Source organism: Methylobacterium sp. A49B, from assembly GCF_053346215.1.
This window is the reverse complement of the sequence record NZ_JBKFBO010000137.1, coordinates 1-56903: the sequence shown is the minus strand read 5'-3', so window position 1 is coordinate 56903 and position 56903 is coordinate 1. Positions and strand designations below refer to the sequence as shown.

At 70.5% G+C, this 56903-nt stretch carries 51 protein-coding genes and 1 tRNA gene (1 of these 52 running past the window's edge); 29 read left to right on the top strand and 23 right to left on the bottom strand.

What is annotated here, in order from left to right:
• Positions 1-2022, bottom strand: the 5' portion of a protein-coding gene (locus ACLBX9_RS28155; RefSeq protein WP_447721204.1) for a vitamin B12-dependent ribonucleotide reductase. Its footprint begins 1710 nt before the window's first position; 2022 of the gene's 3732 nt are visible here — the first part of the coding sequence; the start codon lies at positions 2020-2022; its stop codon lies off the left edge, out of view.
• Between the two features lie 510 nt (positions 2023-2532).
• Between ACLBX9_RS28155 and ACLBX9_RS28150 the strand changes: the two genes are divergently transcribed.
• Positions 2533-2949 (top strand): NADH:ubiquinone oxidoreductase subunit NDUFA12, encoded by a 417-nt coding sequence (locus ACLBX9_RS28150; protein WP_010683411.1) that lies wholly within the window; start codon positions 2533-2535, stop codon positions 2947-2949.
• Between the two features lie 128 nt (positions 2950-3077).
• On the top strand, positions 3078-3734 hold the full coding sequence (locus tag ACLBX9_RS28145; RefSeq protein WP_447721203.1) for a DUF2155 domain-containing protein: 657 nt from the start codon (positions 3078-3080) through the stop codon (positions 3732-3734).
• A 258-nt stretch (positions 3735-3992) separates the two neighbouring features.
• Here the strand turns inward: ACLBX9_RS28145 and aat are convergent, their stop codons facing one another.
• The 4 genes from aat to ACLBX9_RS28125 all read right to left on the bottom strand — a co-directional run bounded on the left by aat (position 3993) and on the right by ACLBX9_RS28125 (position 7596).
• Positions 3993-4670, bottom strand: a complete 678-nt coding sequence (gene aat, locus ACLBX9_RS28140) for a leucyl/phenylalanyl-tRNA--protein transferase (protein WP_010683409.1) — start codon at positions 4668-4670, stop codon at positions 3993-3995.
• 79 nt (positions 4671-4749) lie between these two features.
• Positions 4750-6102 (bottom strand): acetyl-CoA carboxylase biotin carboxylase subunit, encoded by a 1353-nt coding sequence (gene accC, locus ACLBX9_RS28135; RefSeq protein WP_447721202.1) that lies wholly within the window; start codon positions 6100-6102, stop codon positions 4750-4752.
• A 92-nt stretch (positions 6103-6194) separates the two neighbouring features.
• Positions 6195-6665 carry an acetyl-CoA carboxylase biotin carboxyl carrier protein gene (gene accB / locus ACLBX9_RS28130; RefSeq protein WP_010683407.1) on the bottom strand — a complete coding sequence of 157 codons (471 nt, stop codon included), beginning with the start codon at positions 6663-6665 and terminating at the stop codon, positions 6195-6197.
• Between the two features lie 151 nt (positions 6666-6816).
• Positions 6817-7596, bottom strand: a complete 780-nt coding sequence (locus tag ACLBX9_RS28125) for a DsbA family protein (protein WP_447721201.1) — start codon at positions 7594-7596, stop codon at positions 6817-6819.
• A gap of 172 nt (positions 7597-7768) precedes the next feature.
• Between ACLBX9_RS28125 and ACLBX9_RS28120 the strand changes: the two genes are divergently transcribed.
• Positions 7769-8923: a pyridoxal phosphate-dependent aminotransferase gene (locus ACLBX9_RS28120; RefSeq protein WP_447721200.1), complete on the top strand. Its 1155-nt coding sequence runs from the start codon at positions 7769-7771 to the stop codon at positions 8921-8923.
• Between the two features lie 441 nt (positions 8924-9364).
• Here the strand turns inward: ACLBX9_RS28120 and ACLBX9_RS28115 are convergent, their stop codons facing one another.
• Entirely contained in the window at positions 9365-10063 is a 699-nt protein-coding gene (locus tag ACLBX9_RS28115) for a phosphoglycolate phosphatase (protein WP_010683404.1), read from the bottom strand.
• A gap of 174 nt (positions 10064-10237) precedes the next feature.
• Between ACLBX9_RS28115 and ACLBX9_RS28110 the strand changes: the two genes are divergently transcribed.
• The 7 genes from ACLBX9_RS28110 (at position 10238) to ACLBX9_RS28080 (ending at position 16655) form a co-directional block, all read left to right on the top strand.
• Positions 10238-10702, top strand: a complete 465-nt coding sequence (locus ACLBX9_RS28110) for a hypothetical protein (protein WP_447721199.1) — start codon at positions 10238-10240, stop codon at positions 10700-10702.
• 130 nt (positions 10703-10832) lie between these two features.
• Positions 10833-11546, top strand: a complete 714-nt coding sequence (gene rpiA / locus ACLBX9_RS28105; RefSeq protein WP_447721198.1) for a ribose-5-phosphate isomerase RpiA — start codon at positions 10833-10835, stop codon at positions 11544-11546.
• 43 nt (positions 11547-11589) lie between these two features.
• The gene (locus tag ACLBX9_RS28100; RefSeq protein ID WP_447721197.1) at positions 11590-12144 is read left to right on the top strand and encodes a DUF2059 domain-containing protein; all 555 of its coding nucleotides are present in this window, start codon (positions 11590-11592) and stop codon (positions 12142-12144) included.
• Between the two features lie 28 nt (positions 12145-12172).
• Positions 12173-13405 carry an O-antigen ligase family protein gene (locus ACLBX9_RS28095; RefSeq protein WP_447721196.1) on the top strand — a complete coding sequence of 411 codons (1233 nt, stop codon included), beginning with the start codon at positions 12173-12175 and terminating at the stop codon, positions 13403-13405.
• Positions 13402-14784 (top strand): glutathione-disulfide reductase, encoded by a 1383-nt coding sequence (gor, locus tag ACLBX9_RS28090; protein WP_447721195.1) that lies wholly within the window; start codon positions 13402-13404, stop codon positions 14782-14784. The genes ACLBX9_RS28095 and gor overlap by 4 nt, the downstream gene beginning before the upstream one ends.
• Positions 14785-14838: 54 nt before the next feature.
• Positions 14839-15156, top strand: a complete 318-nt coding sequence (locus tag ACLBX9_RS28085; RefSeq protein WP_010683398.1) for an RNA polymerase sigma factor region1.1 domain-containing protein — start codon at positions 14839-14841, stop codon at positions 15154-15156.
• A gap of 116 nt (positions 15157-15272) precedes the next feature.
• Positions 15273-16655: a class II 3-deoxy-7-phosphoheptulonate synthase gene (locus tag ACLBX9_RS28080; RefSeq protein WP_447721194.1), complete on the top strand. Its 1383-nt coding sequence runs from the start codon at positions 15273-15275 to the stop codon at positions 16653-16655.
• Positions 16656-16925: 270 nt separating this feature from the next.
• On the opposite strand, the gene ACLBX9_RS28075 is transcribed toward ACLBX9_RS28080, so the two are convergent.
• Complete coding sequence (locus ACLBX9_RS28075; RefSeq protein ID WP_447721193.1) at positions 16926-19808, bottom strand: EAL domain-containing protein; 2883 nt, start codon at positions 19806-19808, stop codon at positions 16926-16928.
• 211 nt (positions 19809-20019) lie between these two features.
• Between ACLBX9_RS28075 and ACLBX9_RS28070 the strand changes: the two genes are divergently transcribed.
• Complete coding sequence (locus tag ACLBX9_RS28070; RefSeq protein ID WP_010683395.1) at positions 20020-20397, top strand: cupredoxin domain-containing protein; 378 nt, start codon at positions 20020-20022, stop codon at positions 20395-20397.
• A gap of 6 nt (positions 20398-20403) precedes the next feature.
• Here ACLBX9_RS28070 and ACLBX9_RS28065 read toward each other — a convergent pair whose 3' ends face one another.
• Together ACLBX9_RS28065 and ACLBX9_RS28060 are read right to left on the bottom strand one after the other, a co-directional pair.
• Entirely contained in the window at positions 20404-21678 is a 1275-nt protein-coding gene (locus ACLBX9_RS28065) for an efflux RND transporter periplasmic adaptor subunit (protein WP_447721192.1), read from the bottom strand.
• A 98-nt stretch (positions 21679-21776) separates the two neighbouring features.
• Positions 21777-22481: a sulfate transporter family protein gene (locus ACLBX9_RS28060; protein WP_039892853.1), complete on the bottom strand. Its 705-nt coding sequence runs from the start codon at positions 22479-22481 to the stop codon at positions 21777-21779.
• A gap of 135 nt (positions 22482-22616) precedes the next feature.
• Between ACLBX9_RS28060 and ACLBX9_RS28055 the strand changes: the two genes are divergently transcribed.
• Entirely contained in the window at positions 22617-23966 is a 1350-nt protein-coding gene (locus ACLBX9_RS28055) for a flavin monoamine oxidase family protein (protein ID WP_447721191.1), read from the top strand.
• Positions 23967-24053: 87 nt separating this feature from the next.
• Positions 24054-24680 carry a Crp/Fnr family transcriptional regulator gene (locus ACLBX9_RS28050; RefSeq protein WP_010683392.1) on the top strand — a complete coding sequence of 209 codons (627 nt, stop codon included), beginning with the start codon at positions 24054-24056 and terminating at the stop codon, positions 24678-24680.
• Positions 24681-24829: 149 nt separating this feature from the next.
• On the opposite strand, the gene ACLBX9_RS28045 is transcribed toward ACLBX9_RS28050, so the two are convergent.
• A complete protein-coding gene (locus tag ACLBX9_RS28045; RefSeq protein WP_010683391.1) occupies positions 24830-25828 on the bottom strand; it encodes a 2-hydroxyacid dehydrogenase in 999 nt (332 codons plus the stop codon).
• Positions 25829-26101: 273 nt separating this feature from the next.
• On the opposite strand from ACLBX9_RS28045, the gene ACLBX9_RS28040 reads away from it, so the two are divergent.
• Entirely contained in the window at positions 26102-26662 is a 561-nt protein-coding gene (locus ACLBX9_RS28040) for an SH3 domain-containing protein (protein WP_010683390.1), read from the top strand.
• Between the two features lie 378 nt (positions 26663-27040).
• On the opposite strand, the gene irr is transcribed toward ACLBX9_RS28040, so the two are convergent.
• Positions 27041-27556, bottom strand: a complete 516-nt coding sequence (gene irr, locus ACLBX9_RS28035) for a Fur family transcriptional regulator Irr (protein ID WP_039892848.1) — start codon at positions 27554-27556, stop codon at positions 27041-27043.
• A 220-nt stretch (positions 27557-27776) separates the two neighbouring features.
• Here irr and fabA point away from each other — a divergent pair, with 220 nt between their 5' ends.
• From fabA to fabI, 3 genes are all read left to right on the top strand, one after another.
• On the top strand, positions 27777-28313 hold the full coding sequence (gene fabA, locus ACLBX9_RS28030) for a 3-hydroxyacyl-[acyl-carrier-protein] dehydratase FabA (RefSeq protein ID WP_447721190.1): 537 nt from the start codon (positions 27777-27779) through the stop codon (positions 28311-28313).
• Between the two features lie 139 nt (positions 28314-28452).
• Positions 28453-29679 (top strand): beta-ketoacyl-ACP synthase I, encoded by a 1227-nt coding sequence (fabB, locus tag ACLBX9_RS28025; RefSeq protein ID WP_447721189.1) that lies wholly within the window; start codon positions 28453-28455, stop codon positions 29677-29679.
• 362 nt (positions 29680-30041) lie between these two features.
• The gene (gene fabI, locus ACLBX9_RS28020; protein ID WP_447721188.1) at positions 30042-30872 is read left to right on the top strand and encodes an enoyl-ACP reductase FabI; all 831 of its coding nucleotides are present in this window, start codon (positions 30042-30044) and stop codon (positions 30870-30872) included.
• A gap of 10 nt (positions 30873-30882) precedes the next feature.
• Here the strand turns inward: fabI and ACLBX9_RS28015 are convergent, their stop codons facing one another.
• Positions 30883-31152 carry a hypothetical protein gene (locus tag ACLBX9_RS28015; protein WP_447721187.1) on the bottom strand — a complete coding sequence of 90 codons (270 nt, stop codon included), beginning with the start codon at positions 31150-31152 and terminating at the stop codon, positions 30883-30885.
• A gap of 124 nt (positions 31153-31276) precedes the next feature.
• Here ACLBX9_RS28015 and ACLBX9_RS28010 point away from each other — a divergent pair, with 124 nt between their 5' ends.
• Positions 31277-31516 carry a hypothetical protein gene (locus ACLBX9_RS28010; protein WP_010683384.1) on the top strand — a complete coding sequence of 80 codons (240 nt, stop codon included), beginning with the start codon at positions 31277-31279 and terminating at the stop codon, positions 31514-31516.
• Between the two features lie 56 nt (positions 31517-31572).
• Positions 31573-33072, top strand: coding sequence for a DUF6880 family protein (locus tag ACLBX9_RS28005; RefSeq protein ID WP_447721186.1), 1500 nt, complete (start codon positions 31573-31575; stop codon positions 33070-33072).
• A 27-nt stretch (positions 33073-33099) separates the two neighbouring features.
• Here ACLBX9_RS28005 and ACLBX9_RS28000 read toward each other — a convergent pair whose 3' ends face one another.
• Both ACLBX9_RS28000 and ACLBX9_RS27995 read right to left on the bottom strand, forming a co-directional pair.
• Positions 33100-33462 carry a DUF427 domain-containing protein gene (locus ACLBX9_RS28000; protein ID WP_447721185.1) on the bottom strand — a complete coding sequence of 121 codons (363 nt, stop codon included), beginning with the start codon at positions 33460-33462 and terminating at the stop codon, positions 33100-33102.
• Positions 33459-34349 carry a class I SAM-dependent methyltransferase gene (locus tag ACLBX9_RS27995; protein ID WP_447721184.1) on the bottom strand — a complete coding sequence of 297 codons (891 nt, stop codon included), beginning with the start codon at positions 34347-34349 and terminating at the stop codon, positions 33459-33461. Before ACLBX9_RS27995 ends, ACLBX9_RS28000 begins: the two co-directional genes overlap by 4 nt.
• Before the next feature lie 180 nt (positions 34350-34529).
• Between ACLBX9_RS27995 and ACLBX9_RS27990 the strand changes: the two genes are divergently transcribed.
• Both ACLBX9_RS27990 and ACLBX9_RS27985 read left to right on the top strand, forming a co-directional pair.
• Positions 34530-34766, top strand: a complete 237-nt coding sequence (locus ACLBX9_RS27990) for a hypothetical protein (protein ID WP_010683380.1) — start codon at positions 34530-34532, stop codon at positions 34764-34766.
• A gap of 28 nt (positions 34767-34794) precedes the next feature.
• Positions 34795-35556: a ComF family protein gene (locus tag ACLBX9_RS27985; RefSeq protein WP_447721183.1), complete on the top strand. Its 762-nt coding sequence runs from the start codon at positions 34795-34797 to the stop codon at positions 35554-35556.
• 10 nt (positions 35557-35566) lie between these two features.
• On the opposite strand, the gene ACLBX9_RS27980 is transcribed toward ACLBX9_RS27985, so the two are convergent.
• The gene (locus ACLBX9_RS27980) at positions 35567-36160 is read right to left on the bottom strand and encodes a GNAT family N-acetyltransferase (RefSeq protein ID WP_447721182.1); all 594 of its coding nucleotides are present in this window, start codon (positions 36158-36160) and stop codon (positions 35567-35569) included.
• Between the two features lie 291 nt (positions 36161-36451).
• Here ACLBX9_RS27980 and zapE point away from each other — a divergent pair, with 291 nt between their 5' ends.
• Together zapE and ACLBX9_RS27970 are read left to right on the top strand one after the other, a co-directional pair.
• Entirely contained in the window at positions 36452-37684 is a 1233-nt protein-coding gene (zapE, locus tag ACLBX9_RS27975; RefSeq protein WP_447721181.1) for a cell division protein ZapE, read from the top strand.
• Entirely contained in the window at positions 37681-40632 is a 2952-nt protein-coding gene (locus tag ACLBX9_RS27970; protein ID WP_447721180.1) for a response regulator, read from the top strand. Before zapE ends, ACLBX9_RS27970 begins: the two co-directional genes overlap by 4 nt.
• A gap of 48 nt (positions 40633-40680) precedes the next feature.
• Here the strand turns inward: ACLBX9_RS27970 and ubiB are convergent, their stop codons facing one another.
• The 4 genes from ubiB to ACLBX9_RS27950 all read right to left on the bottom strand — a co-directional run bounded on the left by ubiB (position 40681) and on the right by ACLBX9_RS27950 (position 45230).
• Complete coding sequence (gene ubiB / locus ACLBX9_RS27965) at positions 40681-42243, bottom strand: 2-polyprenylphenol 6-hydroxylase (RefSeq protein WP_010683375.1); 1563 nt, start codon at positions 42241-42243, stop codon at positions 40681-40683.
• Positions 42244-42409: 166 nt separating this feature from the next.
• Positions 42410-43195 carry a bifunctional demethylmenaquinone methyltransferase/2-methoxy-6-polyprenyl-1,4-benzoquinol methylase UbiE gene (gene ubiE / locus ACLBX9_RS27960; protein ID WP_447721179.1) on the bottom strand — a complete coding sequence of 262 codons (786 nt, stop codon included), beginning with the start codon at positions 43193-43195 and terminating at the stop codon, positions 42410-42412.
• A gap of 113 nt (positions 43196-43308) precedes the next feature.
• Complete coding sequence (gene leuB, locus ACLBX9_RS27955) at positions 43309-44418, bottom strand: 3-isopropylmalate dehydrogenase (protein ID WP_447721178.1); 1110 nt, start codon at positions 44416-44418, stop codon at positions 43309-43311.
• 95 nt (positions 44419-44513) lie between these two features.
• Positions 44514-45230, bottom strand: a complete 717-nt coding sequence (locus tag ACLBX9_RS27950) for a carbonic anhydrase (RefSeq protein WP_447721177.1) — start codon at positions 45228-45230, stop codon at positions 44514-44516.
• Positions 45231-45574: 344 nt separating this feature from the next.
• Between ACLBX9_RS27950 and ACLBX9_RS27945 the strand changes: the two genes are divergently transcribed.
• The 6 genes from ACLBX9_RS27945 (at position 45575) to ACLBX9_RS27920 (ending at position 53371) form a co-directional block, all read left to right on the top strand.
• Complete coding sequence (locus ACLBX9_RS27945) at positions 45575-46396, top strand: helix-turn-helix domain-containing protein (protein WP_447721176.1); 822 nt, start codon at positions 45575-45577, stop codon at positions 46394-46396.
• A gap of 269 nt (positions 46397-46665) precedes the next feature.
• On the top strand, positions 46666-48228 hold the full coding sequence (locus tag ACLBX9_RS27940; protein WP_010683370.1) for a 2-isopropylmalate synthase: 1563 nt from the start codon (positions 46666-46668) through the stop codon (positions 48226-48228).
• A 98-nt stretch (positions 48229-48326) separates the two neighbouring features.
• Positions 48327-48402: transfer RNA gene (locus ACLBX9_RS27935), tRNA-Lys, on the top strand.
• A 546-nt stretch (positions 48403-48948) separates the two neighbouring features.
• Positions 48949-51876, top strand: coding sequence for a response regulator (locus tag ACLBX9_RS27930; RefSeq protein ID WP_447721175.1), 2928 nt, complete (start codon positions 48949-48951; stop codon positions 51874-51876).
• Between the two features lie 49 nt (positions 51877-51925).
• Positions 51926-52285 carry a response regulator gene (locus ACLBX9_RS27925; protein WP_010683279.1) on the top strand — a complete coding sequence of 120 codons (360 nt, stop codon included), beginning with the start codon at positions 51926-51928 and terminating at the stop codon, positions 52283-52285.
• A gap of 39 nt (positions 52286-52324) precedes the next feature.
• Positions 52325-53371 (top strand): adenylate/guanylate cyclase domain-containing protein, encoded by a 1047-nt coding sequence (locus ACLBX9_RS27920; RefSeq protein ID WP_447721174.1) that lies wholly within the window; start codon positions 52325-52327, stop codon positions 53369-53371.
• Positions 53372-53670: 299 nt separating this feature from the next.
• Here ACLBX9_RS27920 and ACLBX9_RS27915 read toward each other — a convergent pair whose 3' ends face one another.
• The 4 genes from ACLBX9_RS27915 to ACLBX9_RS27900 form a co-directional block, all read right to left on the bottom strand.
• Entirely contained in the window at positions 53671-53910 is a 240-nt protein-coding gene (locus tag ACLBX9_RS27915; protein WP_447721173.1) for a hypothetical protein, read from the bottom strand.
• A gap of 365 nt (positions 53911-54275) precedes the next feature.
• Positions 54276-54560: a hypothetical protein gene (locus tag ACLBX9_RS27910; protein ID WP_447721172.1), complete on the bottom strand. Its 285-nt coding sequence runs from the start codon at positions 54558-54560 to the stop codon at positions 54276-54278.
• Between the two features lie 1040 nt (positions 54561-55600).
• Complete coding sequence (locus tag ACLBX9_RS27905; RefSeq protein WP_039892805.1) at positions 55601-55825, bottom strand: hypothetical protein; 225 nt, start codon at positions 55823-55825, stop codon at positions 55601-55603.
• A 431-nt stretch (positions 55826-56256) separates the two neighbouring features.
• Positions 56257-56903 (bottom strand): sugar transferase (locus tag ACLBX9_RS27900; protein WP_447721171.1); only part of this gene is annotated, 647 nt, incomplete at its 5' end.

Here is a 56903-nt window from a genome sequence, read left to right as displayed (position 1 = left end):
CGCGATCACGGTGGCCTGGGCGTTGCGGTAGCCGTGCTCCTCGCCGAGCTTGAGCGCCCGGTCCCAGGCGGCCCGGGCGTGGTCGCCCAGATCGGCCTGCGGGATGTTGGCGTGGTCGAGGGCGACCGGCGCGACGTTCAGGAACTCGTAGCCCTCGGCCTCGCCATGAGCGGCCCGGCGATGGTTGCGGATGACCCGCAGCATCGCGTCGGCGTTCTCGTCATAGGCCGGGAAGGTGCCGAGTTCCGCCGCCATCTCGGCCGAGGTGGCGTAGGCCACACCGGTCATGATCGCCGTGAGGGCGCCGGCCAGAGCCCGGCCCGCGTCGGAATCGTAGGGCAGACCCATGGTCATCAGCAGGCCGCCGATATTGGCGTAGCCGAGGCCGAGCGTCCGGTAGCGGTAGGAGAGCTCCGCGATCTCCTTCGACGGGAACTGCGCCATCATCACGGAGATCTCGAGCACCACCGTCCAGAGACGGTTGAGGTGCTCGAACGCCTCCACGTCGAAGCGCTTGGTGTCCCGGTCGTACATCGTCAGCAGGTTCGCCGAGGCGAGGTTGCAGGCGGTGTCGTCGAGGAACATGTACTCGGAGCACGGGTTCGAGGCCCGGATCCGCCCGCCCGCCGGGCAGGTGTGCCAGTCGTTCATCGTGGTGTTGAAGTGCAGGCCCGGATCCGCCGAGGCCCAGGCGGCCTCGCCGATCCGCTCCCACAGGTCGCGGGCCTTCAGGGTCTTGGTGACCTTGCCGGTGGTGCGGGCGGTCAGCTGCCAGTCGGCATCCGCCTCGACGGCGCGCAGGAAGTCGTCGGTCAGCGAGACCGAGTTGTTGGAGTTCTGACCGGCGACCGTGAGGTAGGCCTCCGAATCCCAGTCGGTGTCGTAGACGGGGAACTCGATCTTGGTGAAGCCCTGACGGGCGAACTGCACCACGCGCTTGATGTAGGAATCCGGCACGGAGGCGCGGCGGGCGGCCCTGATCTCGCGCTTGAGGGCCGGGTTGCGCTCCGGATCGAAGCAGGCATCGCCCTCGGCCTCGCACTGCGTGCAGGCCTTCATCACCAGGGTCAGGTGCTTGGAGACGACCTTCGAGCCGGTCACCAGGGCGGCGACCTTCTGCTCCTCCTTCACCTTCCAGTCGATGAAGGCCTCGATATCCGGGTGGTCGATGTCGACGATCACCATCTTGGCGGCGCGCCGCGTGGTGCCGCCCGACTTGATCGCGCCGGCCGCCCGGTCGCCGATCTTCAGGAAGCTCATCAGCCCCGAGGACTTGCCGCCGCCGCCGAGCTTCTCGTTCTCCGAGCGCAGCATCGAGAAGTTGGAGCCGGTGCCGGAGCCGTACTTGAACAGGCGCGCCTCACGCACCCACAGGTCCATGATGCCGCCGTCGTTGACGAGGTCGTCCTGGACCGACTGGATGAAGCAGGCATGCGGCTGCGGATGCTCGTAGGCCGAGGCCGACTTGGTCAGCACGCCGGTCTGCGGGTCGCAGTAATAGTGGCCCTGGCTCGGGCCATCGATGCCGTAGGCCCAGTGCAGGCCGGTGTTGAACCATTGCGGCGAGTTCGGCGCCACCATCTGGCGGGCCAGCATGAAGCGCAGCTCGTCCATGAAGGCCGAGGCCGCCTCCTCCGAGGAGAAGTAGCCGCCCTTCCAGCCCCAGTAGGTCCAGCAGCCGGCAAGCCGGTCGAAGACCTGCGTGGCGGAGGATTCGGAGACGAAGCGCTCGTCCTCGGGGAGCTCGGCCAGGGCCGCGTCGTCCGGAACCGAGCGCCACAGGAACGACGGGACCGCGTTCTCCTCGACCTTGCGCAGCCGCGCCGGGACGCCCGCCTTGCGGAAGTACTTCTGGGCGAGCACGTCGCTCGCCACCTGGCTCCAGCTCTCCGGGACATCGATGCCGTCGAGACGGAACACCACCGACCCGTCGGGATTGCGGATCTCGCTCAACGCCTTGCGGAAGGGGATGCCGGCGTAGGGCGACTGGCCGGCCGTGGTGTAGCGACGCTCGAACCGCATGAAACACACCTCTCCCAACGGGACGCGACGGTCCCGGCCCCGTGCGACACGGGGTCATTGCCCGATCATGGGATGCGGACCCGGCCGCGGCCGGGGGCCGGGCGCGTGTCGGATACGCGATCGAATATTGAAGCGGTCGCCCCTGCCCAACGCGCCACTCCGGGGCGCGACCGATGCCGGGAGATTAACGCCGCCTCCGCTCTCACGTCAACAAGTGGTGTTCGGCGCCTCGGTTCCCCGCTAGATGTTGTGCCGGCTCGCAAAAGCCTGTGGATATCCTCCGGCCTTCGGATAAGTGTCCTTCCGGCTTTTCAGAATCGCGGCGGGAAAATTTTAAATTCACAGCGCCGCGCGACGCGGTTTTTCGCCGGACCGGTTTTCCGGCTTCATCGGTGCCCGGGCGTTGCCGCATAGCGACACAACCGCAAGGCGGCTGGACTTGCGCGCGGACGGTCACCATAACGGCGCCCGGAAGCGCCCGCGCGGCGCGACACGATTCCGGGACCGGCGATGGCGCTGAAGGACACTTTGCTGCGCGTCTTCACGTGGTGGAACGGCCAGACCGTCTCCCTCGCGATGCAGACCGCCCGCAGCGGCATCTTCGTCGGCGAGGACGAGCTCGGGAACAAGTACTACAAGGCGGAGGGCGCGCTGATCGACCGGTCGGTGGGATCGGAGCGGCGCTGGGTCGTCTACAACGGCTACGCCGACGCCTCGAAGGTGCCGCCGGGCTGGCGCGGCTGGCTCTGCCACAACGTCGACGTCGCGCCGAGCGAGGAGGATTACAAGGCCCACCCCTGGCAGCAGCCGCACGTCGAGAACCAGACCGGCACGGCCAACGCCTACCGGCCGGCGGGCTCGCAGCTCTCCTGGGGCCAGCGGCCGGCGGCGACCGGCGACTACGTGTCCTGGACGCCGGGCGAGTAGAGAGACCGGCTCTCGCGGCTCCGGCGCCCTTTTGCCGCCACCGTTCCGGTGTTCATGGCGGGCCAATCCAGACCGTCCGCCGCATTTCCGACGGCGCGACCGGCCACCCTCGTCTAGGGGTCCGAGCCTTGAGCCGCATCACCGCCCTCGCACGCCGCGCGCTCGCCCCGAGCCTCGCGCTCGCCCTCTGCGCGAGCCCGGCCGCCGCCGACAAGATCAAGAACCCGACCGCGGTCTTCTCCGGCCTCGACAAGATCACCGGCCGGATCGTGTCGTTCGAGGTGGCGGTGGACGAGACCGTGCAGTTCGGCGCCCTGCAGCTCACCCCGCGGGTCTGCTACACGCGCCCGCCCACCGAGAGCGCCAAGACCACGGCGTTCCTCGAGGTCGACGAGGTGACCCTCGACAACAAGTACCGCCGGATATTCACCGGCTGGATGTTCGCGTCGAGCCCGGGCCTGCACGCGATCGAGCACCCGATCTACGACGTCTGGCTGGTCGACTGTAAGGGCGGCAGCGACGTGATCGCCGAGGCCAAGGAGCAGGAGGACGTCCCGGCCATGGCGGCCAAGCCCGAGAAGGCGAAGCGCCCCGGCAAGGACGCGACCAAGACCGCCCAGCAGCTCAACGCCAACGGTCAGTTGGACGTGGAGGCGCCGCGCGGTGTGCCGGTACAGCCCCGGCAGAAGCCCTCGCGCAAGTTCTTCCCGTCGAACGAGGGCCCGGCGCCGGCCCCGCCGCCTCCGCCGCAGCCGCAGAACCTGTTCGACGCGCTGTTCCGCTAGGGCGCGGCCATTTCGGCTCCGGTCGATCGGGACGGCCGCCTCCGCCGGTGAGATGCGGCACCACCGGCCGTTTCCGGTCGAACGCTCCGGTCGTTTCAGCCCACTCGGTCGTCGCGAGCGCAGCGAAGCGAACCAGGGATTCGCGCGCTACCAAGCGTGGCGCAGCTGGAGTGCTTCGCTGCGCGCGCAAAGACGGCGCAACCGATCGGATCGACCGGAAACGGTATCACGCGTCCGCCTGCGGCGCGCCGCCGAAGCCTAAGCCCCGTCGCCGCTTCCCAGCGCCTCCAGCACCCGCGCGCCCCGCACCGAACCGTCGCTTGGCCAGACGTGCCAGTCGGCGCCCTGGTCGAGCGCCTCGGCGAGGCGCCGCTTGTAGACGTGGCGCGGCAGCTCCTCGGCCCCGAACTGCGTGAGGTGCTCGGTCACGAACTGCGTGTCGGCGAGCCGGTAGCGCCCCGCGCGCAGGCGTCCCATCAGGTGGACCAGGGCGACCTTGGAGGCGTCGCGGACCTCGTGGAACATGCTCTCGCCGAAGAAGGCCGCCCCCAGCGAGACCCCGTACAGGCCGCCGACGAGCCGCCCGCCCGCGTAGACCTCCACCGTGTGGACGTGGCCGATATCGTAGAGCGCGCCGTAGAGTTCGCGGATACGCCCGTTGATCCAGGTGCGCTCGCTGTCCCGGCGGGGGGCGGCGCAGCCGTCGATCACGCCATCGAAATCCGTGTCGGAGCGGACCTCGAACTGGTCGGAGCGCACCGTCCGGGCGAGACGACGGGGGACCCGGAAGTCGTCGAGGGGCAACACGCCGCGCGCCTTGGGCTCGACCCAGTAGAGGGTCGGGTCGTCGGCATCCTCGGCCATCGGGAAGATGCCCGCCGCGTAGGCCTTGAGCAGGATCTCGGGGGTGATGTCCACGCGGCTGGGATCGTGCATGGCCTCAGTGTCGCGCGCGGGCGTCGCGAAGACCAGATCCCGCGGGGCGGCCCGGTCGCCGCAGACCCACCCGAACCCGTCAGGCCTTCATGCCGCCGGCATCCAGGAAATGCTCCAGCCAGTGGATGTCGTAAAGGCCATTCTGCACGTCCGGATTGCGGACCAGAGTCCGGAACAGCGGCAGCGTCGTGTCGATCCCGTCGATGACGAACTCGTCGAGCGCCCGGCGCAGGCGCATCAGACACTCGTTGCGGGTGCGGCCGTGGACGATGAGCTTGCCGATCAGCGAATCGTAGTTCGGCGGGATCCGGTAGCCCTGGAACGCCGCCGAATCGACGCGGACGCCGAGCCCGCCCGGCGTGTGGTAATGGGTGATCTCGCCCGGCGACGGACGGAAGGTCTCCGGGTGCTCGGCGTTGATCCGGCACTCGATGGCGTGGCCCTCGACCTTGATGTCGGACTGGCTGACCGAGAGCGAGCCGCCGGCGGCGACCTGGATCTGCTCGATCACGAGGTCGATGCCGGTGATCATCTCGGTCACTGGGTGCTCGACCTGGATGCGGGTGTTCATCTCGATGAAGTAGAACCGCCCGTCCTCGTACAGGAACTCGACCGTGCCGGCGCCGAGATAGCCGAGTTCCTTCATGGCGTTGGCACAGATGCCGCCGATCTCGGCGCGCATCGATTCGTTGAGCGCCGGCGAGCCGCCTTCCTCCCAGACCTTCTGGTGGCGGCGCTGGAGCGAGCAGTCGCGCTCGGCGAGGTGGACCGCGCCGCCGCGCCCGTCGCCGAGAACCTGCACCTCGATGTGACGGGGCTTCTCCAGGTACTTCTCGAGATAGACCGCGTCGTCGCCGAAGGCGGCCTTGGCCTCGGAGCGGGCCATGCCGATGGCCTGCTCCAGGTCGGCCTCGGTGCGCGCCACCTTCATGCCGCGCCCGCCGCCGCCCGCCGCGGCCTTGACCAGCACCGGGTAGCCGATCTCGGCGGCCACCCGCTTGGCGGTGTCGGCATCCTCGACGCCGCCCTCGGAGCCGGGGACGCAGGGGATGCCGAGCTTCAGCGCCGTGCGCTTGGCCTCGATCTTGTCGCCCATGGTGCGGATGTGCTGCGCCTTGGGACCGATGAAGCCGATCTGGTGATGGGCCAGTACCTCGGCGAACCGGGCATTCTCCGAGAGGAAGCCGTAGCCGGGATGGACCGCATCCGCGCCGGTGATCTCGCAGGCCGCGATGATCGACGGGATGTTGAGGTAACTCTCGCGGGCGGAGGGCGGGCCGATGCAGACGCTCTCGTCGGCGAGCCGCACATGCATGGCGTCCGCGTCGGCGGTGGAGTGGACCGCCACGGTGGCGATCCCGAGCTCCTTCGCCGCCCGCAGGATGCGCAGGGCGATCTCGCCGCGATTCGCGATCAGGATCTTGTCGAACATGGGATCCGTTAGGGCGTCCTGGCGATCCCGGACCGCTCAGGATGCACTATCCTCTCGTTGGGCGGCGTTTTCCAGGACAGAGCTCAAGCGCTCTAGCTGATGACGAGCAGAGCCTCGCCGAACTCAACCGGCTGGCCGTCCTCCACGAAGATGGCGGTCACGGTGCCGGCGCGGGGCGCCACGATCTCGTTGAAGGTCTTCATCGCCTCGATGAGCAGCAGCTTCTCGCCGACCTCCACCTTCGAACCGATATCCACGAAGGTCTTGGCGTCGGGCGAGGGCCGGAGATAGGCGGTGCCGACCATCGGCGACGGGACGCTTCCCGGCTGGGACCGCACCGGTTCGGCGGGAGCGAGCGCGGAGGGAGCGGCGGGGGCCGCCGGCGCGGGCGCGGCCATCGCGGCCACCGGCGCCGCCACCTGGACGCTCACGGGCTCGAGCCGCCGCGCGACGCGGATGCGCAGGTCGCCCTTCTCGACCTCGATCTCGGACAGGCCGGTCTCGGTGACGAGGTTGGCAAGCTCGCGCACGAGCTCGGGATCGATGGCGTCGTTCTTTGGCATCCGGCCTACTTCGTATCGCGGCGCATCGGCCCGACCATCCGGGTCGGCGCTAAACCGCGGCCCTGCGGCTGGCGGCTCTTAGACGAAGGCGGCCCGGCGCGACAAGGCCGCGCGGAGCACCTTCCGTGACGGGGCGGCTCGACGGAGACGCTCAGCAGGACGCGTGGCCGCACTGGCGCACGTCGGCGATGGTCTTGCGCATCGGCTCGACGCCCACGGCGCCGGGGATCACCTCGTCGCCGATGATGAAGGCGGGCGTGCCCGACAGGCCCAGTCGGTCGCCGAGGCCGCGATTCTCGCTCAACGCCGTCTTCACCTCGGGCGCCGCCATGTCCTTCTGGAGCTTGGTGGTGTCGACGCCGAGATCCTTGGCCACCTGGATGGCGCGGGCGCCGTTCACGCGGCCCTTGGTCTCGAGGAGCTTCTGGTGGAACTCCCAGAGCTTCTCGCCCTTGAGCTGCTGGCGGACCGCGATCGCCACCTGGCTCGCCTCGAGGGATTCCGGGCCGAGCACCGGGAAATCCTTGATCACGACCCGCAGCTTCGGGTCGGACTTGATCAAGGTCTGGACGTCCTGCAGCGCCTTGCGGCAATAGCCGCAATTGTAGTCGAAGAACTCGACCATCGTGACGTCACCCGAGGGGTTGCCGGCGACGACGTCGTGGGGACCGTTCAGGAGCGCCTCGCGCGATTCCTTCAGCGCGGCGGCCTGCGCGAGCCGCTGGGTCTCGGCCTGCTGCTTCTCGGCCTCGGCCAGCGCCTCCTGAAGCACCTCCGGGTGCTTGATCAGGTAGTCCTTGACGATCGCCTCGATGCCGGCGCGCTGCGCGTCCGTGAACGGCGCGGCGGGCGGTTGCGCGGTCTGCGCCAGCGCGGGCGCGGCGAGGCCGAGCAGCAGGGCCAGAGCGGGCAGGGGGCGGATGAACGGCATGGATCCTCGCTTGCGCGGCAAGCCGGCCCGCGCGTCGGGCGAGCGGTAGGGGCTGGGTTAGGCGTTTTCGCGGCACCCGGTCAAATCCGGCAAGCGCGCCGTATGGTTGAGGCGCGGGCCGCGAGGGTCTACCCCGAAGCATGAGCCGCGCCCGACGCAGAGCCAGGACCGCATGATCCCGATCTCCCGGCGGGCCGCCGCCGTCCAGCCGTTCCTCGCCATGGATGTCATGGCGGCAGCCGCCGCGAAGGCGCGCGCCGGCGACGACGTGGTGCGGATGGAGGTCGGCCAGCCCTCGGCGCCCGCGCCACGGGCGGTCATCGCGGCCGCGCAGGCGGCCCTCGCGACCGGCCGCGTGCCCTATACCGAGGCTCTCGGCCTGCCGGCTCTGCGGGCGCGCATCGCCCGCGATTACACCGAGCGGCACGGCGTCACAGTCAGCCCCGAGCGGGTCGTCATCACCACCGGATCCTCGGCCGGCTTCGTCCTGGCCTTCATGAGCCTGTTCGATGCCGGGGCGCGGGTGGCGGTGCCGCAGCCCGGCTACCCGGCCTATCGCAGCATCCTGTCGGCCCTCGACCTCGTGCCGGCCCCGATGGTCCTGCGCGACGCCGACCGCTACGCGCCGACGGCGGCGCTCCTGCGCGAGACTCATGCCCGCACGCCCGTCGCCGGCGCGCTGGTGATGAGCCCCGCCAACCCGTCCGGTACGGTGATCACGGAGGCGGCGCTGCGCGACCTCTGCGCGGCGGCCCGGGCCCTGAACCTGCCGCTGATCTCCGACGAGATCTATCACGGCCTCAGCTACGGCGTGCCCACGACCACCGCCCTGCGCTTCGAACCCGACGCGGTAATCATCAACTCGTTCTCGAAATACCACTGCATGACCGGCTGGCGGGTCGGCTGGATGGTGGTTCCGGAGGCGCTGGTCCGCCCGATCGAGCGTCTGGCGCAGAATCTCTACATCTCGGCGCCCTACCTCTCGCAGGTCGGCGCGCTCGCAGCCTTCGACGCGACCGAGGAACTCGACGCCATCCGCGACGGCTACGCCCGCAACCGCGCGATCCTCCTCGATGCCCTGCCGGGCCTCGGCCTCGGACGCGTCCACCCGGCCGACGGCGCCTTCTACCTCTACGCCGACGTGGCGAACCTCACCAACGACGCCTCGGATTTCTGCCGCCGGATGCTCGACGAGGCGCATGTCGCGGCGACGCCGGGCCTCGACTTCGACCCGGATGAGGGCCACCACCACGTCCGGTTCTCGTTCGCCGGATCGGCGGACGAGTGCCGCGCGGCGGTGGCGCGGTTGCGGGCCTGGCTGCGCTGACGGCCCGTCCCCGCTCAGGTTGAGACGACGCCGTCACGACGCCGTCTTTGCGAGCGGAGCGGAGCCAGCGCGTCAGCGCCACGCCGACATGCCTCGCGTGACCCTGTGTCGCTTCGCTGCGCTCGCGATGACGGACAACGCAGTACGCGATTGTGCGCGGCAAGACGGCATTCCGCGGCAAGACGGCTGTGCGCGGCAAGACGGCATTCCGGCAGATCCAGCCCTGCCACCTCATCCTGAGGTGACCGCGAAGCGGGCCTCGAAGGAGGGCTCCAGCCAGCCGCGCGATCCCTGGACGGCTCCTTCGAGGCCTGCGCGGCGCTCCGGCGCCTCAGGATGAGGACAATGGGTGGGATCGCCGACCATAAGTTGTCACGGCCCGGGTCATAGACGATGGCCGGGACAAGCCGCGTCACCCGAAGCGGTCGAGCGGAAAACGGATCAGACCGCTTCCATGGGGACCACGGCGCCGATCGCCTCCACCAACTGCGAGAAGTGCTCGATCACCCGGTCCGGTCCCAACTCGGTCACCGGGCGGTCGGTGTAGCCGAAGGTGACGGCGACCACCGGGATGCCCGCCGCCTTGGCGGTGTCGATGTCGGTCCGGGAATCGCCGACCATCACGGCGCGCCCGGGATCGCCGCCGGCCCGCGTGATCGTCCCGGTGAGGTGGCGCGGATCGGGCTTGAACTGCGGGAAGGTATCGCGGCCGCAGATCGCCGCGAAACGGTGGCCGATGCCGAGGATCCGCAGCAGTTCCACCGACTGGCCCTCGTACTTGTTGGTGCAGACGGCCAGGCGGAAGCCCGCCGCTTCCAACTCGTCGAGGGCCTCGACCACGCCCGGGTAGAGGTGCGACGTGTCGGCGAGATGGTCGCCGTAATGCGCGATGAAGGCGTCGAACAGCCGGTCGTGATCCTCCGGCGAGAGGGCGCGCCCCTCCGCCTCGAAGCCGCGCCGGATCAGCGCCTTGGCGCCGGCACCGATCAGCCCGCGGGCCTGCGACAGCGGCAATTCGGCCAGACCTTCGCGCTTCATCAGCACGTTGAGCGTGCCGATCAGGTCGCCCGCGGTCTCCGCCAGCGTCCCGTCCAGGTCGAACACGGCGATCGGTGGGCGGGTCGTCGGTCCGGCGGGCATGGTCGGGAGGCTCCTGTTGGCTCGGGTCTCGCTAACGGGGCGCAGGACCGGGGGCAACCCGCCTTGGCGCCGCGTCGCGCCCGGCCCGCGGAAAGCGCGCGGTCGGGCGCTCGGCGCCCCAGACTCGCCCGAAAGCGCAGCGAAACGCTGCCTGTCCCCGCCCCGAGATCCGCGATGAAATCGTTCCTGCCCCTCCTAGCCGTCTGCGCCGCGCTCTACGCCCTGCCGGCCGCGGCGGCGTCCTACGAGTTCGTGCCGGCCCCGCAGACCGACCTGAACCGGATGTACCGGGTCGACAAGGTCACCGGCGAGGTCACCTCCTGCCAGTACGGACTCCAGGAATCGGCCGGCGGCATCGGCCAGACGGTCTGCTTCGGCGCCGGCGAGGGCGCAGGCCCCCAGACCCCGTCTGAATACGGGCTGGTCGCGAGCCGCCACACCCGGGAGGCCGGCGTCTTCCGGGTGAATTACCGCACCGGCGAGATGAGCATCTGCTTCGTCCTGGTGAAGAAGGAGCAGGTCGTCTGCACGCAGCAGGGCAAGCCCGGCGCCGAGGCCGGGACCGACGCGCCGCTGACCGGGCCGGCACCGGGCCGGGCCGGGGCCAGCGCCACCCCGACACAGGGCGGCCGCCCGTGACGCCGCTCCGCCGCCGCGGGCGTTCCGGTCGGCGCTGTCCCATGCTAGGGGCCGGCCGACTCCCGCAGCATGATGGACGGCCCAGGATGCGCGCTCCCTCGATCTCCCCCATCGTCAGGGCCGTGCCGCGGTGAGCGGTCCGGACCTGCGCCGGGCCGCGGCCGCCCGCGCCCTGGAACTTGTCGAACCCGGCATGCGGCTCGGTCTCGGCACCGGTTCGACCGCGGCGGCCTTCGTGGACCTGCTGGCGGAGCGGGTCCGCGGCGGCCTCGACATCCTGGGCGTGCCGACCTCGGAGGCGACGCGGGCGCAGGCCGAGGCCGGCGGCATCCGCCTCGCCACCCTCGACGAGCAGCCGGAACTCGACCTGACCATCGACGGGGCGGACGAAGTCGACCCGCAGCTACGCCTGATCAAGGGCGGCGGCGCCGCGCTCCTGCGCGAGAAGATCGTGGCCTTCGCCAGCCGCCGGATGGTGGTGATCGCCGACGCCGCCAAGCGCGTGACGACGCTCGGCGCCTTCCCGCTGCCGATCGAGGTGAACCCCTTCGGCCTGACCGCCACGCACCGGGCGGTGGAGGCCGCGGTCGCGGGCGCCGGCTGTCGCGGCGCCGTCCGGCTGCGGCTCCGGCCCGACGGCGGCGCGATCATCACCGACGGCGGCCATCACATCCTCGACGCGCATCTCGGCGCGATCCCCGATCCGGACGCCCTCGGCGCCGCGCTGTGGGCCGTCCCGGGCGTCGTCGAGCACGGCCTGTTCCTCGGCATCGCCGACGCCGCGATCCTGGCTGCCGCGCGCGACGGGACGGCCGACATCACCATCCTCGGCAGCCTCACCTGAGGCGCCGCTTCCTCCTCAGGCCCTCCTCGCAAGAAAGCCCCGCATGTCCCGACGCTTCATCGCCGCGCTCGGCCTCGCCCTGATCGCGCTGCCGCAGGCGGCCTCCGCCCAGGCCGGCAAGGCGGCGCCCGCCACGCCGGCGGCGCAGCCGAGCACGCCGTCCGCCAACACGCCGGCCTTTACGCCGAGCCATCTCGCCCTCGCCCGCGAGGTGATGCTCGCCTCGGGCATCGCGCGCTCCTTCGATTCGGTGCTGCCCGCCTTCGCGGACCAGATCCGCAAGCAGGCGGTGACGCGGCCGGAACTCGCCAAGGATCTCGACGAGGTCCTGGCCTCGCTGCAGCCGGAGATGGAGCTGCAGAAGCAGCGCATGATCGACATCGCGGCGCGGACCTACGCGTCGAAGTTCTCCGAGGCCGAGCTGAAGGAGATCGCGACCTTCTTCCGCTCCCCCGCCGGCAGGCACTACGTCGAGGCCCAGCCCCAGCTCCTCGACGAGATGGTGCAGGAGATGCAGGACTGGACCCAGGACGTCTCGGAATACGTCATGGTCCGCGTCCGCGCCGAGATGGGCAAGCGCGGACACCAGATGCAGTGAGGGCGGCCGCGCCCGGGAACGCGTCGCCGTGACGGGCGCGGCCGGCGCGGCCGGCCGGCTCTACGCGGCCGGCTGGGCGTTCCTCGCGGTCATGCCGCTCGCGATGGTGCTGGCCAACCGGTCGAGCCCCGCGCTCGTCGGGGTGTCGGCGCTCGCCTTCCTGGCCGCCCGCTGGATCGAGGAGCGGGGCGCGCTCCCGCGCCGTCTCCTGGCGCCGCTCGGAAGCCCCTTGGGCGGCGCGACGCTCGCAGTCCTGGGCTGGGCCTTCCTGTCGCTGAGCTGGAGCCCGTTCCCGGCCGCGTCGATCCGGGTGCTGGGGGAGTTCCTGCCGACGCTCCTCGCCGCCTACTGCGTCGGCTGTCTGGCGCCCGGGCGCATGCCGGCCTTCGCGCCGCGTCTGGCCGCGATCGCGATCGGCCTCGCGGGCCTCCTGATCGCGGTGGACCTGGCGTCCGACCTCGCCCTGGAGCGGGCGCTCGGTCGCCGGGTCGCCGCCTTCGTGCACAACCGGCCGGCACTGACGCTCGATCTCGTCGCCGGGCCGCTCGCGCTGGTCCTGTGGCGGATGCGCGCCCGCAGCCTCGCGGCGGCAGTGGTCGCCCTGGCGGCGCTGGGCGTCCTGCGCTCGATCAGCGGCGCGGCCCAGCTCGGCCTCGTCGCGGGCGCCGCGACGTTCGCCGCCGGGCGGCTGCTGCCGCCGCGGGTCGGGATCGGGCTCGCCGGACTCGGCCTCGGCCTTGCCGTGGCGCTCGCCCCCGTCGAGGGCGACCTCCTCGCCCGCCTCATGCCGGAGGCCGCCCACGAGCGCCTCGTGCAATCCTCCTCCCGGGCCCGGGTCGCCATCGCGCGCAGCTTCGGCGCGGCCGTGGCGACCGATCCCTGGCGGGGCGCCGGCTACGGGACGAGCGCGCGGTTCGCCGAGACGCCGGTCGCGCAGACGGTGCCGCCCGAGATGCGCCTGCTCCTCGGCGTCGGGCACCCGCACAACAGCTTCCTGCAGGTCTGGGCCGAGCTGGGGCTGCCGGGCGCAATCCTCGCCACCCTGGCGCTGATGCTGCTGCTCGCCCGGATCGCCCGGCTGCCGCAGCCGGACCGGGGGGCGGCCCTCGGCCTCGTCGCCTGCGCGTCGGCGATCGCCTTCGTCGAGCACAACGGCTGGGCCGCGTGGTGGACGGCGGGGCTCGGCGCTGCCATCTCGTGGATGCGTTCGGCCTCCCGGGCCGGCGCGGTCCCGAATCCTGAGACGGACAATTCGGCATGAGCGCGTTCGACGTCGACCTCTTCGTCATCGGCGGTGGCTCCGGGGGCGTCCGCGCGGCACGGATCGCGGCGGGCTACGGCGCCAGGGTCATGCTCGCCGAGGAGTACCGGGTCGGCGGCACCTGCGTGATCCGCGGCTGCGTCCCGAAGAAGCTCATGGTCTATGCCGGCCGCTTCGCCGACGAGTTCGAGGACGCGGCGGGCTTCGGCTGGACGGTGGAGAAGCCCCGGTTCGACTGGGGGATCCTCAAGCGGCGGCGCGACGCCGAGGTGACCCGGCTCGAAGGCATCTACGACGCCAACCTGATCCGCGCCGGCGTTGAGATCGTCCCCGAGCGCGCCGTGATCGAGGATCCGCACACGGTGCGCCTCGTCGGGTCGGGCCGGACGGTGCGGACCGAGCGGATCCTCGTGGCGGTCGGGGGGCATCCGGTGAAGGAGCCGGCCGTACCGGGGATCGAGCACGCGATCACCTCCAACGAGGTGTTCGAACTGGAAAGCCTGCCGGAGCGGATCCTGGTCGTCGGCGGCGGCTACATCGCCGTGGAGTTCGCCGGCATCTTCGCGGCGCTCGGCAGCCGGACGACGCTCCTGCACCGGGGCGACAGGCTCCTGCGCGGGTTCGACGACGAGGTCCGCGACGCCCTGGCCGAGGCCTACCGCCAGCGGATGGACCTGCGGCTCGGGCGCTCTCTGACGCGCATCGAGCGGCGGGACGACGGTCTGGTCGCGCAGCTCGATGACGGCAGCGCGATCGAGGCCGACCAGATCCTCGTCGCCACGGGCCGGCGTCCGAACGTCGCCGGGCTCGGCCTCGACCGGGTCGGCATCGAGACGGACGCGGCCGGCGCGATCCCGGTGGACGCCTATTCCCAGACCACGGTGCCGTCGATCTACGCGGTGGGTGACGTGACCAACCGGGCCAACCTGACGCCCGTGGCGATCCGCGAAGGGCACGCCTTCGCCGACACGGTCTTCGGCGGCAAGCCGTCCTGCGTCGACCACCGGCTGATCCCGACCGCGGTGTTCTCGACCCCCGAGATCGGGGTCGTGGGCCATACCGAGGCGGCGGCGCGGGAGGTCTACGGCAAGATCGACGTCTACAAGGCGCGGTTCCGTCCCATGAAGGCCACGCTCTCGGGTCGCGAGGAGCGCATCCTCATGAAGATTCTGGTCGATTGCGCTTCCGACCGGGTGGTCGGCGTTCACATCTTCGGTCACGATGCCGGGGAGGTGATCCAGGCGGTGGGCATCGCCGTGACGATGGGCGCCACGAAGGCCGATTTCGACCGCACGGTCGCGGTGCACCCGACGGCCGCCGAGGAACTCGTGACGATGCGCGTCCCGGAGGTCACCAAGCACCCGGTCGGCGTCGGCTGAGGACTCCTTGGCGCGGGCCCTCGACGCGCTGCCCTCCCGAGCTAGATCAGGGGCATGGGCAAGCCGAGCGCAGGCAAGGGACGGGGCGGCGACGACGCGCATGCGCGGCGGCAGGCGATCATCGACGGCCTGCTGGCGGATGCGCTGCGTCCGACCTTCCACCGGCCGCCGAGCCATGACGCGCTGCCCGCCGACATCCGCCGGGCCATCGACCAGCTGCTCGCCAAGGCCGAGGCGCAGCGCAGCCGCTGCCTGACCTACGACGACCTGGAGGAGGCCCTGCCGCCGCGGGATGTCTCCGCGGAGGATCTGGAGGCGATCTTCTGGATCCTGGCCGAGCACGGCATCGAGGTGGAGGACGGCGAGGCCTGACGCCGGGGCGCGCCTGCCCCCGCGATACCGGCACTCGCCTCGGTGCGGGAACCTCTCTATAAGCCGCGCTTCGCGCACGAGGCGCGGTCGCACGAAGGGGTGCGCGGAGAGAGGTCATGGGCGAGCGTTGGACACCGAAGAGCTGGAGACATCTGCCGATCGAGCAGGTCCCCACCTATCCGGACGCCGCCGCCCTCGGTGCCGTCGAGTCGCAGATCGCGAGCTTTCCGCCGCTGGTCTTTGCCGGTGAGGCCCGCAAGCTGAAGGCGGCGCTCGCGCGCGTCGCGGCGGGCCAGGCCTTCCTCCTCCAGGGCGGCGACTGCGCCGAGAGCTTCGACGAGCATTCGGCCGACAACATCCGCGATTTCTTCCGGGTGTTCCTGCAGATGGCGATGGTGCTGACCTTCGCGGGCGGCTCGCCGGTGGTGAAGGTCGGGCGCATCGCCGGGCAGTTCGCCAAGCCACGCTCCTCGCCCACCGAGACGCTGGATGGCGTGAGCCTGCCGAGCTACCGCGGCGACATCGTCAACGGCATCGGCTTCTCGGAGGACGCCCGGGTGCCCGATCCGCGGCGGCAGCTCGAGGCCTACCGCCAGTCGGCCGCGACCCTGAACCTGCTGCGCGCCTTCGCCACGGGCGGCTACGCCAACCTGGAGAACGCGCATCGCTGGATGCTGGGCTTCGTGAAGGATTCGCCGCAATCGTCCCGCTACCAGGACGTGGCGGGCCGGATGACCGACGCCCTCGACTTCATGCGGGCGATCGGCATCAATCCGGAGACCCATCCGGAGGTGCGGACCACCGACTTCTACACCAGCCACGAGGCCCTGCTGCTCGGCTACGAGGAGGCGCTGACCCGCGTCGATTCGACTACCGGCGACTGGTACGCAACCTCGGGCCACATGCTGTGGATCGGCGACCGCACCCGGCAGCCGGACCACGCCCACGTGGAATACGCCCGCGGCATCAAGAACCCGATCGGCCTCAAGTGCGGCCCGTCCATGAAGGCGGACGGTCTGATCCGGCTGATCGACCTGCTCAACCCGGAGAACGAGGCCGGCCGCCTCAGCCTGATCTGCCGCTTCGGCGCCGACAAGGTTGGCGATCATCTGCCGGCTCTGATCCGGGCGGTCGAGCGGGAAGGGCGCTCGGTGGTGTGGACCTGCGATCCGATGCACGGCAACACGATCCCGGCCGGCCGCTACAAGACCCGGCCGTTCGAGCGGGTGATGCAGGAGATCGAGGGCTTCTTCGGCGTTCACCGGGCCGAGGGCACCATCGCGGGCGGCATCCACCTGGAGATGACCGGCAAGGACGTGACCGAGTGCACGGGCGGCGCCCGGGCGCTCACGGCCGACGACCTGCAGGACCGCTACCACACCTACTGCGACCCGCGCCTCAACGCCGAGCAGGCGCTGGAGGTGGCGTTCCGCACGGCCGAACTGGTCAAGGCGGAGCGCAGCCACGTGGAGCGCCCGCGCCTCGACGCGGCGGAGTAGGGCAGGGCGCGCCTTTCTCTGCCTCACACAGGCTACAATATTCACACTTCGCGGGCCGAGGCGCTCTCTCCTCCCCCTTGCGGGGAGGAGTTGGAGGTGGGGGTGGCGCAGGATCGAGCGTGAAGGTGCCTTCCGAGCCACCCCCACCCCTGCCCCTCCCCGCAAGGGGGAGGGGAAAAACGCTCTGCTTTCATGGCCTTAGTGCCGCATGGAGATGTGTGAATCCGCTCCCCCGCAGAGGGGGGCGTGAGGGTCGGCAGGTAGGGCCGCTCAAGCGATCGCGCGGGTGGGTTCGTTCCACCGGCGGATGACCGCCGCGACCTCCGGGACCGGGACGGGTCGGCTGAACAGGAAGCCCTGGACCTCGTCGCACCCTTCCGCGCGCAGCCGCGCGAGCTGGGCCTCCGTCTCGACACCCTCCGCGGTGGTCGTCATGCCGAGGCTCGCCCCCAGCCCGATCACCGCCCGCACGATGAAGTCGGTCCCGTCCGCGATGCAGAGATCGCGCACGAAGGACTGGTCGATCTTGATCTTGTCGAAGGGGAAGGAGCGCAGGTAGCTCAGCGATGAGTAGCCCGTGCCGAAATCGTCCATCGCCACACGCACGCCCAGCGCCTTGAGGCTGTGCAGGATCGCCGTGGTCGCGCCGGGATTGGCCACCAGCACCGATTCGGTGATCTCCAGCTCCAGCCGCCGGCCGGGCAGGCCGGTCCGGCGCAGGGCTTCGCGCACGGCGGTCACGAGGCTCGCCGAGGCGAACTGCACCGCCGAGACGTTGACGGCGACCTTGAGACCGTCCGGCCAACGGGCCGCCTCCTCGCAGGCGCGGCGCAGGACCCACTCGCCGAGCGGCACGATCAGGCCGAGTTCCTCGGCGATCGGGATGAACTCCGTCGGCGAGACGAAGCCGCGGGTCGGGTGGTTCCAGCGCAGCAGCGCCTCGAAGCCGCAGATCCGATCCGTGTCGAGGCTGTAGATCGGCTGATAGTAGACCTCGAACGCCTCGCGCGTGAGGGCGTCGCGCAGGTCGCGCTCGAGGTTCCGGCGCGCCTGGAGCCGGGCGTCCATCTCGGGCTCGAAGAACCGGAAGGAGCCCCGTGCCTCGGTCTTGCCGCGGTCGAGGGCGACCTCTGCGTTCTTGAGGAGCTTCTCGCAACTCGTCCCGTCGCCCGGCGCCAGGGTGATGCCGATGGTCAGACCGACGCTGATCTCGTGGCTGCTGAGGCTGTAGGGCGCGCTCACCACCTCGATGATGCGGCGGGCCAGCACGGCGGCATCCTCCGGACGGTCGATGCCGCGCTGGACGATGATGAACTCGTCGGCGCCGAGCCGGGCCACGCAGTCGATCTCGCGCACGCAGGCGGTCAGCCGGTTGGCCACCGCGGCGAGGAGCTCGTCGCCGACGCCGTGCCCCAGGGTCTCGTTCACCGGCCGGAAGTCGTCGAGATCGATGGCGAAGACCGCGAAACCGTGGTCCCGGCCGGCCTGCGCGACCGCCATCTCGATCTGCTGGCCCAGCGCCACGCGGTTCGGCAGGCCGGTCAGCATGTCGTGATGGGCCAGGAAAGCGATCCGGGCCTCGGCGCGCCGGCGCTCGGTCACGTCCTCGTAGGTGGCGACGAAGCCGCCATCGGCGGTCTGCCGGCGATCGATGGCGACGATGCGGCCGTTGCTGAGGTCCTGGAAATGCGTGCGCCACGCACCGTTCTGGAAGGCCTCGCCCTGCTGCCGGATCATCATGTCCAGGGTGCAGCCGGGATGGTTGCCGGCCGCCAGGCTGGCCTGCATGACCTCCAGGGTCGACATGCCCGGCACGACGGCCCGCGCCGGCAGGCCGTAGATCTCGCTGTAGCGCCGGTTGACGACCATCAGCCGGTCCTGCGCGTCGTACAGGCAGAGGCCTTGCGACATGTTGTCGAGGGCGGCATCGAGGCGGAGGTTGGTCTGGGTCAGGCGATTTTCCTGCTCCTTCAGCAGGCTGATGTCGCTGCACACGGCGATGAACCCGCCCTGCTGGGTGGCGCTGCGGCTGACGCGCAGCCAGCGTCCGTCCGCGAGGCGGATGTCGCCGTCGCGTGCCAGCGCCCGGAAGCATTCCGCGAGCGCTTCCGCATCGGGGCACTCCGCTCCGCCGGCAGGGAGCTCCAGGCAGGTTCCGGCCTCCAGGGCCGCCTCGAGCCCGTCGAAGAAGCGCAGGGCCTGGGCGTTGGCCATCGCGATGCGCCCGGCCGAATCGACGATCACCACGGCCTCGCGCGAGGTCTGGAGCGCGTCCGCCACCAGCGCCTCGGCGCGGCGGCGCTGGCTGACCTCGCGCGCCATCATGGACTGGATGTTGTCGCGCATCACCGCCATGGAGCGCAGGAGGCTGCCCAGTTCGTCGCGGCCGCCGGCCGGGATCCGGTCGTCGAGGCGGCCGCTCGCGATGCGCTCGGCGGCGGCCGACGCGGCGGCCAGCGGCCCGGTGATCCGGCGGTTGAGCAGCCACGCGATCAGCGCGCAGACCGCGATGGCCAGGACGGTGGCGATGGTGTTGAGCCGCATCTCCCAGGCGACGAGGGTGCGGGCCGCCTGACGGAACGTGAAGCCGTCGCCCGCCGTGTAGTTCACCAGCAGGTCGATCTGGCTGTCGACCACGCTGGCCTGCTGGTCCAGGGCATCCCAGCGCTCCGGCCGCGCCGTGGCCGGATCGAGCGCGCGGCGCATCTCCTCCCAGGTGGTGACCGCCGCCTGGACGGCACCGGCCGTGCGGACCGCCCGGTCGGACTGGGAGCGCTCGACCGCGATCGTGAGATCCTCGGCCAGCGTCGTCGAGAGGTCCGCGATCTCCGCGTCCAGCTTGGCCTTTTCGGCAGCGTCGTGACGGCTCATCCGCCGCGCGAAGGCCATGCGCATCTTGGCGAAGTCCGCCGCCGTCGCGCGGGCGTAATTGATGGACATCAGGGATTCGTCGTACGTGCGGTTGATCAGCGTCCCGATGTGCGAGATCGCCACCACCGCGTAGAGCCCGAGCGCCGCCGACAGCAGACTCATGCCCAGGAACGCCACGAAGATCCGGCTTCGGATCGTGGTGGTCAGCCCGAAGGCCCAGCGCGCCGGGCCGGGCGCCGATGGCCGCCCGTTCTCCTCCGTCGCTGTATCGGGGTCTCGCATTGCACCGGTCGCCGCATCGCACGTGCCGTCATCTGTAATTGGCACATGTTAAGAGGCGATTATCCGACCGCGACGAGAATTTCGTGCGTCAGTCCGGGCATCCGGCGGCTGAAAGACCGCAGATCGGGCCTCGCCCGCGCGTTCACCCGACGAAAAAATGTTTTCTCAACGAAATCTTGGCAAGGCTAGACTTCAGAACCCGGGGACTAGCATGTACGCCTCCAAGCTGCGGTTGTCCGTTTCGTCGCGCTGGTCTGCAGTGATCCCGGCCGCGCTGGCTCTGACCGCCGGTGCGCTGTGCGGTCTACTCCTGAGCGGGACGCTGAGCGCCTCGGGAATAGCGGTGTCGCAGAAGGGCCGCATGTTCCATCCCGGCAATCTCACCGTCGGCCGCGGCGAGACGATTACCTTCGTCAACGACGATAGTGACCTTCTGCACCACGTCTTCGTTGAGTCGGACAGCTTCAACTTCGATTCCGGCGATCAGGAGCCGGGCAGCCGCACGCCGATCACCTTCACCGAGCGCGGGACCTTCCAGGTCCTCTGCGGGATCCACCCGAAGATGAAGCTCGTCGTCCGCGTGGATTGAGGCCTGTCAGCGCTGGGCCGACCGCAGCGGCGGGGTTGGCGGCGCCGGCTTCCGGCGCTCGATCGCCTGTCCGTCCCGCAGGTCGGGCGGCGGGCTGTAGATGACGTGACTGTCGGCCGTCAGGCCGGAGTCGAGCTCCAGGGTGCGCCCGTGGTCGCGCCGCACCCGCACCGTGCGCCACGTCACCCGGTCGTCGGCGCCGACCTCCGCGACCTGCAGCCCCTGGCTGTTGAACACGGTCGCCTCCGCGGGGATCGAGATCGTCGTCTCGGTGCGCGGGATCTTCAGGGTCACGTAGGCGTAGAGCCCGGCCCGCAGGGTGCGGTCGGCATTGGGCACGTCCACCTGCGTGGTGAGGGTGCGCGAGGCGGCGTTCAGGGCCACCGAGCTGCGCTCGACGAAGCCGTCGAAGCTGCGGCCCGGGAGCTGCGGCACGGTGATGACGGCCTTCACGCCCGGCTTGATCCCGACGGCATCGTTCTGCGGAACGTTCACGGTGATGCGCAGGGTGCTGTCCTCGTCGATGCTGAGGAGCGGCGTGCCGCCGTTGTCGGCGCGGACCAGATCGCCGACATCGACATTGCGGGTCGTGACGACGCCGTCGAAGGGCGCGACGACCCGCTCGAAGGCGGTCAGCGCCTTGAGCCGCTCCACCGCGGCTTCCTGCGCCTTGATGTTGGCGGTGGCGACCTTCACGCCGGCCTCGGCGGCCGCCAGGGTCGCCGCCTGGGAGAGGACGCTGGCCTGCGAATTGTCGGCATTCTGCCGCGAGGCCCAGCCCTGCACCGCCAGCGTCGAGGTGCGGTTGTTGGTGAGGTTGGCGAGGTTCACGTTGGCGCGGGCCTGCTCGACCTGCGCCTGCGCCTGCAGGAGCTGCGCCTTCAGCTGGCCGACCTGCGCCTCGGCCTGGGCGAGTTGCTGATCGAGATCCGGGGCGGCGATCCGCAGAAGCAGGTCGCCGGCCTTGACCCGCGCGCCGATGTCGACGCGGCGCTCCGCGATGTAGCCCGTGGCGCGCGCGGCGATCGCCGCCGTGGTGAAGGCCTGCATCTCCCCCGGCAACACCAGATCCAGGGGTCCGTCGGCCCGCTCCGCCGCGATCACGCGGACCTGCGGCACGAGGGTTTTGGTCTGCTCCAGCGTGGCCGTCGCCTCGACGTCCCGCTGCCAGTGGCCGTAGGCGCCCCAGGCCAGGAGCCCGGCACCGACGAGGCCGACGAGGAGGAACGGGGCCTTGCCGGGCGGCGGGGGTACCTCCGCGCCCGCGTCGTGCGCCTTCATCGATCCGCTCTCCGCCCGAGCGTGCGGCCGGGTTCACCGCGAAGGTAGCGGCCGCAGGCCTTGGCCGCCAGAGCGGACTTTGGCCGCACCGGCGCCGCTCAGGCCGGGCGAGGTCCGGTCAGGCGCGGGCGCCGGCTCAGGCGCTTGTGCAGGTGGACCATCAGGGCGATCCCGAAGAGCGGCGTCAGCAGATTAAGGATCGGCACCACCATCAGGGCCGCGAGGAGGCAGCCGGCGGCCAGCGTCCGGCCCGAGAAGGCGCGGCGCATCTCGGCGGCCTCGGGCAGGGGGCGGAACCGGGCTGCCGCCATCTCGAAATACTCGCGGGCGAGGAGGTAGGCGTTGGCGGCGAAGAACGCCGCGATGCCGATCACCGGGACGAAGAAGATCACCAGGGCGGCGAGGTTGACCAGCAGCGTCACACCGGCGAAGCGGACCGCGTACAGCATGGCGGTGCCGAACGGCATGGCGCGGCCGGGCGGATCCTCGGGGAAGTCCGTTTGCTCCACGATCGCGGCCGCGTCATCCAGGAAGAAACCCGCCACCAGGATCGAGACCGCCGGCATGAGGTAGGCGAGCACCACCACGAGGCCGAAGCCGGCGAGGTAGTAGGCGAGGCTGTCGAGGATCGGGTACTGGGCCGAGATGTGATGGCTTGCCTGGAACGCCTGGATCAGCCGGGTGAGGCCGAGCCAGATCAGGGCCAGCAGCCCGAGCGTCAGGCCGAGGGACTTCCACAGGATCGCGCGGAGCGGCGGCGAGAAGGTCTGGCGCAGGGCCGCCGCGGCGGACTCGACGAGCATCGGGCGATGGTTCCGGCCCGCGCCGGGGGCGGCGCGGCTGCGTTGTGAAACGGTGCGGCCGGCGGCGCAAGGCCGCGACGGCGGCGGGGCGAGCGGTGGGGAGGGCACGTGCAGGACGCGGAGAGGGGACACGCGATGTCGCAGGCGGCCGGCTTCAGGAGCGCCGATCCGCCGCGTCGGCCCGCCTGCGCGCCGCGTCTCGCGGTGCTGCCGGCGGAGCCGGAGGTGCTGGTCATCGGGGCCGGCGCGGCCGGGATCGGCGCGGCCCGGACCCTCACGGCACGCGGCGTCACCGTCGCGGTGCTGGAGGCGCGCGAACGGGTCGGCGGGCGCGCCCTGACGGTGTCCCTGCGCGGCCACCCCCTCGACCTCGGCGCCCACTGGCTCCATGCCGGACCGATCAATCCCCTGGTCGCGCTGGGACGCGCCCGCGGCGAGCGGCTGCGCCGGGCACCCCAGGACAGCCACGTCTGGGTCGACGGCCGGCCCGGCGGTTTGGACGCGGTCCGCGCCAATGCCCGCGCCTTCGAACGCGCCGACCGGGCGATGACGCGCGGCGCCGCGCGGCCCGGCGCCGACAGGCCGGCCTCCACCGCCCTGCCGCCGGGTCTCGGTCCCTGGGGGCGACGGGTCGCGCAGGTCCACGGCCTCGTCTCCGGGCGGCCCTTGAGCGAGGTCTCGCTCCACGACTTCCCGAGCCTCGAATACGGCGACAACTACTTCCTCGCCGACGGTTACGGCAGCTATCTCGCCCGCCTCGCCGACGGGCTGCCGATCCGGCTCTCCGCGCCGGCAGCCCGGATCGAGTGGTCGGGGGGCCGCGTCCGGGTCATCACGGAAGGCGGCGCGGAGTACCGGGCGCGCGCGCTGATCCTGACGGTGCCCATGATGGTTCTGCGCGACGGCCCGGCCTTCACGCCGCCGCTGCCGAACGCGGTCCGCGCGGCCATCGACGGCTTCACCACCGGCATCTACGAGCACGCTGTGCTGCACTGGCCGTCGAGCCCGTTCCGGGGTCGCGACCGGCTGGCGGCGACGCACGGCAAGCGCCGCACGCCGGCCGGCCTGCTCACCCGCATCGACGGGACGCCGTTCCACTACTACGAACTCGACCTGCACGAGGCCGCCGCCCTCGACGCCGCCGGCGCCGGCGCGGACGGCGTGCGCCGCCACGTCCGCGCGGTCCTCGGTTCCCTGTTCGGGCGGGCGCGACTGCGCGACCTGACCATCCCGGCGGTGAGCGCGTGGCGCCACGACCCGTGGTCACGGGGATCCTGGGCGGTCGTGCCGCCCGGCCATGCGCCCGCCCGCCTTCTCCTGCGGGAGCCCCTCGCCGACACGGTGTGGTTCGCCGGAGAGGCGCTCTCGCGGGCGCAGTGGGGGACGGTAGGCGGCGCCTACGAGGAGGGCGTGCGCGCCGCCGAGGCCGTCGCCGCCCGCGTCGCGCAGGCGGCCCCGGAGCGTATCCGCGCGGGCACAACCTGAGGCGGGCGCGCACCGGAGGCCCCGCATTACCTTGCCGGGACCGGACAAGACAGGCATCCCCCGGGCGACGAGCTTCAGGGGGCCGCCATGGACTGGATCGAGGGCATCGGATACCTCGGCACCGCGCTGACAATCTCGGCCACCGCCATGAGCACGATGATCCCGCTGCGGATCATCTCGCTCTGCGCGAGCGTCGCGGTGATCACCTACGGCATCCTCATCGGCAGCATGCCGGTGGTGCTGACCGAGCTGATCCAGATGCCGTTCAACGCCTACCGGCTGTGGCAGATGCTGCGCCTCGTCCGCGATGTCGAGACGGCGGCCGACGGCGACCTCTCCCTCGAATGGCTGCGCCCCTTCGGCTCGCGCCGGCCGTTCGGCATCGGCGAGGTCGTGTTCCGGAAGGGCGATACTGCCGACGAGATGTACTACATCGAGAGCGGCGTATTCCGGATCCCGGAGGTCGGGATCGAGGTCCGCGCGGGCGGAATCGTCGGCGAGCTGGGCCTCCTGTCGCCCGAGAACGCCCGCACGGCCTCGCTGGTCTGCGTCGAGGCCGGCCACGCGCTGTGCGTGTCCTACTCGGACGTCAAGCAGCTCTACTTCCAGAATCCGGAATTCGGCTTCTACTTCCTCAAGCTGACCAGCGAACGCCTGTTCCAGGGCGTGCAGGGCATGTCCAAGCCGAAGGCGGTGACCGGGGACGTCCTCTAGGGCGGCTTTCCACCGCGTCGTTCGTGTGAAACCGACCCTCGGTCATCACGAACGGAGCGCAGTGACCCAGGGCACGGCGAGGCCGGCGCGCGGAGCGCCGTCTGGGTTGCTTCGCGCCGCCCGCAAAGACGGCGCGCGTCGGCGCCCGATCAGAGCATGCTCGGCAGGATGCGGTCCGGCGGACGGTGCCCGTCCATGAAGGTCTTGATGTTGATGATGACCTTCTCGCCCATGTCGGTGCGGCTCTCGTAGGTGGCCGAGCCCATGTGGGGCAGGAGGACCACCTTGCCCTGGCGGGCCAGCTTGACGAGGCGCGGGCTGACCGCCGGCTCCTGCTCGAACACGTCGAGACCGGCGGCCGAGATCTCGCCGCCCTCGATCAGGCGCGCGAGGGCGTTCTCGTCGATCACCTCGCCGCGGGCGGTGTTCACCACCACGGCCTCGGGCTTGAGCAGCTTGAGGCGACGCGCCGAGAGGAGATGGTAGGTCGCGGGCGTGTGCGGGCAGTTGACCGACACGATGTCGACCCGGGCCAGCATCTGGTCGAGGGATTCCCAATAGGTCGCATCCAGCGCGCCCTCGATGGCGGCGGGCACGCGGCGGCGATTGTGGTAATGCACCTGCAGGCCGAAGGCACGGGCGCGCTTGGCCAGCGCCTGCCCGATCCGGCCCATGCCGACGATGCCGAGGCGCTTGCCGGTGATGCGCCGGCCGAGCATCCAGGTCGGCGACCAGCCGGTGGTCCACTCGTCGTCCGGGATGATGCGCGCGCCCTCGGTGACCCGGCGGGCCACCGCGAGGATCAGCGCCATCGTCATGTCGGCCGTGTCCTCGGTCAGGACGCCGGGGGTGTTGGTGACCGTGATGCCGCGCTCCAGCGCTGCCGACACGTCGATGTGATCGACACCGTTGCCGAAGTTGGCGATGAGCCGGAGATTCGGCCCCGCCTGCGCGATCAGGCCGGCATCGATCTCGTCGGTCACGGTGGGCACGAGCACGTCGGCCTCGCGCAGGGCCGACGCCATGGCGTCGGCCGCCATCGGCGCGTCCTCCGAATTCAGCCGGACGTCGAACAGCTCGCGCATCCGCGTCTCGACGGCATCCGGAAGGCGCCGCGTCACGACCACCAGCGGCTTGCGCTTCGACACGTCTCTCTCCCCGGTCGGCCTTGCGGCCCTGATTGCGGCTCGGGCCCGGCGGCTCTTACGCGGACCGCTTCCCGCAAGCGTCCGTTAACCGAACTCGGCCAGACAGGATCGGTCACGAGGCGCCGGTCCCGGAGCCTGTTCCGACCCATTGGCCTCTCTACCAGAGGTGGGCCGGAACACAATCGGAAGCCGGCCCGGCCCGCTTGCCGGACGGGCCCCGCTTCGGACATGCCCGGCACCGAACCGCGTCGCGTCAGAGAATGGGAGAGGACCATGCGCGTGCCACGCCTCAGCTTCGCCGTCGCGGCGCTGCTGGCCGGCGGCCTCGCGACCGGGGCCGCGGCCGCGCCGACACCCCCCGAGACCGGGGTCGGCCCGGTGACCAAGCTGCCGCTGCCCCGCTACGCCAGCCTGAAGACGGACCGGGTCAATCTCCGCGAGGGCCCGTCGAAGGATCACCGGACCCTCTGGGTCTTCCAGCGCGCCGGCCTGCCCGTGGAGATCGTGGGCGAGTTCGAGACGTGGCGCCGGATCCGCGATTCGGAGGGTACGGAGGGCTGGGTGCTGCACTCGCTCCTCTCCGGGCGGCGCACGGCCCTGGTGAATGCCGGACCCGACAAGGGCGTCGAGAAGGCCGCCGTCTCGCTCCGGGCGAAGGCCGACGACGGTGCCGAGGACGAGGCGCGGCTGCAAACCGGCGTCATCGGCAGCGTGAAGAGCTGCACGGGAACGTGGTGCCGCCTCATCGTCGCGCTTCCGAACAAGCGGGACGTGGACGGCTACATCCGGCAGAACCGCCTCTGGGGCGTCTACCCGAACGAGGTGGTGGAGTAGTCTCCGGTTGACGCGACCGGCGCACTGGCGTGCGTCAGGGAGGATGCTGCACGACTGGCGACACCAACGCGCCGAACGCCCCGTCATCCCGGGGCCGCGCAGCGGAGCCCGGGATCCATAAACACCGCTGGATCAGGATCTGGTACCGTCGGCGGATCTGGAGTCCGGGCTCGGCTGCGGCGCCCCGGAATGACTGCGCGCGACCCTGATGTCGTAGACCATCGGCGTCCGGAGGACCCGGCTCAAGTCGCCGAACGGTCCGCCGTGACGATTTCTGCGGCGCCTCGCGCCTCAACGCTCTCCTGGCCGCGAAAAAACGAAGGCCCGGACGATGCCGGGCCTTGCAGCGATCCTGGTGATCTCGGAGCGCGGCGGGCGTCAGCCCTGGCGGCGACCCGCCGGACGGCTGCGGCGCAGGCGGACGATCACCTCGACGCCGGCGATCTCCATGCCCTCCGGCGCCTCGGGCAACGAATCGACCGTGATGCCGCAATCCGGCATGTCGATCACCTGGCTCTCGTCCTCGAGATAGAAGTGGTGGTGCTCGGTCGGATTGGTGTCGAAATAGGCCTTCGACCCGTCGAGCGCGAGCTGGCGCAGCAGGCCCGCCTCGGTGAACTGGTGCAGCGTGTTGTAGACCGTCGCCAGGGAGACCGGCACCTTCGCCCGCATCGCCTCGTCGTAGAGCATCTCGGCGGTCAGGTGGCGGTCGCCGCGGCCGAACAGCAGCCAGCCCAGCGACAGGCGCTGCCGCGTCGGCCGCAGGCCGGCCCGGCGCAGGCGGTCGCGCAGGTCGGAGAGCGGGCAGCCGCGGCGCGGTGTCCCGTTCGCCTCCAGCTGAGGGACGGGGACCCGCCCGTTGAAGACGGCCTGGAAGGGCACCGGTTCGGACATCGCTGGACTGAACGCTCGACAAGGGGCCTGGGGAACGGACGTCTCGACAGTATATGAGACCGGGCAGGCTGTCGCAACCCGAGTGTTGCTGCGCCGCATCGACGGCGGTTGACGGCTTTGACGGTGCGGCGGCCCGTGTTAACCCCCGCGCCTCCGCAAGGGCGAGCGACATCGCCCGCGAACGCGCCGTGCGCGCCAGCCCGAGGAAACAGCCACAGCAATGCCGCCAGACGCCGAGACACCCGCGCAGAGCGCGAGCCGCCAGTCGCACTACTCCTATGAGAAACTCCTGGCTTGCGGGCGCGGCGAACTCTTCGGGCCCGGCAACGCGCAGCTGCCGCTGCCGCCCATGCTGATGTTCGACCGGATCACATCGATCGCGGCTGACGGCGGCGCCCACGGCAAGGGGCACGTGACGGCCGAGCTCGATATCCGGCCCGACCTCTGGTTCTTTCCCTGCCACTTCCAGGGTGACCCCGTGATGCCGGGTTGCCTCGGGCTCGATGCCCTGTGGCAGATGCTCGGCTTCCACCTCGGCTGGCTCGGCTCGCCGGGCCGGGGCCGGGCCCTCGGCGTGGGCGAGGTGAAGCTCGCCGGCCAGGTCCTGCCGACGATCAAGAAGGTCGTCTACAATGTCGACGTGAAGCGGGTCCGCCAGGGCAAGCTCGTCCTCGGCATCGGCGACGGCTGGCTCGAGGCCGACGGCGAGCGGGTGTACCAGGTCCAGGACATGCGGGTCGGCCTGTTCCAGAGCTGAGCCGGCGCCGCAGGGCCTCCGTTTCCGGCCTAGCTGCAACGCCGAGCGCTTTCGGCTGTTGAGATTGTGTCCGCGTCACCTTAGCTGACCGGGACGCGCCGCGGGCGACCGCGGCCGCGACGGAGGTAGTGTCACCATCATGCGCCGTGTCGTCATCACCGGGATGGGCATCGTCTCGTCCATCGGCAACAACACGCAGGAGGTGCTCGCCTCCCTGCGCGAGGCCCGCTCGGGCATCGCGCGCGACGCCAGCTACGCCGAGCACGGCTTCCGCAGCCAAGTGTCCGGCGCGCCCAACCTCGACCCGGAGGGCGTTGTCGACCGGCGCGCCATGCGCTTCCACGGCGGCGGCACCGCCTGGAATCACGTCGCCATGGACCAGGCGATCCAGGATGCGGGCCTGGACGCGGGCGACATCTCGAACGAGCGCACCGGCATCATCATGGGCTCGGGCGGGCCCTCGACCCGGGTGATCGTGGAAGCCGCCGCCATCGCCCGCGACAAGGGCCCGAAGCGGATCGGCCCGTTCGCCGTGCCGAAGGCGATGTCGTCCACCGCCTCGGCGACGCTGGCGACGTGGTTCAAGATCCGTGGCGTGAACTACTCGATCTCGTCGGCCTGCGCGACGTCGAATCACTGCATCGGCAACGCCGCCGAGATCATCCAGGGCGGCCGGCAGGACATCATCTTCGCCGGCGGCTGCGAGGACCTGGACTGGACCCTGTCGGTGCTGTTCGACGCGATGGGCGCCATGTCGTCGAAGTTCAACGACACGCCGTCCCGCGCCTCCCGGGCCTACGACGCCAACCGCGACGGCTTCGTCATCGCGGGCGGAGCCGGCGTGCTGGTGCTGGAGGAGCTGGAGCACGCCAAGGCCCGCGGCGCCCGGATCTACGGCGAGGTCGCGGGCTACGGCGCCACGTCGGACGGCCACGACATGGTCGCGCCGTCGGGCGAGGGTGCCGTGCGCTGCATGCGGCAGGCGCTGGACGGCCTGAAGGGCGCGCGGATCGACTACATCAACCCGCACGCGACCTCGACGCCCGTGGGCGACGACAAGGAGATCGAGGCGATTCGCGAGGTGTTCGGTCGCGGGGACGGCTGTCCGCCGATCTCCGCCACGAAGTCCCTGACCGGTCATTCTCTGGGCGCCACGGGGGTCCAGGAGGCGATTTACAGCCTGCTGATGATGAACAACGGCTTCATCTGCGAGAGCGCGCATATCGACGAGCTCGATCCCGCCTTCGCCGACATGCCGATCCTGCGCGAGCGCCGGGACGGCGCGCAGCTCGGCCACGTCCTGACCAACTCCTTCGGGTTCGGCGGGACCAACGCCACGCTGGTCCTGAAGCACGTGGACGCCTGAGCGCGGCCGGTGGAACCGGCCGAACGGGGGACGCGTTTACCGGTCGTTGAGAATCGGTGATGGCGATGGGCACCTTCATCCTGGGAACCCTGGGCGGGCTGATGATCGCGGGCTGTGCCGCGATCTACGCAAAGCAGGCGCTCATCGACGAGGCGCAGGCGCACACCGACGGCCATTTCTGAGCCGCGCCGCGTCCCGCGACCGCCCCGCCATCCGGCGGGGCTTTTTTTTGCCGCGCGATCGGTGTGGACCGGTTTGGCGCGTGCGGCCAGCCGCGTTAAGGCTCTGCGCCGCGGTTTGGACGATCATCCCGCGGCCCGCCTCCGTTCCGGAGCGGCGTGCTCGTTCAGGATAGGGTCGGCATGACAGGTTTGATGGCGGGCCGGCGCGGCCTGATCATGGGCGTCGCCAACGATCACTCGATCGCCTGGGGCATCGCCAAGGCGCTGCACGCGGAAGGCGCGCGCCTCGCCTTCACGTACCAGGGGGAAGCCCTGGGCCGGCGCGTGACCCCCCTCGCCGCCAAGCTCGACTCGGACATCGTCCTCCCCTGCGACGTGGAGGACCTAGCCTCCGTCGACGCGGTCTTCGACGCCCTCGACGCGCGCTTCGACGGCGGGCTCGATTTCGTCGTCCACGCCATCGGATTCTCCGACAAGGCGCAGCTCAAGGGCCGCTACGTCGACGTGACGACGCGCGAGAACTTCGTGCGGACCATGACGATCTCGTGCTTCTCGTTCACCGAGATCGCGCAGCGCGCGGCCAAGCGGATGGCGCCGGGGGGGGCGCTGCTGACGCTGACCTATGGCGGCGCGACCCGCGTGATGCCGAACTACAACGTAATGGGCGTGGCCAAGGCGGCGCTGGAAGCCTCGGTGCGCTACCTCGCCACAGATCTCGGGCCGAACGGGATCCGGGTGAACGCGCTCTCGGCCGGCCCGATGCGGACGCTGGCCGGTGCCGGCATCGCCGACGCGCGGCTGATGTTCAACCACCAGCGGGCCCACGCGCCGCTGAGGCGCACGGTCAGCCTGGAGGATGTCGGCGGCTCGGCCCTGTACCTGCTGTCACCGCTCTCGGGCGGCGTCACCGGCGAGGTCCACTTCGTGGATGCCGGCTACAACATCATCTCGATGCCGCGCCCGGACGTGCTCCAGGCGCAGGACGAGGCCGGCGTCGTCGGAGACGCCTGAGGGAAGGACGTCACTCCTCTGGGATCCGTCCCGGGGGCAGGGGTCCCGAGCGGACGACGCCGCGCTCGCCGCGGCCGTCCCGCCGCTGCCGCTCGGCGCGCAGGTCCTCAACCGAGGGCGATGCCGACGGATAGTTGGACGCGAACGGGTTCGGGGGCGCCCCCCGCCCGGATCCGCCGAAGAGCTTATCCAGGAATCCTTCCTCGGCGCGGGCCGGGACCGAGGACAGGAGGAGCGCCAGGGCGAGGATCGGTCGAAGCTGCATCATGGTCGCCTGCATGCCGGGATGCCGCACCGATAGCCGCACTTTCTGGCGGATCGGAGGCCGGAGCGCGCGCCCCCTGGAACCGCGACGCGTCCGGCGGGTTCGCGCTCAACGGTACTGGGCGCGTTCAGGAGGCGTGATGTCCGAGGTTACCTATCGCATCGTCGAGCACGACGGCGGCTTCGCCTACAAGGTCGGCGACGTCTTCTCCGAGACCTTCCCGAGCCGTGAGGAGGCACTGCAGGCGGCCCAGGCGGCGGCGGCGGAACAGCAGGTGCCCGGCTCGACGGAAGGCATCCGCTACCAGGACCAGGCCGGCGGCTGGCACGACGAGACCGCGCAGGGGAACGACCGCCCGCGCGCCAAGGTGGTGGACTGATCTCAGACGGGCGGGGCGTTCGTGCCGGATCTGGCGCATCGACGGGGGCGGCGGTCTTGGCGCGGGCGCGGCGGGTGACGGCGGCGGGCGCGAAGGCGCCCGCCCTTCCGAAGGGCGCCCGGCGCACGACGCCCTCGCCCGAGACCCTGGCGGCCCTCGGGCCGGACCGCCTCATCGACCTGATCCTCGGCGAGACGGCGCGCAACCCCACCTTCAAGAAGCTGGTGAGCGCGGCTCTCGCGTCGCTCCAGGGTCCGGACGCCGTGGCGGCGATCGTGGATCGGCGCCTGACGGCCCTCGAAGGCGCGCAAGGCTACATCGACTGGCAGAAGCGGCGCGTCTTCGCGGCCGATCTCAACGCCCTGGTGACGGTGATCCTCACCGAGTTGCGCCCCCTGGATCCCGGTGCGGCCCTGGACCGCCTCCGCCGTTTCCTCGACGGTGCCGACGCCGTGCTCAACCGCGTCGACGACGGCAACGGCACGGTCCAGGGCATCTTCGACCGCGCCAGCGTCGCCTTCGTGGAGATCGCGGGCGCGCTTCCGGCAGCGGAGGCGGAGCGGGTGGCGCTCGGCCTCGTCGCCGGCTTCGCGGCCGATCCGCTCGGCCCGCTCGGCGTCGTCCTTGCCGACGTGATCCCGCGGCTGCCCACGGACGCGCTCGCCGACATCGACGCGCAGCTGGCCGCATCGGACGCCGTGACGGGCAAGGGCGGCGATCCGCGGAAGGCTGCGACGCACCATCGTCAGGCGGCCCGGATCCAGATCCTGCGCCTGCGGCAGGCCATCGCCGACCGGCGCGGCGATCCGGACGCCTTCATCGCGCTGGAGCGCGCGATGCTGCCGGGCCGCGAGAACCGCGCGGAGATCGGCCGCCGCCTCCTCGCCGCGAAAAGGCCTGCGGAAGCGCTGGACTGGATCCGGCGCATGCAAGATCCCGGGCTGCGCCTCGCCACCCGGGCCGACCTCATCGCCGGCTTCGACCCGCGCGGCCCCGAACGCGAGCGGCAGGCGTTGGAGATCGAGATCCTCGACGCCCTGGATCGCACCGACGAGGCGCAGGCGCTGCGCTGGACGCGATTCGAGCGCGAACTCGATGCGCCGATGCTGCGCACCTACCTCGCCAAGCTCCCGGATTTCGAGGACGAGGAGGCGCTCCAGCGTGCCCTGGACCTCGCCGAGGCCTTTCCGCAACCCCATCGGGCGCTGGCGTTCCTGGTCGGCTGGCCGGACCTGAACCGCGCCGCCCGGCTGGTGATCGAGCGCCCCTCGGTCTGGCAGGGCGACCAGTACGCCTTGCTGGCCCCGGCCGCGGACGCCCTCGCGTCGCACCATCCCGCCGCCGCGACGATCCTGTATCGACGGCTGCTCGACGGCATCCTTGAGGGCGGCCGGAGCGCCGCCTACGCGCACGCGGCGCGCTACCTCTTGGAACTCGACGGCTTGGCGGGTCGGCTGGAGACGGGCGCGGTCAATCCCGAGCCGGGAGCGTACCGCGAGCGGCTGCGGCGCGACCACGGCCGCAAGCACGCCTTCTGGGGCCTCGTCCGGGACTGAGGCTCCGCTCCAGCGCCCGATCCTTCCTCAATCCGTGACCTCGATGGCGTCGACGCGGTCCGGATAGAACGACACGTGATCCCGGATGTCCGCGACGGCCGGGTACGGATCCTCGTAGCTCCACACGGCGTCTGGGCGACGGGTCGCGCCGACCACGAGGTCGAAATAGCGGGCATCACCCTTGTAGGGGCAGTGGCTGCTCCGTGCCGACGCGACGAAGCTCTCCGCCCGGATATCCGCCCGCGGCACGTAGAACACCGCCGGATACCGGCCCTCCTCGAGGCGCAGGGCGTTGCGCGTGTCGGCGACCGCCACGCCGGCGACGAGCACGCGGACGCGCCGCGGTTCGGGGGTGATGGTGATGGGATGGTCCGGTCCAGGCAGCTTCATGGCGTTCCTCCGCTCTCGGGCTTCAATTCCACCGTCCCGAGGGCGTCGGCGAGCCGCGCCTGCGCGCTCCCGGGCCTGAGCGGCTTCTGCTGGCTCTCATGCGGCACCCACCCCGAGAGCCACAGCACCTCGAACGTCGCCCGCACACGCCCGTCCGGATCGGAGAACCGCTCGGCGTAGATCTCCGCGGCGCGCAGGAGCGTCGTCCGGCGCAGGGGTGTGCGGCGGCGCTCGGTGAGGACGTTGGTCATGCCCATGGCGCGCAGATCGCGCATGAGCCCGAAGGGGTCGGCGTAGCGGACCGTGAGCGTGTCGGTGTCGGCGACCGGGAGCGCGAATCCGGCCCGCTGCAGGAGGGCTCCGGCCTCGCGGACGGCGGCGAAGGGCGCGACCCGTGGGCTGATGCCGCCCTCGACCTCGCTCTCGGCCTGGCCGAAGCTCTGACGCAATTCCGTGAGGCTGGCACCGCCGAGCAGGCATCCGATGAACAGGCCGTCCGGCCGGAGCGCCCGCCGCAGCTGGATCAGGGTCCCCGGCAGATCGTTGACGGCGTGGAGGGCGAGCAGAGACACCGCGAGATCGAGGCTGCCGGGGGCGAGGGGCAACAGCTCCGGATCGCCGACGATCAGGCCGCCCTCGGGGCCTGGCAGGGGCGCGAGCCGGAGATGCCTGGCGTCGGGATAGCGGGCGGCGAGCCGGCGCGCGGCGGCCGCCGTCGGGGTGGCGAGATCGACCACCGTCGGGAAGCTGCGCAGCACGGCACCCAGCCGGTCGTCGAGGTCCTCGGCGAGCCTGTCGAGCAGGAACCCGGCGAAGCCGCCGCGTTCGGCGCGGGCGAGGCGGTGGCGGGCGAGGGTGGTGTCGAACAGGGTGGCCGGTGCGTCCATCGCGCTGGAGATGGCATTCCCGACAAGCCACTGCCAGCATCACTGGTGGAGAAACCGCGCGCTCGCGAGACGCCGCGCGCACGGACGCGTGAGCCCGCCTAAAATCATGGAACGACTCGGCAGCGTCGCTGTTCCTGCTGCAACTGGTCCTACGGCCGAGATTGATGTGGAGCACCCACCATGAAGCGCATGTTGTTCGGCGCTGCCCTGGCCGTTGCCGCCCTCACCGCCGCGGGCGGCGCCGAGGCGAAGGGCTGCATCAAGGGCGCCATCGTCGGCGGCATCGCCGGCCACTATGCCGGCCACCACGGCCTTGTGGGAGCCGCGGCCGGCTGCGCCATCGGGCGCCACCGGGCCAATGCCCGCGCCCGCCAGGAGCGGATGGATTCGCAGGCCCGTCCCGTCTCGGCCCGCTGAGCCACGAGCGGACGGCGTCCCCGCCCCAGTGACGGCGGCTCGCGCCGTCGCCGCGACCCTGCGCGGCGTGCCGCGCGGGCTTCTCGCGCTGATCTATCCGCCGAGCTGCGCGGGCTGCGGCGGTGCGGTCGCCGATCCCGGCGCCCTGTGCCCGATCTGCTGGTCGGGCCTGCGCCTGATCGAGGAGCCGGTCTGCCAACGCTACGGCACTCCGTTCGCCGCGGACCTGGGTGTCGGGCCGCTGCTGTCGCCCCGGGCCATCGCCGAGCCGCCGGCCTACGGTCGGGGTCGCGCCGTCGCCCTCTATGACGGCGCCGCCCGCCGGCTGGTCCACCGGCTGAAATACGAGGACCGCCTCGACCTCGCCGGCGTGATGGCGCGGATGATGGCGGCGAGCGGGCGAGCCCTGATCGCCGAGGCCGACTGTCTCGTTCCGGTCCCCCTCCATCGCGGGCGCCTGTGGCGCCGTCGCTTCAACCAGGCGGCGCTCCTTGCGACGATCATCGCCCGCGACACCGGCCGCGCCTGCGTGCCGACCGCCCTGGTGCGCGTGCGCGCGACCCGTCCGCAGGTCGGTCTCAGCCGAGCGGCGCGTGCCGAGAACCTCAGCGGCGCGTTCCGGGTGATTCCCGCCGAGGCGCATCGGCTCAGCGGCAGGCGAATCCTGCTGATCGACGACGTGACGACCACCGGGGCCACCGGCAACGCCGCCGCCCGGGCGCTGCTGCGCGCCGGGGCGGCCTCCGTCGATCTCCTGACCTTCGCGCTGGTGGGCGATACCGCCGGGTGATCGTCCCGGGTCAGGCCGGCGCGCCGCCCCGCGTCGGGAAGCTCACCGCCACGGAGAAGTCGAAGGCCTCCGCGATGCCCTCGTACCAGAGCGAGAACGGCGTCGGCCGCGCGAGGTGCAGGGCGCCCTCGACTTCGCTGCCGGCGTGCTGGAGCGCCGCCCCCTGCTTCGCCGCGAGCCGCAGCATCGGGCCGTTGCCCGAGAGGCAGCGCACGTGCAGATCCACGACGCCGCGGTGCCGGGCCGAGCGGGCGATCCGCGCGAACAGGTCCGCACCGATCCCCCGACGCCGAAAGGCCGCCTCCACGGCGAAGGCTGCCTCCGCAGCCGGGCCGAGGGTGTAAGGCGAACGGCAGGCCCCCATCGGCCGGAGTTCGCCGAGCCCGCGCAGCACACCGTCCACGAAGGCGCCGTACAGGACGCCCTCGGCGGTGACCGCCTGCGCGGCATAGGCCCGCACGCCGGCCTCGCTGACGTTGCCCATGAAGCGGCTCGCCCGGGTTTCGGGGTCCAGCCGCAGGAAATAGTCGAGGACCGCGATGCGGTCGGCCGGCCAGAGGCGCCGGATGCTGTGGGCCGGCACGTCTCGCGCTTGAACGGCCATGGTGGGTCTCCGGTCTGAGCGCGCAGCCGCGCTGGGTGATCCGGACGTTCCTCCCCAGAGACGCCGCCGGTTTGGCAGCTTCCTCCCCATTGTGCAATGCAGCAGGACTGCGAAGGGTCCTCGAACGTACCTGCCATGCGCGACGGCGATGGGACGCTTCCGCGCCGCTGTTCGGCGCCAGACTTGATTCGGGCCGAGCTTGCGCGTCACAGGGTTGGGATCCGGGTCGCGGCGCCGACACGGGAAACGGTGCCGGTCGGGCGCCGCGGGAAGCTGCGAGGGACCGGCGGCGTGAACGAGAGATCCGGCAAGCATCACGCCCCCTCGCCGGAGGCCCGGGCCAGCGCGGTCTCGCCCGGCCCTGTCCACGAGCGCTACGAGGCGCTGGTCTCCGGCGGATCCATCGAGCGCGATCCCGCGCAGACGCGGCTGGTGCGCGCCCTCGACCGGCTGATCCAGGATCTCCAGCGCCAGAAGCGCGCCAGCAAGACCAGCGCCCTCGGCTGGCTGTTCCGCCGCAAGGACGAGGCGGAGCCGCCCAGGGGCCTCTACATCTGGGGCTCGGTCGGGCGCGGCAAGACCATGCTGATGGACCTGTTCCACGAGGCGGCCCCGGAGCCGAAGCGGCGGGTCCACTTCCACGGATTCCTGGCCGATGCGCACGAGCGCATCCACGCCTACCGACAGGCGCTCAAGGCGGGCACGGTCAAGGGCGACGACCCGATCGGCCCGGTGGCCGACCAGCTCGCCGACGAGGCGACCCTGCTGTGCTTCGACGAGTTCACCGTCACCGATATCGCCGACGCGATGATCCTGGGCCGTCTGTTCGGCCACCTGTTCCGCCGCGGCGTCACCGTGGTGACGACCTCCAACGTCGAGCCGGACCGCCTCTACGAGGGCGGCCTGAACCGGGCGCTGTTCCTCCCATTCGTCGCGACGCTGAAGGAGCGGGTCGAGGTCATCCGCCTCGATGCGCGGACCGACTTCCGCCTGGAGAAGCTCGGCGGCGCGGCCGTGTACCACGTGCCGGCCGACGACGGTGCCCGCGCGGCCCTCGACGCCGCGTTCAAGGGGCTGACCGGCAGGGCGCGGGGCCGGTCCGCGACCATCAAGGTCCACGGCCGGGACGTGGACATCCCCGAGGAGGCGAGCGGCGTCGCCCGGTTCGCTTTCGACGATCTGTGCCGCAAGCCGCTCGGCGCCTCCGACTACATGGCACTGGCCCGCGCCTTCCACACGCTGATCCTCGACGGCATCCCGGTGATGCACGAGGCCGACCGGAACGAGGCCAAGCGGTTCATCACCCTGGTCGACACGCTCTACGACCGCCACGTGAAGCTGGTCGCCTCGGCGGCGGCCGAGGCACAGGATCTCTACACCGCGCAGACGGGCCGCGAGGCCTTCGAGTTCGACCGGACCGTCTCGCGGCTGATCGAGATGCGCTCCCGGGAGTACCTCGCCCTGCCGCATGGCCGCCCGGATTCCGAGGCGTCCGGCGCCAGCACCGGGCTGGTGGAAACGTGAGCGGCGCGCCGGGCGGCGGATCCATCTTCGGCCTGCGGCGCCGGAACTGGCGCGGCGCCGGCCCCCTCGGGCCGCTCCTCGGATCGCCCGTGGCGTTCCTGCTCCTCGTCGTGGCCCTGGCGACCGGCACGGCGAACTACCTTGCCGGCGAGGCCGATCGCGCGGCCACCGCCCGGACGAACGCCACCATCGCGGGCGTCGAGCGGCTGATCTCCGAGGTCAAGGATCTGGAGACCGGGGAGCGGGGCTTCGTGCTGGTCGGCAGCGAGGATTACTTGGCCCCTTACACGACGGCCCTGTCCCGGATCGAGACCGAGCTAACGAGCCTCGGCTCGGCGGCGCAGGAGCCGGTTCGGCTGGGCGGCCCGTCGCTGGCCGGCTTGATCGCGCGCAAGCGCGACTTTGCGGCCCGGGTGATCGCGGCGCGCCGGGACCAGGGGTTCGACGCCGCCACCGATCTGGTCCGGACCGGCGAGGGCAAGCGCCTGATGGACGCGATTCGCACCGAGGCCGCCGCGCGCCAAGCCTCCGCCGCGCAGGACCTCGCCGCGTTGCAGGACCGGGAGTACCGGCGCGGGCTGATCCTGTTCCTGCTCTCCGGGGCGTCGGCCCTGGGCGCCATATTCCTGCTCGCGCGCCTCGCCCTGGTCCGGCGCCAGGAATCCCTGCGGATGTCGCGGCTTCTCGACGGCGTGCTGGCCAACGCGCCGGTGGGCCTGGGCTTCCTCGACCGCGACCTGAAGATCCGGCACATGAATCGGGCGCTCGCCACCATGAGCGAGCGGGGATTCGGGGCCGATCTCGGGGCGCCGATCTGGGCGATGCTGCCGACGCTGCGCGAGGAGCTGGGGCCCAAGCTCGCCGCGGCGCTCCGCGAGGGCCTCGTCTCGCCCGACGTGCCGGTGGCCGTTCCGGCCCCCTCCGCCCCGGGGGGCGTGCGGCAGTTCTCGATGAGCTTCTATCCGCTTCGCGGTGCCGCCGACGGGCTGGGCCAGGAAGTCGAGGGCGTCGGCCTCGTGGTGGTCGACGAGACCATCCGCCATCTGGCGGAGGCCCGGCTGCGCCGCAGCGAGGAGCGCTTCCGCTCGCTGATCGAGGCCAGCGCGGCCATCGTCTGGACCGCGGATCCCCAGGGTAGCCTGCACCGGCGCCAGAGCGCCTGGAGCCGCTTCACCGGCCAGGACGAGGCGGCCTATTCCGGGGTCGGCTTCCTGGATGCCGTCCATCCCGAGGATCGCGAGCACACCCGGGTGGCGTGGGCGGACGCGCTCGGGAGCCTCAGACCCTACGCCACCGAGCACCGCATCCGCGCGGCCTCCGGCGCCTACCGGCACATGAGCGTGCGGGCTATCCCGATCCTCGAATCGGACGGGACGCTCCGCGAATGGGTCGGCACCCACACCGACATCACCGAGCGGAAGGAGGCCGAGGCGGCGATCGAGGCGGCACGGGAGGCCGCGGAGGCGGCCAACGCCGCCAAGAGCCAGTTCCTGGCCAACATGAGCCACGAGCTGCGCACGCCCCTCTCGGCGGTGATCGGCTATTCCGAGATGGTCCAGGAGGAGCTGGAGGATTCCGACGCCGTCGACCTCATCGCCGACATGAAGAAGATCGAGGCCAACGCCCGCCATCTGCTCGGGCTCATCAACGACGTGTTGGACATCTCGAAGATCGAGGCCGACCGCATCGAGATCTACGCGGAGGATTTCGACGTCGCCGCGATCGTCCGCGACGTCGCCGCCAGCGTGGACGGCCTCATCGCCAAGAAGGGCAACACACTGGCGCTGACCCTCGGGGACGACCTCGGCACGGCCCACACCGACGTCACCAAAGTGCGCCAGTGCCTGATCAACCTCCTGAGCAACGCCGCGAAATTCACCCAGGACGGTCGCATCGAACTACGGGTGGACCGGGCCGGCGAGGCCCTGCGCTTCTCCATCGCCGATACCGGGATCGGCATGACGCAGGAGCAGGTCGGCAAGCTGTTCGAGCGATTTACCCAGGCCGATGCCTCGACCACCCGGCGGTTCGGCGGCACCGGACTCGGCCTCGCGATCAGCCGCGCCTTCGCGGAGATGCTCGGGGGCGCCATCGCCGTGGAAAGCCGGGAAGGGCAGGGCACCACCTTCACGCTGACGCTTCCGGCTCGGTTCCGGGGCGCGGACGAGGAGCTGGCCCAGGAGCCCGAACGCGAAGCGGGACAGGCGAGGCCGATCCTGATCGTCGATGACGACGCGTCGACCCGCGACCTCCTCGCCCGCTTCCTGGAGCGGGAAGGTTTTGCGGTCGCGATCGCCGAGGACGGACGGCGCGGCCTGGATCTCGCCAGGCGCCTGCGCCCCCAGGCCGTGCTCCTCGACGTCACCATGCCGCATATGGACGGCTGGGCCGTGTTGCGGGCGCTGCGGGCCGACCCCGAGATCGGTGCCACGCCGATCGTGATGGTGACCGTCCTGGACGAGCAGAGCCTCGCCTTCTCGCTGGGCGCGACCGACTACCTGCAGAAGCCGATCGACTGGGGCGGCCTGCGCCAGATCGTCGACCGGATCCGGCCGGCGGCGAGCGACGGCCCGATCCTCGTAGTCGACGACGAGGCGGACGTGCGCGGACATCTCTGCGCCTATCTCGGCCGGGAGGGCTTTTCGGTAGCAGAGGCCGAGAATGGATTGCGGGCGCTGGATGCCGTGGCGGCCCGGCGCCCGTGCCTCGTCCTCCTCGACCTGATGATGCCCGAGATGGACGGCTTCGGCTTCCTGCGCGCGCTCCGCGCCCGGCCGGACTGCCGCGACGTACCGGTGGTGGTGCTCACCGCCAAGGACATCACCGCGGACGATCGCCGACGCCTGGCCGGGCAGGCCGACCGGGTGTTGGCAAAAGGGACGACGGGGCTCGGCGAGTTGGCCCGGGAGCTGCGCGCCCTGGTGCCGGCCCTGGCCGACGCCGGCTGAACCCGCTCGCGAATGCGGAGCTTCCAGGATCGTTGGCCGGAGGCGGTGTCAGAGCCCTCGGAACGCCATCATCAAGGCGCCGATGGCGATGCCCCACAGGGCAAGCGTCGACCAGATGGCCCGGTAGCGCTCGTTGCGGGCGAACCGCTCCAGGCGTCGCGCATCGCCGGTGCCGCTCTCGTCGAGGCGCACCAGCACGCGCTTCAGCCGCATCGCGAGATCGGGGATGTCGCCGACCACGTCGGAGACCACCCGCAGGGCCTCCAGGCCGCTCTGGGCCCGGCCCACCGGCCCCATGTTCCGGGCGATCCAGGCGCGCACCACCGGCTCGGCCGTGGTCCACATGTCCAGGCGCGGATCGAGCGAGCGGGCCACGCCCTCGACCACCACCATGGTCTTCTGGAGCATCACCAGCTCGGTCCGGGTGCTCATGTCGAACAGGGCCGTGACGTCGAACAGGAGCGTGAGCACCTTGGCCATGGAGATCTCGTCGGCCCGGCGCTGGTGGATCGGCTCGCCGATCGCCCGGATCGCCTGCGCGAAATCCTCTACGGAGTGGTGGGCCGGCACGTAGCCCGCCTCGAAATGGACCTTCGCCACCCGGCGGTAATCGCGCAGGATGAAGCCGAGCAGGATCTCGGCGAGGAACCGGCGCTCGTTCGGCCCGAGCCGGCCCATGATGCCGAAATCCACCGCCACCAGCCGGCCCTCGGCGTCGACCAGCAGGTTCCCCTGGTGCATGTCGGCGTGGAAGAAGCCGTCGCGGATCGCCTGTCGCAGGAAGCTCTGGATCACCGTCCGCCCGATCGTCTCGGGATCGTGCCCCTGGGCGGCGAGTTCCGCCGCGCTGTGGAGGCGCGTTCCCTCGATCCACTCCGCGGAGAGTACCTCGCGGGCGGTCAACTCCCATTCGGGTCTCGGGACCCGGAAGTCGGCATCGTTCTTGGTGTTCTCCGCGAGTTCGGAGGCGGCCGCCGCCTCCAGGCGGAAGTCCATCTCCATCATCACGGAGCGGGCGAGGATCTCCACCACCTCGCGGGGGCGGAGCCGCTCGGCATGCGGGGACAGCGCGTTGACCACCCGGGCCATGAAGCGCATGACCTCGAGGTCGCGCATGAAGCGCTCACGGACGCCGGGCCGCATCACCTTCACGGCCAGCGCGCGCTGCGTGCCGTCCGGATCCTGCACGACCGCCTTGTGGACCTGCGCGATGGAGGCAGCGGCGATCGGCTCGCTGAACGAGACGAACAGCGCGCTCACGGGTTTGCCGAAGGCAGCCTCGACGGTGCGCAGGGCGACCTCCTGCGGAAAGGGCGGCACCCGGTCCTGCAGCTTCTCTAGGTCGAAGGCCGCCCGCATGCCGACGATGTCGGGGCGCGTCGCGAGGAACTGGCCGAACTTGACGTAGGACGGGCCGAGGCGGGTCATGGCCGCCGACAGCCGGGCGGCGCCGTCATCGAGGCCCGGCCGCTCGAGGGACCGCCCGATCCGCAGGGCGAGGCGCAGGTGCGGCGGCAGCTCCGAGGGATCGGCGAAGGCCAATGCGCCCTCTCGGGCGAGCACGAAGCCGACCTTCGCGCCGCGGACGAGGTTGATGACGGCGCTGATCATGGACCCGGTGCTCCGAAGCCGATTCGTATAGCGGCCCTCTCCTCCCCCTGGTGGGGAGGAGCCGGAGGTGGGGGTGGTGCAGGATGGGGCGTTGCGGTGCCACCTGCGACACCCCCACCCCTGACCCCTCCCCACAAGGGGGAGGGGAAGAAGCTGCCGGCCAAGATCAGGTGACCTTCCAGCCCGAATGGATCGCCACGATCCCACCGGAGAGGGGTCGGTCGGTGACGTGGCGGAAGCCGGCGCGCTCGATCATGCCCGCGAAGGCGCCGCGCGTCGGGAACTTCCGGATCGACTCAACGAGATAGCGATAGGACTCGGCGTCCCCGGCCACGCGGGCGCCGATGCGCGGGATCACGTTGAAGGAATAGGCGTCGTAGATCCGGTCGAGCAGCGGGACGTCGACGGCGGAGAATTCGAGGCAGAGGAAGCGGCCGCCCGGCTTCAGGACGCGCCGCGCCTCGGCCAGCGCCACCTCGATCCGCGGCACGTTCCGGATGCCGAAGGCGATCGTGTAGGCGTCGAAGGCGGCGTCGGGCAGTGGCAACGCCTCGGCGTTGCCGGTCACGAAGGCGATGCGGTCGCCGACCTCGTCGATCTTGCGGTCTCGCGCGCGTTCCGCGCCGACCCGCAGCATCGACTCGTTGATGTCGAGCACCGTGACCCGGGTCCGCGGGCCGCCCGCGGCCAGGACCCGGAACGCCACGTCGCCGGTGCCGCCGGCCACGTCGAGATGCGCGAAGGCCCGGTTCTGCGGCGGCCGCAGCATCGAGACGAGCTGCGCCTTCCAGGCCCGGTGAAGCCCGGCCGACATCAGGTCGTTCATGATGTCGTAGCGGCGGGCGACCGAGTGGAAGACGCTGTCGACGCGCCCCTGCTTCTCGTCGAGCGCCACGCGCTCGAAGCCGAAATCCGCGCTCGCGCGCTCAGACGCCCCGTCTCCGGCCTTCATGACGCTCCCGTTCCTCGATCGGCGCGTCATAACGGAGGTCGGGCCCGACCGCCATGCGTCGAAACACGCGGGTGGGGATCAATCCCGGTGCATCGACGCGCTGGCGGCGTGGCTCAGCCGGCGCGCGCCCGCAGCGCATCCGCCACCGCCGACGCCATCGCGCGGGTGCCCATCGGGTTCGCACCCTCACCGGCGATGTCGGCGGTGCGGGCGCCGCCCGCGAGCGCATCCGTAATGGCGCCGTCGAGGGCGTCGGCGGCGTCGCCGAGGCCGAACGAGTAGCGCAGGCACATGGCGAGCGAACCGATCATGGCGATCGGGTTGGCCTTGTCCTGGCCGGCGATGTCGGGGGCTGAGCCGTGGACCGGCTCGTAGAGCGCCCGGCGCAGGCCGCTCGAGTCCACCGCCCCGAGCGAGGCCGAGGGCAGCATGCCCAGCGAGCCGGTGAGCATGGCGGCGATGTCGGACAGGACGTCGCCGAACAGGTTGTCGGTGACCAGCACGTCGAACTGCTTCGGCCGGCGCACGAGCTGCATGGCGCAGTTGTCGGCCAGGATGTGCTCCAGCTGCAGCTCGGCGTAACGCTCCGCGTGCACCTTCGTCACGACCTCTTTCCAGAGGACGCCGGACTTCATCACGTTGTGCTTCTCGGCCGATGCGACGCGGCCGGAACGCTTGCCGGCGAGGTCGAAGGCCACATGGGCGATCCGCTCGATCTCACCGGTCGTGTAGACCTGGGTGTCGACCGCGCGCTTCGAGCCGTCCTCCAGCGTGGTGATCTCCTTCGGCTCGCCGAAATAGACGCCGCCGGTGAGCTCGCGCACGATCATGATGTCGAGGCCCTCGACCAGCTCGCGCTTCAGCGCCGAAGCCTCCGCCAGCGGCGGGTAGCAGATCGCGGGGCGCAGGTTGGCGAAGAGGTCGAGTTCCTTGCGCAGGCGCAGCAGACCGGCTTCCGGGCGGTTCTCGTAGGCGACGCCGGCCCATTTCGGGCCGCCCACGGCGCCGAGGAGGATGGCGTCCGCCGCCTTGGCGCGCTCCAGGGTCGCGTCGGCCAGCGGGCTGCCATGGGCGTCGAGGGCGCAGCCGCCGACGAGGTCGGTCTCGGTCTCGAAGGTGGCGAGACCGGTCGCCTTGAGGGTGTCGAGCACGACCTGCATGCCGGCCGCGACCTCCGGGCCGATCCCGTCACCGGGGAGGAGCAGGAGCTTGTAGCTGGCCATGGACGGTCTCGCGGGTTCGGTCTCGACGTGCCGGCGGGCTTTATCGAGGCCGGACCGCCGTTGGCAAGGTACCCGATCCCGCGCCCGCGCGTTCGTCAGAGCAGCCGGACCCGGCCGGTGGCGATGTCGTAGAAGCCGCCGACGACCTTCACCTGCCCAGCGGCGACCCGCTCGGCGAGGATCGGCCCGGCCTGCTCCAGGCGACGGACCGCGTGCCGGACGTTCTGCGCGATGGCTTCGGCGAGGGGATCCCGCGCGCTCGCCTTCGCGGCGAGGTCCACCGCCGGGCGAATCGCGTCGATCAGCGCCGGGAGATGGCCGGGCAGGGTGGCCTCGGTCTTCATGACGTCGATCGTCGCCTTGACGGCCCCGCAATCCGAGTGGCCGAGCACGAGGATCAGCGGGGCGCCCAGCACCTGCACGCCGTATTCCAGGCTGGCGAGGCCGTCGGTGTTCACGAAGTTGCCCGCCACGCGGACGACGAACAGGTCGCCCGGCCCCTGATCGAACACGAAGTCCGGCGCGACCCGGGCATCGGCGCATCCCACGATGCAGGCGATCGGGTGTTGCGAGCTGGAACGCGCGGCCCGTCCGGCCGAGAAATCCCGGTTGGCGGGCGCGTTGGCCACGTAGCGCGCATTGCCTTCGAGCAACCGCGCGAGCGCGTTGTCGGGGCCGATGGCGTTCGGGCGCGGCGCCTCGTCGGCCGCTACGGCGGACAGGGGCTTGGCGGAAGCGGCCGCGACGGCGCTGACCGCCGCGGCGGACAGCAGGCGGCGGCGCGAGAGGAAGGACACATGCCGATCGCACATGGCGGTAGCTCCGTTGGACTTCCGTACCGGCCAGATTCAGGCCTGAGGAACGCGGTTGTTCCGCGGCGGACGCGCAGCGAACCGGGTGCCGGTTCAAGCAATTGCCTCTTATCCTCGGCACGGCCTAACCACAGAGTCCAAACTTTGCAGAGAACGCTCGACGGTCACGGCCATTCGCGTCGGCTCTGATCGAATTAACCACGCCCGATGATTCAGACATGACAGATCATGATATTCTCGAACGCTCCTCAGAGATTATAAAGCACGAAAAATTTTGCTCTTCTGTAGCTGAGTATTGCCATTCAGCAGTCGCTCCCTCCGAGATCGTCTGGCCGGTCCACAAGATGTTGAATCAGGCCGGCCGCTATCTGGTCTCGTTCATGCTGGTCCACAACGATTACGCGCAGCGCCGCCACGGCGGCCCGCGCCCGACCCTCACCGCCCTGCAGGCGACGGTCGGGTCCAGTCCCCGCCAGACCGCGGCCTTCGTGGCCGCGCTAAAAGCGGCCCGCCTGGTGGGCGTCGAGACGGATCCCGACGACGGACGCGTGAAGCATCTGCGGGCGACTCCGGCGCTCGTCACCGAGATCGGACGGTCCGCACGCCTCTTCGTGGCGGCCATGGACTTTCTCGCGGCGAGATGCCCGGGCCGTGCGCGAGCGCTGGAGCATCCGGACCGCCTCGGCGACCTGATCTGCCGGTCGGCCGCGCACGTCCTGCGCCACGGCATGCTGACCGATCCGTTCCCGCGAATCCTCCGGCTCACCGGCCGGGATTGCGGCTATCCGCTGCTCACCGCCATCGTGGGCGCGCACTTCGCGGCCACGGTTTCGGACGCCCCAGCACCCCTCCCGCTGAGCCTGCGCGGCCTCGCTGACCGACTGGGGGTGTCCCGCGCGCATGTCGGCAACCTCCTCCGTGAGGCGGACGAAGCCGGATGGTTCCGAACGGGCGACCGGCGGCTGACGCACCTCGATCCGTCACTGCTGGAAGAATTCGAACTCTGGGCCGCCTGCCAGATGATCTTCTACGACGACCTCGCCGGCGAGATCTGCGCCGAGGCCAGCGTCGAGGCGGGCGTCGAGGCGGCAGGGCCTCCCGAGCGTGCCGGTCTCGCTTGTGTTCCGGCGGTTCCGGAGATACCTACGGGCAGTGCCGCGCCGTGAGATCATCCCGCGCAGGCCGCCGAGAGGAGAGACGAGCCTTGGCCAGAGCCGGCTCAGCGCCCGAGACCGCCCGCGCCGCCAAGACGGCGTCGTGGTCGCGTGCGCGCCGCGCCGGGCTCGCTCTTCCGCTTCTGCTTACCCGCCCCTGAGGGCCGTCCGGGCGCGCGCCTGGGCCTTCAGGGGAGTTCTTCCATTCGCGAATCCGCCCCATCGGGCACCACGCCGCGCCGCGCCATTCTGAGCCGGGCGGCCCGCGACAGGGTAACGCCATGACCTCGACCTCCAGCACCGCCCGCGACCGCATCCTGATCTTCGACACCACGCTGCGCGACGGCGAGCAGTGCCCCGGCGCCACCATGACCTTCGACGAGAAGCTCGCGGTGGCCGAACTGCTCGACACGATGGGCGTCGACATCATCGAGGCCGGATTCCCGATCGCCTCGATCGGCGACTTCGAGGCCGTCTCGGAGATCGCCCGCCGGACCAAGCGCGCGACCATCGCGGGTCTGGCCCGCGCGATCCCCGCCGACATCGCCCGGGCCGGCGAGGCCGTGCGGCACGCCCGGCGCGCGCGGATCCACACCTTCGTGTCGACCTCGCCGATCCACCTCGCGCACCAGATGCGCAAGAGCCAGGATGAGGTGATCGAGATCATCCTCAAGACCGTGGCGCAGGCCCGCGACCTCGTCGACGACGTGGAGTGGTCGGCCATGGACGCGACCCGCACGCCGATCGACTATCTGTGCCGCTGCGTCGAGGCGGCGATCAAGGCCGGGGCCACCACGATCAACCTGCCCGACACGGTGGGCTACGCCACGCCCTCAGAATACCGGGACATGTTCGCGAACGTGCGCGAGCGGGTGCCGAACGCCGACAAGGCGGTGTTCTCGGTGCATTGCCACAACGACCTGGGTCTTGCGATCGCGAACTCCCTGGCGGGCATCGAGGGCGGCGCCCGGCAGGTGGAGTGCACGATCAACGGCATCGGCGAGCGTGCCGGCAACGCCGCGCTCGAAGAGATCGTGATGGCCTTGCGCACCCGCGCCGATGTGCTGCCCTACGAGACCGGTGTCGAGACGACCATGCTGACCCGCGCCTCGAAGCTCGTGAGCCATGCCACGAACTTCCCCGTGCAGTTCAACAAGGCGATCGTCGGCCGCAACGCCTTCGCGCACGAGAGCGGCATCCACCAGGACGGCATGCTCAAGAACGCCGAGACCTACGAGATTATGACGCCGGCCTCGGTGGGCCTGACCAAGACGTCCCTGGTGATGGGCAAGCATTCTGGACGGGCTGCGTTCCGCTCCAAGCTGGAGGATCTCGGCCTGCACCTGTCCGACAACCAGTTCCAGGACGCGTTCGAGCGGTTCAAGGCGTTGGCCGACCGCAAGAAGCACGTCTACGACGAGGATATTGAAGCGCTGGTCGACGAGAACCTCGCCACGGCCCACGACCGGATCCGGCTGGTTTCCCTGTCGGTCATCGCCGGCACCCGCGGGCCGCAGCGGGCTACCCTGCGCATCGCCGACGAGACCGGCACGCGGATCGAGGAGGCGGACGGCAACGGGCCTGTGGACGCGGTGTTCAACGCGATCTCCGCGCTGGTGCCGCATCAGGCGCAGCTGGAGCTTTATCAGGTCCACGCCGTGACGGGCGGCACCGACGCGCAGGCGGAGGTCTCCGTGCGTCTGCGTGACGGCGATCGCAGCGTCACCGCCCGCGGCGCCGATCCGGACACGCTGGTCGCCTCGGCGAAGGCGTATCTCTCGGCGTTGAACAAGCTCGCCGCCCATGCGGTGCGCGTGCATGCGCAGCATGCCGCTGCGGAATGAGAAAATCGCCGGTCGGGGGTGGACAGCCCTCGGCCGCGTTGGTATCAGCCCGCCACCCCAGCGGACTTGGTGGCCGCCGGGCGATCGCAGAAGCGATCGGGCGCATAGCTCAGTTGGTAGAGCAGCTGACTCTTAATCAGCGGGTCCTAGGTTCGAACCCTAGTGCGCCCACCAAGCAAATCCCTCCCCGATAATCCGGCGCCGTCGATGGTTCGATCTGTCGCCTGAGGCGGATCCGAACCGCGATCGAGCCCCGTTACCGGCGGTCCAGTGGTCGGTGGCACGCCGTCCTGCGTCGCCTTGGGGTCGAGCGCTTGGAGAAGGTCGCGTGTCGTCGCGGGGTTATCCGCCGCACGCTTCACTCAGCCATCAGCTCCTCCGTTTCAGAGGGGAAAGTAACAAGGCGCACCGCCGCCGCGGCTTGCCTGCGGTCCGGGTGTGATCTCGGGCGGCACGTCTGCCCTCGCGAGTTGCGCCGCGCGATGGACGTCACGATGGTCGGGGCATGCGGTACAGTCCTCGGCTGTCCTGACGTGACTCACGACGGTTACAGGCCGTCATGACGGACACCATTCTGAAGATCTCCCGTTCGCTTGATCCGCAATATAGACCGTGCAACGGTGAAAACTGATAAATCGGAGATGGACGGCGCGGCGCATGTCGGTTCGGGGCGGCCGGCGAAGAGACCGGCGCGACGCTCCGAAAGGGTTGGTCCGATCGATGTCCCAAGCTCAGACCGGATCGTCCCCGGAGCAGCCCCCCGGCGTCGGCGGCTCCGAAGCCCGCGATGGAGAGCGTCTCGAGGCGCCCGGCGTCGCCAAGGGGACGCTGATCGAAGCGATCGAGAGCAGCTCGGAAGGCTTCGCGCTGTTCGATTCCGACGATCGGCTCGTCCTCAGCAACGATCACTTCCGGGATTTCCATCCGGGGCTGGAGGCGGTGATCGGCCCGGGCGCGACCTTTCAGGCGATCGCCCGCGCCGCCGCCGAACGCTGCATCGAGCGGCCCGACGGCGTGACCGTCGAGGCGTGGCTCGCAGAACGGATGTCCCATTTCCACGCGCCGAGCGGTCCGCTCCTCCAGCAGCGGACCGACGGGCGCTGGGTCCAGGTCAACGAGCGCAAGACCAACGACGGTGGGGTGGTCGCCGTCTACACGGACGTGACCGAGATCAAGCGCGCCGAGCAGACTCTGCGCACGACGCAGGGCCGGCTGACCTACCTCCTGACCGCGTCCCCCTCGATGATCTGCAGCTTCGAGGTAGGCGGACGGAACGCGCCGACCTTCATCAGCGAGAATGTGCGCGATCTGCTCGGCTACGAGCCCGATGATTATCTGGCCGGGCCGGAGTTCTGGTTGGACCGCCTCCATCTCGAGGATCGGGACCGGGTGCTGTCCGAGTTTCCGAACCTGCTCCGACAGGGACACAACGTTATCGAGTACCGGTTCCTGCGCGCGGACGGCACCTACCGCTGGGTGCGGGACGAGCAGCGCCTCCTGCGGGATCCGAATGGAGAGCCGGTCGAAGTCGTCGAGTCGTGGAGCGACATCACCGCCCGCAAGGAGGCCGAACTGGCGCTGCAGAAGCAGACCGGGTTCGTCGAGTTGCTGCAGGCCGCTGCGACGGCCGCCAATGAGGCGTCCACGGTCGAGGACGCCATCGGTTTCTGCCTGGACCGCGTCGCACATCACACCGGTTGGCCCCTCGGACACGCCTACATCGTCGCCGCCGACGGCAGCGGCACGCTGGTCCCGACCGGCCTCTGGCATTGCGACGCCCCGGGCCGGTTCGGCCACTTCCGCGCCGCGACGAACGGGACGGCGCTCCGGACCGGGGCGGGACCTGCCGGCCGCGTCCTGCTGTCGGGACAGCCGGAATGGAACCTCGACGTACAGGCCGACCTCGACGACCCGCGCGCGGCCGCGGCGGCGGCGGACGGCGTCCGGGCCGGCTTCGGCTTTCCCGTGACGGTCGGGCGCGAGGTCGTGGCCGCCCTGGAGTTCTTCGCCTGCGACGCGGAACCACCGGACCCGGCCCTCCTCAAGGTGATGATCAACATCGGCGCGCAGCTCGGGCGGGTCGTCGAGCGCCAGCGCGCCGAGGAGGCCCTGCGGCAGGCCAAGGAGGCCGCGGAAGACGCGAGCCGCGCCAAGAGCAGCTTCCTCGCCAATATGAGCCATGAGCTGCGCACGCCGCTCAACGCCATCATCGGCTTCACCCGGCTCGTGATGCGGCGGGCCAAGGATGTCCTGCCCGTCAAGCAGTTCGAAAATCTCGAGAAGATCCTGGCGAGTTCGGAGCACCTGCTCTCGCTGATCAACAGCATCCTCGACCTCGCCAAGGTCGAGGCGGGGCGCATGGAGGTGAAGCCGTCGGAGTTCGCCCTGGCGCCGGTGCTCGACCTCTGCCTGAGGACGGTCGAGCCGCTGATCAAGAACGAGGGCGTGCGCCTCCTTCGGGACGCCGCGGATCCGTCGGCCACGCTCCGCACGGACGAGGAGAAGCTGCGGCAGATCCTGATCAATCTCCTGAGCAACGCGATCAAGTTCACGGAGGCCGGTTCGGTCACGCTCCGCGTCCGCCTGGCGGGCGAGCATATCGAGTTCGCGGTCGCCGATACCGGCATCGGCATCCCCGCGGCGGCGCTTTCCGCGATCTTCGAGGAGTTCCACCAGGTCGACAACAGCGCGACGCGGTCCCACAGCGGGACCGGCCTTGGCCTCGCGATCAGTCATCGGCTCGCCCGTCTGCTCGGCGGCCGGATCGAGGTCGAGAGCCGGGAGGGACAGGGCTCGACCTTCACGCTCAGCATTCCGGCGCGGATCACCGGGACGTCCGAGACGGCGCTGCCCGCGCCGAAGCCGACGCCCGCCCCGCCTCCCGTGCCCCGATCGGGCGCCAAGGTGGTGCTCGCGATCGATGACGATCCGAACGTCGTGTACCTGCTGCAGGAGAATCTCGCCGATGCCGGTTACACCGTCGTCGGCGCGTCGAGCGGCCAGGATGGCCTGCGGACGGCACGGACGCTGCAGCCGCGGGCGATCACGCTGGACATCATGATGCCCGGCACGGATGGCTGGCAGGTGCTGCACGCGCTCAAGACCGATCCGCAGACCCGGGAAATCCCCGTGGTCCTGATCTCGATCGTCGATCAGAAGGAACTTGGCTTTCGGCTCGGGGCCACCGACTACATCGTCAAGCCGTTCGAGCGGGAGGCGCTGATCGGCGCCCTGGCACGCATCGCCCCCGACAACGAGCGCATCTTGGTGATCGACGACGATCCCAACGTGCCCGACCTCGTCCGGCAGCTGCTCGACCCCGAGCACTGCACCGTCGATTGGGTGGCGGACGGCCAAGCGGGCCTCGAGCGCATCGCGCAGGCCCGGCCGAGCGTGATCCTGCTCGACCTGCTCATGCCCCGGATGGACGGCCTCACCTTCCTCGACGCCCTCCAGGCGGATCCCGTGGCGCGCACCATCCCCGTCGTCGTCCTGACAGCCGCGTCCCTCGATTCCGGAGAGCGCGAGATGCTGCGGGAGCGCGTCCTTGGCTTGATCGACAAGCAGGGCCTCGACCGTGCCGCCCTGGTCCGGGAGGTCCAGCGCGTGATTCCGCTGCCGGGATCTGAGGCGCTCGACGGTCGATGAGCGATCCGGAGCGACACGCGCGGCGGAGTGCCCGCTCTGAGGACACCCGATGAAGCGCATCCTCATCGTCGAAGACGTCGCGCTCAATCGCGATCTGCTGACGCAGCTTCTGGAGGACGATTACGAGATCCTCATCGCCGTCGACGGCGCCGCGGGTGTCGCGATGGCGGTGGCGGACAGTCCCGATCTGATCCTCATGGACCTGTCGCTGCCGCTCGTGGACGGCTGGGAGGCGACGCGCCGCATCAAGGCGAACGCGGACACCGCCCGCATCCCGGTCGTGGCGATCACCGCCAACGCGATGAGCGGCGACGAGGAGCGGGCGAAGGCGGCCGGCTGCGACGACTTCATGACGAAGCCCATCGACGAGGACCTGCTGTTTGCCAAGCTGCACCGGTGGCTCGGCTGAGTTCGGCCGGCTCAGATCCGGCCGGAGAGAGGAACACCCGTGGAGCCAGCGCGCATCCTCATCGTCGACGACGAGCCATTCAACCTGGATCTCTTGGAGCAGGAGCTGGAGCTGCTCGGTCACACGAGCATCCGCGCCGCCAACGGCCTTGCCGCGCTGGACCGGCTGAACGAGACCCCGTTCGATCTGGTCCTGCTCGACGTGATGATGCCGGCCCTGGACGGCTACGCCGTGCTCGAACGGATGAAGGCCCATGACGCGTGGCGCCATACCCCGGTAGTGATGATCTCCGCTCTGGTGGAAATCGGCAGCATCGTCCGTTGCATAGAACTCGGGGCCGAGGATTACCTGCCCAAGCCGTTCGAGCCGGTGCTCCTCGAGGCCCGTATCCGCTCCTGCCTGGAGCGCAAGCGCTTCCACGATCGGGAGATGGCGCATCTGCGCGCCATCGAGCGCGAGCGCAGCCGTGCCGACGAATTGCTTCACGCCATCCTGCCGGTCTCCGCGGTGGCGGAGTTGATGGAGACGGGACAGGTCAAGCCGCGCCTGTTCGACGACGTGGCGGTCCTGTTCATCGATCTCGTCGGCTTCACGGCCTGGTGCCACCGTCAGACACCGGACACGGTCGTCGCCGAGATCCATCGCCTGGCGGAGGCGTTCGAGATCGCCGCACAGGCGCACGGGCTGGAGAACATCAAGACGATCGGCGATGCCTTCATGGCCACCGCCAACCTGCTGCGACCGCACGCGGATCCCGTCGAGGCGGCGATCCGCTGCGCCAGCGACATGGTGGGCGTTGCGGCTGCCGGTGCACCGGGCTGGCGGATCCGCGCGGGGATCCACATCGGCTCGGTGGTCGGCGGCATTGTCGGCCGAACCAAGTACACCTTCGATCTCTGGGGGGACACGGTCAACGTCGCCGCCCGTCTCTCGGGCCTTGGCGACGGGTGCACGCTTCACCTGTCGCGCGAGGCATTCGCGCGGCTGGCGGAACCGAGGTCGGTCAAGCCCATCGGTCAGGTTGCGCTGAGGGGGAAGGGCGAGATCGACGTCTACTGCTATCCGCTTGCCGGACAGGTCGTGTGATCCGGCGCTGAAGGGGCGGCCGCGGGTTCTGGTGGTCGGGCCGGCGAGGCGGGAAACGATCGTTGGGACGCACCGGAGCTATCCGGCGCGATCATGCGCGTGCCCCACCGTCGCGGGCATCGCGGAGGACGGGGTCGACGGCATCTCGGCAGCGCCAAATCGCCGGGACACGACACGAAGCGCGCCGTTGGTCGACGCGCTCAGTGCCGCCGTTGCCGTGCGAGCGAAGGGCCACAGTCCGGAGCCAAGCCTCGCCGGACGAAGGGACCTTCGGCTCCGTCTCGCGGCCAATCGCTCTCTCAAACTTCGAGCGTCGCGAGCTTCTGCCGTTCGGGCTCCCTCCGGAAGACCACGGCGATTGCCGAGCCGGAGCCGACCGCGCCTTCGGAGGCGTCCAGTTCGTGGCGGACTTCGGCTATCTCGTAGACAGAGTACTGGCCTGGAAAGACGAAGACGTCGCCCGCTCGCGGCATCGTCGGAAAATCGTGCTCCGACGGTATCGCGTCATCGTCGCAAATGACTTGGCAGCGTACGGGCATAGGCTTCACCTCGCTACGGCCAAGATAGATGGTGCAGACGAACCGTCGCGATAGCTCCTGCGTCGTAGGGCAAACATATCGGCCGCCATGTCTCGTGAAGCTCTCGGAAAAGTTATCCGAAGCCAGCCAATACAGTGGCAACACTAGTAGAAAACGACCGACTTGGTATGAATGGTCCATCGGCTGGAACGTCCGATGGTGTCGTGTTGAGCCGACCTGCAGGCGCCGTCCTGCCGCTTGTCCCGCTTTGAACCGGCGAACGCCATGAACCCGGCGCCCCGCCGCATGCCGCTCAGCCCGTCCGCAACCGCGCGCTGGAATGGGGCCGGCCGGCACCGGGCTGGCACCGGGTCGGATCGCGAGAGTCAGGCGTCAGGCTCGGTCGGCTCGACGCTGGACTGCAATGCGCCGCCTGCCGGCAGATCCGTCGCGCCATGTCTGGAGCCGCCGGGCGAGTCAGCCTCGGCTCTGGATCGCGACAGGTGCGGATTTGTGGCGCGTCGCTGTGCGGCCGCCAGATCGCGCCGGGTCGGGATGGGCCGCCACGCCGCCGCGGGGGTGCCCAGACGAAGGGCAGTCGGCGACCGCGTCAGCCAGAAGGCCAGTAGCGCCCAGGGAACGACGAAGACGACGAACGCGGTCAGACCCATGGCCATTCTCCTTTCGTGAGCCGTAGATCCGTGGGGAACGTCCTCGGGTCGATTCTTGATCCGGGCCACCGGAATGTCGCGCGCCGGAACGGGCCTGTGTCCCTATCCGACGCCGGGCCGCTCGCAGGGTAAACGAACCATTCACCAACTGTGCGCAATTGCACGGGATCGCGTGATCCTGCCGGCACCCGTCAGCGTTCTTCCAGCACATTCACCGGAGGCGCACGACCATGCTGATCCTGAATCCCCTGACCGGTCAGTTGGTCGAGGTGCGCGTGCCGCGACCCGGCATCAAGGCTCCGTGCGATCGGTCGAACGGCGACGCACACGCCGTGTCGCCCACTTCCCGCGCTCAGGCGCGCCCCATCAGTCGTTGAACGTCTGAATCCGAAATTCTGAGCTGCTATACTTGCCAATACAGCATAATCGGTAATACTTCTCATTCAATGCCAGACTTGAAGCGCTGCGCCACAGCGCCGTGCTGTCTCTGGATGCGACCAACCGCCGTGGCGGCGCCATCGAGCGGACCAGAGCACTCCGCATCAGACGCTGCCGGATCGCGGGACGCGGCTCTCTTATCAGCATTTGCGACACGATTGATGATCGCGGCGAAGAATACTGCTTGGCCCGGAAGCCGATCCGATCAAACGCGGCTGTGAACTGTGACGCCGGCCAAGATTAAAGACACGGAGCTCTGCCTAAAAATTAAGCGTTCGATCTCCACTAACGAGCCGGCCGTCTGACACTACATGAACCCCTGAGACCCGTGAGCAAGCTTTTCGCGATAATGCTCAGCTTCGACGCGCGCACGATCGCGTCCATCGTTTCAAGACGGGAGGATCATGTTCTGGGCTGCCGTGATCACCGCCTTCTACGTCGTCGGGCTCCTCGTGTTCTGGACGCTGTGCCGCACGGCGCCGATCATGCGCGAGGAGGATGATGAGCTATCGCACCCCGCGATAAACGCGGAGGAGCCGTTACCGGAGGATCGAAGCTTCTCCGAGCATCAGGCATCCGTCAGCGCCGGAGCGGCCCGCCGCTCAGAACCGATTGCCACCGACGGCACCGCCGCGCTGGATGCGCCGGGAGACCCAGCACCACACCCTGTCCGGCATCCAATACACATGCGCGGCCACGACCACCGCAGCCATCAGGATCAGGAAGAGATAGGCTGCCACGTTCAGCAGTAGCCCGGGCGGCAGATCGGGCTCGGCCCGGTCGTACCAGAGTGGGTCGAAACGCCCGTGATAATCGTCCTCGTCCACGGTAAGACCCTCTTCACCGCCGAGATCGTGCCCGGCGATCGAGCTTAGCAAATCATTTACCAGACCCGTTGTCACGCAATGGGACAAGGCTGTTCACGGATCGCTGCGATGCGTTGTACTGAGCGCCCCCGGAACCCTGCTGGATCCTGAAGGCGCGGCCTCCGCATCGGTCGTGCGGTGCAATCACGCCCGGCACCCCGGAGGCTCCCGCGGCGACGCCATGGGGTCGAGAGAGGGCCTCCGATCCGGTCGCCGCGCAGGTGAACGCAGCCGACCGATCGTGGAGAGCGCTCGCGCGGGTCGGCGCCGCTTCACATCCCGTGCGTGATACCGGTCCGGCGGCCTGCGACACCCGCCCGGCCGCGTGATCAGCCTGGATCTTCCATGCAGCCGTGAAGTCCCGGGATTGCCGGGCGACCTGCGGCGCGGGCTCAGCGGCTTCCGCGTTGGGCGAGGACGGCCGGGATGGTGCGCAGCATGATGACGAGGTCGCGGCGCAGGCTCCAGCGGGTGGCGTAGTCGAGATCCAGCGCGACGCGCTCGGCGTAGGTCGTGTCGGAGCGGCCCGAGACTTGCCACAGCCCGGTCACGCCCGGCGGCACGGCGAAGCAGGTGGCGAACGCCCGGCCGTAGCGGGCCACCTCCGCGGGAACGATCGGCCGCGGGCCGACCAGGCTCATCTCGCCGCGCAGCACGTTCCAGAGCTGGGGCAGCTCGTCCAGCGAGGTCTTACGCAGCACCTGGCCGATCGCGGTCACGCGCGGATCGTCGGTGAGCTTGTGGGTCTCCGCCCACTCGGTGCGCGCCCGCGGGTTGGCGGACAGGTGGGCCGCCAGCACCGCCTCGCCGTTGGTGACCATCGAGCGGAACTTCAGGCAGCCGAAGCGGCGCCCGTCCCGGCCCAGGCGCATGTGGCGGTAGATCGGCGGCTTGCGGTCGCCGGCCCAGACCATCAGGGCGATCAGCAGGAGGAGCGGCAGCAGGAGGAACAGGGCCGTGGCCGCCACGCTCACGTCGAGGCTGCGCTTGGTCGCCCAGTCCAGGCGCAGCCCCCGCGCCACGAACGGCGTCTCCGGCA

Coding starts and splice junctions, on each gene's coding strand:
- ACLBX9_RS28050 (WP_010683392.1), top strand. CDS start 24,054: ATGGACTGGATCGAGGGCATCGGATACCTCGGCACCGCGCTGACAATC.
- ACLBX9_RS28060 (WP_039892853.1), bottom strand. CDS start 22,481: ATGCTCGTCGAGTCCGCCGCGGCGGCCCTGCGCCAGACCTTCTCGCCG.
- ACLBX9_RS28040 (WP_010683390.1), top strand. CDS start 26,102: ATGCGCGTGCCACGCCTCAGCTTCGCCGTCGCGGCGCTGCTGGCCGGC.
- gor (WP_447721195.1), top strand. CDS start 13,402: ATGAGCGCGTTCGACGTCGACCTCTTCGTCATCGGCGGTGGCTCCGGG.
- ACLBX9_RS27980 (WP_447721182.1), bottom strand. CDS start 36,160: ATGGCCGTTCAAGCGCGAGACGTGCCGGCCCACAGCATCCGGCGCCTC.
- ACLBX9_RS28010 (WP_010683384.1), top strand. CDS start 31,277: ATGTCCGAGGTTACCTATCGCATCGTCGAGCACGACGGCGGCTTCGCC.
- aat (WP_010683409.1), bottom strand. CDS start 4,670: ATGCACGATCCCAGCCGCGTGGACATCACCCCCGAGATCCTGCTCAAG.
- ACLBX9_RS28075 (WP_447721193.1), bottom strand. CDS start 19,808: ATGCGAGACCCCGATACAGCGACGGAGGAGAACGGGCGGCCATCGGCG.
- fabI (WP_447721188.1), top strand. CDS start 30,042: ATGACAGGTTTGATGGCGGGCCGGCGCGGCCTGATCATGGGCGTCGCC.
- ACLBX9_RS27930 (WP_447721175.1), top strand. CDS start 48,949: ATGTCCCAAGCTCAGACCGGATCGTCCCCGGAGCAGCCCCCCGGCGTC.
- ACLBX9_RS27995 (WP_447721184.1), bottom strand. CDS start 34,349: ATGGACGCACCGGCCACCCTGTTCGACACCACCCTCGCCCGCCACCGC.
- ACLBX9_RS28125 (WP_447721201.1), bottom strand. CDS start 7,596: ATGCCGTTCATCCGCCCCCTGCCCGCTCTGGCCCTGCTGCTCGGCCTC.
- accB (WP_010683407.1), bottom strand. CDS start 6,665: ATGCCAAAGAACGACGCCATCGATCCCGAGCTCGTGCGCGAGCTTGCC.
- ACLBX9_RS28100 (WP_447721197.1), top strand. CDS start 11,590: ATGTCCCGACGCTTCATCGCCGCGCTCGGCCTCGCCCTGATCGCGCTG.
- ubiE (WP_447721179.1), bottom strand. CDS start 43,195: ATGAAGGCCGGAGACGGGGCGTCTGAGCGCGCGAGCGCGGATTTCGGC.
- ACLBX9_RS28085 (WP_010683398.1), top strand. CDS start 14,839: ATGGGCAAGCCGAGCGCAGGCAAGGGACGGGGCGGCGACGACGCGCAT.
- irr (WP_039892848.1), bottom strand. CDS start 27,556: ATGTCCGAACCGGTGCCCTTCCAGGCCGTCTTCAACGGGCGGGTCCCC.
- fabB (WP_447721189.1), top strand. CDS start 28,453: ATGCGCCGTGTCGTCATCACCGGGATGGGCATCGTCTCGTCCATCGGC.
- ACLBX9_RS28015 (WP_447721187.1), bottom strand. CDS start 31,152: ATGCAGGCGACCATGATGCAGCTTCGACCGATCCTCGCCCTGGCGCTC.
- ACLBX9_RS28080 (WP_447721194.1), top strand. CDS start 15,273: ATGGGCGAGCGTTGGACACCGAAGAGCTGGAGACATCTGCCGATCGAG.
- ACLBX9_RS28055 (WP_447721191.1), top strand. CDS start 22,617: ATGTCGCAGGCGGCCGGCTTCAGGAGCGCCGATCCGCCGCGTCGGCCC.
- ACLBX9_RS28065 (WP_447721192.1), bottom strand. CDS start 21,678: ATGAAGGCGCACGACGCGGGCGCGGAGGTACCCCCGCCGCCCGGCAAG.
- leuB (WP_447721178.1), bottom strand. CDS start 44,418: ATGGCCAGCTACAAGCTCCTGCTCCTCCCCGGTGACGGGATCGGCCCG.
- ACLBX9_RS28000 (WP_447721185.1), bottom strand. CDS start 33,462: ATGAAGCTGCCTGGACCGGACCATCCCATCACCATCACCCCCGAACCG.
- accC (WP_447721202.1), bottom strand. CDS start 6,102: ATGTTCGACAAGATCCTGATCGCGAATCGCGGCGAGATCGCCCTGCGC.
- fabA (WP_447721190.1), top strand. CDS start 27,777: ATGCCGCCAGACGCCGAGACACCCGCGCAGAGCGCGAGCCGCCAGTCG.
- ACLBX9_RS27910 (WP_447721172.1), bottom strand. CDS start 54,560: ATGGGTCTGACCGCGTTCGTCGTCTTCGTCGTTCCCTGGGCGCTACTG.
- ACLBX9_RS28070 (WP_010683395.1), top strand. CDS start 20,020: ATGTACGCCTCCAAGCTGCGGTTGTCCGTTTCGTCGCGCTGGTCTGCA.
- ACLBX9_RS28150 (WP_010683411.1), top strand. CDS start 2,533: ATGGCGCTGAAGGACACTTTGCTGCGCGTCTTCACGTGGTGGAACGGC.
- ACLBX9_RS28120 (WP_447721200.1), top strand. CDS start 7,769: ATGATCCCGATCTCCCGGCGGGCCGCCGCCGTCCAGCCGTTCCTCGCC.
- ACLBX9_RS28115 (WP_010683404.1), bottom strand. CDS start 10,063: ATGCCCGCCGGACCGACGACCCGCCCACCGATCGCCGTGTTCGACCTG.
- ACLBX9_RS27945 (WP_447721176.1), top strand. CDS start 45,575: ATGTTGAATCAGGCCGGCCGCTATCTGGTCTCGTTCATGCTGGTCCAC.
- ACLBX9_RS27925 (WP_010683279.1), top strand. CDS start 51,926: ATGAAGCGCATCCTCATCGTCGAAGACGTCGCGCTCAATCGCGATCTG.
- ACLBX9_RS28110 (WP_447721199.1), top strand. CDS start 10,238: ATGAAATCGTTCCTGCCCCTCCTAGCCGTCTGCGCCGCGCTCTACGCC.
- ACLBX9_RS27990 (WP_010683380.1), top strand. CDS start 34,530: ATGAAGCGCATGTTGTTCGGCGCTGCCCTGGCCGTTGCCGCCCTCACC.
- ACLBX9_RS27915 (WP_447721173.1), bottom strand. CDS start 53,910: ATGCCCGTACGCTGCCAAGTCATTTGCGACGATGACGCGATACCGTCG.
- ACLBX9_RS27940 (WP_010683370.1), top strand. CDS start 46,666: ATGACCTCGACCTCCAGCACCGCCCGCGACCGCATCCTGATCTTCGAC.
- ubiB (WP_010683375.1), bottom strand. CDS start 42,243: ATGATCAGCGCCGTCATCAACCTCGTCCGCGGCGCGAAGGTCGGCTTC.
- ACLBX9_RS27950 (WP_447721177.1), bottom strand. CDS start 45,230: ATGTGCGATCGGCATGTGTCCTTCCTCTCGCGCCGCCGCCTGCTGTCC.